The sequence below is a fragment of the Blastococcus sp. CT_GayMR16 genome, from assembly GCF_004570875.1.
GTDB lineage: Bacteria > Actinomycetota > Actinomycetes > Mycobacteriales > Geodermatophilaceae > Blastococcus_B.
Window position 1 is genome coordinate 1 of record NZ_SPQK01000007.1, and the last position, 55192, is coordinate 55192.

General features: G+C 73.0%; 63 protein-coding genes (1 of these 63 cut by a window edge). 33 read left to right on the forward strand and 30 right to left on the reverse strand.

The features are described from left to right. Positions 1-116: 116 nt before the first annotated feature. Positions 117-1124, reverse strand: a complete 1008-nt coding sequence (gene cydB / locus E4P38_RS09875; RefSeq protein WP_135131648.1) for a cytochrome d ubiquinol oxidase subunit II — start codon at positions 1122-1124, stop codon at positions 117-119. Between the two features lie 16 nt (positions 1125-1140). Further along, complete coding sequence (locus tag E4P38_RS09880; RefSeq protein WP_135131649.1) at positions 1141-2685, reverse strand: cytochrome ubiquinol oxidase subunit I; 1545 nt, start codon at positions 2683-2685, stop codon at positions 1141-1143. Between the two features lie 113 nt (positions 2686-2798). Between E4P38_RS09880 and E4P38_RS09885 the strand changes: the two genes are divergently transcribed. Both E4P38_RS09885 and E4P38_RS09890 read left to right on the forward strand, forming a co-directional pair. After that, positions 2799-3158, forward strand: a complete 360-nt coding sequence (locus E4P38_RS09885; protein ID WP_135131650.1) for a BlaI/MecI/CopY family transcriptional regulator — start codon at positions 2799-2801, stop codon at positions 3156-3158. A gap of 11 nt (positions 3159-3169) precedes the next feature. Further along, positions 3170-4102 carry a M48 family metalloprotease gene (locus tag E4P38_RS09890; RefSeq protein ID WP_135131651.1) on the forward strand — a complete coding sequence of 311 codons (933 nt, stop codon included), beginning with the start codon at positions 3170-3172 and terminating at the stop codon, positions 4100-4102. A gap of 9 nt (positions 4103-4111) precedes the next feature. Here the strand turns inward: E4P38_RS09890 and E4P38_RS09895 are convergent, their stop codons facing one another. The 7 genes from E4P38_RS09895 to E4P38_RS09920 all read right to left on the reverse strand — a co-directional run bounded on the left by E4P38_RS09895 (position 4112) and on the right by E4P38_RS09920 (position 7484). After that, positions 4112-4483, reverse strand: coding sequence for a hypothetical protein (locus tag E4P38_RS09895; RefSeq protein WP_135131652.1), 372 nt, complete (start codon positions 4481-4483; stop codon positions 4112-4114). Positions 4484-4530: 47 nt separating this feature from the next. Continuing rightward, positions 4531-4689 (reverse strand): hypothetical protein, encoded by a 159-nt coding sequence (locus E4P38_RS22885; protein ID WP_167760517.1) that lies wholly within the window; start codon positions 4687-4689, stop codon positions 4531-4533. Continuing rightward, on the reverse strand, positions 4686-4889 hold the full coding sequence (locus E4P38_RS09900; protein WP_280791071.1) for a heavy metal-associated domain-containing protein: 204 nt from the start codon (positions 4887-4889) through the stop codon (positions 4686-4688). Before E4P38_RS09900 ends, E4P38_RS22885 begins: the two co-directional genes overlap by 4 nt. 37 nt (positions 4890-4926) lie before the next feature. Continuing rightward, positions 4927-5463 carry a hypothetical protein gene (locus E4P38_RS09905; RefSeq protein ID WP_167760518.1) on the reverse strand — a complete coding sequence of 179 codons (537 nt, stop codon included), beginning with the start codon at positions 5461-5463 and terminating at the stop codon, positions 4927-4929. 69 nt (positions 5464-5532) lie between these two features. Further along, a complete protein-coding gene (locus tag E4P38_RS09910) occupies positions 5533-5895 on the reverse strand; it encodes a MerR family transcriptional regulator (protein ID WP_135131653.1) in 363 nt (120 codons plus the stop codon). A gap of 70 nt (positions 5896-5965) precedes the next feature. Continuing rightward, positions 5966-6463 carry an Hsp20/alpha crystallin family protein gene (locus E4P38_RS09915; RefSeq protein ID WP_135131654.1) on the reverse strand — a complete coding sequence of 166 codons (498 nt, stop codon included), beginning with the start codon at positions 6461-6463 and terminating at the stop codon, positions 5966-5968. A gap of 127 nt (positions 6464-6590) precedes the next feature. Further along, a complete protein-coding gene (locus E4P38_RS09920; RefSeq protein WP_135131655.1) occupies positions 6591-7484 on the reverse strand; it encodes an oxidoreductase in 894 nt (297 codons plus the stop codon). A 75-nt stretch (positions 7485-7559) separates the two neighbouring features. On the opposite strand from E4P38_RS09920, the gene E4P38_RS09925 reads away from it, so the two are divergent. From E4P38_RS09925 to E4P38_RS09940, 4 genes are read left to right on the forward strand one after another with little or no spacing between them, the layout of a single operon-like run. Beyond that, positions 7560-7946 (forward strand): STAS domain-containing protein, encoded by a 387-nt coding sequence (locus E4P38_RS09925; RefSeq protein ID WP_245160921.1) that lies wholly within the window; start codon positions 7560-7562, stop codon positions 7944-7946. Between the two features lie 9 nt (positions 7947-7955). Continuing rightward, positions 7956-9227, forward strand: coding sequence for a YibE/F family protein (locus E4P38_RS09930; protein ID WP_135131657.1), 1272 nt, complete (start codon positions 7956-7958; stop codon positions 9225-9227). After that, on the forward strand, positions 9224-9886 hold the full coding sequence (locus tag E4P38_RS09935; RefSeq protein WP_135131658.1) for a class I SAM-dependent methyltransferase: 663 nt from the start codon (positions 9224-9226) through the stop codon (positions 9884-9886). The genes E4P38_RS09930 and E4P38_RS09935 overlap by 4 nt, the downstream gene beginning before the upstream one ends. Next, the gene (locus E4P38_RS09940) at positions 9883-10209 is read left to right on the forward strand and encodes a TraR/DksA C4-type zinc finger protein (RefSeq protein WP_135131659.1); all 327 of its coding nucleotides are present in this window, start codon (positions 9883-9885) and stop codon (positions 10207-10209) included. The genes E4P38_RS09935 and E4P38_RS09940 overlap by 4 nt, the downstream gene beginning before the upstream one ends. 4 nt (positions 10210-10213) lie before the next feature. Here E4P38_RS09940 and E4P38_RS09945 read toward each other — a convergent pair whose 3' ends face one another. Beyond that, positions 10214-10492, reverse strand: coding sequence for a hypothetical protein (locus tag E4P38_RS09945; protein WP_135131660.1), 279 nt, complete (start codon positions 10490-10492; stop codon positions 10214-10216). A gap of 97 nt (positions 10493-10589) precedes the next feature. On the opposite strand from E4P38_RS09945, the gene E4P38_RS09950 reads away from it, so the two are divergent. Continuing rightward, entirely contained in the window at positions 10590-11633 is a 1044-nt protein-coding gene (locus E4P38_RS09950) for a helix-turn-helix transcriptional regulator (protein WP_209309042.1), read from the forward strand. 5 nt (positions 11634-11638) lie between these two features. Here E4P38_RS09950 and E4P38_RS09955 read toward each other — a convergent pair whose 3' ends face one another. The 3 genes from E4P38_RS09955 to E4P38_RS09965 are packed head-to-tail and all read right to left on the reverse strand — an operon-like array spanning position 11639 to position 14743. Beyond that, positions 11639-12760, reverse strand: coding sequence for a prenyltransferase/squalene oxidase repeat-containing protein (locus E4P38_RS09955; RefSeq protein ID WP_135131661.1), 1122 nt, complete (start codon positions 12758-12760; stop codon positions 11639-11641). Continuing rightward, positions 12717-13496, reverse strand: a complete 780-nt coding sequence (locus tag E4P38_RS09960; protein ID WP_135131662.1) for a class I SAM-dependent methyltransferase — start codon at positions 13494-13496, stop codon at positions 12717-12719. The genes E4P38_RS09955 and E4P38_RS09960 overlap by 44 nt, the downstream gene beginning before the upstream one ends. After that, positions 13490-14743, reverse strand: coding sequence for a glycosyltransferase family 4 protein (locus E4P38_RS09965; RefSeq protein WP_135131663.1), 1254 nt, complete (start codon positions 14741-14743; stop codon positions 13490-13492). Before E4P38_RS09965 ends, E4P38_RS09960 begins: the two co-directional genes overlap by 7 nt. A gap of 96 nt (positions 14744-14839) precedes the next feature. On the opposite strand from E4P38_RS09965, the gene E4P38_RS09970 reads away from it, so the two are divergent. From E4P38_RS09970 to E4P38_RS09980, 3 genes are all read left to right on the forward strand, one after another. After that, the gene (locus tag E4P38_RS09970; protein ID WP_135131664.1) at positions 14840-15133 is read left to right on the forward strand and encodes a Dabb family protein; all 294 of its coding nucleotides are present in this window, start codon (positions 14840-14842) and stop codon (positions 15131-15133) included. A gap of 38 nt (positions 15134-15171) precedes the next feature. Continuing rightward, positions 15172-15933 carry a hypothetical protein gene (locus tag E4P38_RS09975; protein ID WP_135131665.1) on the forward strand — a complete coding sequence of 254 codons (762 nt, stop codon included), beginning with the start codon at positions 15172-15174 and terminating at the stop codon, positions 15931-15933. A 101-nt stretch (positions 15934-16034) separates the two neighbouring features. Then, positions 16035-17129 carry a DUF4192 domain-containing protein gene (locus E4P38_RS09980; RefSeq protein WP_135131666.1) on the forward strand — a complete coding sequence of 365 codons (1095 nt, stop codon included), beginning with the start codon at positions 16035-16037 and terminating at the stop codon, positions 17127-17129. A 22-nt stretch (positions 17130-17151) separates the two neighbouring features. Here the strand turns inward: E4P38_RS09980 and E4P38_RS09985 are convergent, their stop codons facing one another. Then, positions 17152-19233 carry a S9 family peptidase gene (locus E4P38_RS09985; protein ID WP_135131667.1) on the reverse strand — a complete coding sequence of 694 codons (2082 nt, stop codon included), beginning with the start codon at positions 19231-19233 and terminating at the stop codon, positions 17152-17154. Between the two features lie 99 nt (positions 19234-19332). Then, on the reverse strand, positions 19333-20058 hold the full coding sequence (locus tag E4P38_RS09990) for a metal-dependent transcriptional regulator (RefSeq protein WP_135131668.1): 726 nt from the start codon (positions 20056-20058) through the stop codon (positions 19333-19335). Positions 20059-20224: 166 nt separating this feature from the next. On the opposite strand from E4P38_RS09990, the gene E4P38_RS09995 reads away from it, so the two are divergent. Together E4P38_RS09995 and E4P38_RS10000 are read left to right on the forward strand one after the other, a co-directional pair. Continuing rightward, complete coding sequence (locus E4P38_RS09995; protein ID WP_135131669.1) at positions 20225-21406, forward strand: acetoin utilization protein AcuC; 1182 nt, start codon at positions 20225-20227, stop codon at positions 21404-21406. Then, on the forward strand, positions 21399-24098 hold the full coding sequence (locus E4P38_RS10000; RefSeq protein ID WP_135131670.1) for a bifunctional GNAT family N-acetyltransferase/acetate--CoA ligase family protein: 2700 nt from the start codon (positions 21399-21401) through the stop codon (positions 24096-24098). The genes E4P38_RS09995 and E4P38_RS10000 overlap by 8 nt, the downstream gene beginning before the upstream one ends. Before the next feature lie 57 nt (positions 24099-24155). Here E4P38_RS10000 and sigB read toward each other — a convergent pair whose 3' ends face one another. Both sigB and dtd read right to left on the reverse strand, forming a co-directional pair. Continuing rightward, positions 24156-25142, reverse strand: coding sequence for an RNA polymerase sigma factor SigB (gene sigB, locus E4P38_RS10005; RefSeq protein WP_135131671.1), 987 nt, complete (start codon positions 25140-25142; stop codon positions 24156-24158). Positions 25143-25424: 282 nt separating this feature from the next. Continuing rightward, positions 25425-25856, reverse strand: coding sequence for a D-aminoacyl-tRNA deacylase (gene dtd / locus E4P38_RS10010; protein ID WP_135131672.1), 432 nt, complete (start codon positions 25854-25856; stop codon positions 25425-25427). A gap of 197 nt (positions 25857-26053) precedes the next feature. Between dtd and E4P38_RS10015 the strand changes: the two genes are divergently transcribed. The 3 genes from E4P38_RS10015 (at position 26054) to E4P38_RS10025 (ending at position 27516) form a co-directional block, all read left to right on the forward strand. Then, complete coding sequence (locus E4P38_RS10015; protein WP_167760519.1) at positions 26054-26428, forward strand: STAS domain-containing protein; 375 nt, start codon at positions 26054-26056, stop codon at positions 26426-26428. Between the two features lie 48 nt (positions 26429-26476). Beyond that, the gene (locus E4P38_RS10020; protein ID WP_135131674.1) at positions 26477-27070 is read left to right on the forward strand and encodes an HhH-GPD-type base excision DNA repair protein; all 594 of its coding nucleotides are present in this window, start codon (positions 26477-26479) and stop codon (positions 27068-27070) included. Positions 27071-27174: 104 nt separating this feature from the next. Next, complete coding sequence (locus tag E4P38_RS10025) at positions 27175-27516, forward strand: DUF3099 domain-containing protein (RefSeq protein ID WP_245160922.1); 342 nt, start codon at positions 27175-27177, stop codon at positions 27514-27516. 4 nt (positions 27517-27520) lie between these two features. On the opposite strand, the gene E4P38_RS10030 is transcribed toward E4P38_RS10025, so the two are convergent. Both E4P38_RS10030 and E4P38_RS10035 read right to left on the reverse strand, forming a co-directional pair. Further along, entirely contained in the window at positions 27521-28393 is an 873-nt protein-coding gene (locus E4P38_RS10030; RefSeq protein ID WP_135131676.1) for a PfkB family carbohydrate kinase, read from the reverse strand. A gap of 8 nt (positions 28394-28401) precedes the next feature. After that, positions 28402-29334, reverse strand: a complete 933-nt coding sequence (locus E4P38_RS10035; RefSeq protein WP_209309043.1) for a pseudouridine-5'-phosphate glycosidase — start codon at positions 29332-29334, stop codon at positions 28402-28404. A 65-nt stretch (positions 29335-29399) separates the two neighbouring features. Between E4P38_RS10035 and E4P38_RS10040 the strand changes: the two genes are divergently transcribed. After that, positions 29400-29615: a DUF3039 domain-containing protein gene (locus tag E4P38_RS10040; RefSeq protein WP_348633787.1), complete on the forward strand. Its 216-nt coding sequence runs from the start codon at positions 29400-29402 to the stop codon at positions 29613-29615. 3 nt (positions 29616-29618) lie between these two features. Here the strand turns inward: E4P38_RS10040 and E4P38_RS10045 are convergent, their stop codons facing one another. From E4P38_RS10045 to ppgK, 5 genes are all read right to left on the reverse strand, one after another. Further along, on the reverse strand, positions 29619-30707 hold the full coding sequence (locus E4P38_RS10045; protein ID WP_135131678.1) for a YihY/virulence factor BrkB family protein: 1089 nt from the start codon (positions 30705-30707) through the stop codon (positions 29619-29621). Positions 30708-30829: 122 nt separating this feature from the next. Next, entirely contained in the window at positions 30830-33010 is a 2181-nt protein-coding gene (locus E4P38_RS10050; RefSeq protein WP_245160923.1) for a VanW family protein, read from the reverse strand. 142 nt (positions 33011-33152) lie between these two features. Further along, positions 33153-33377: a hypothetical protein gene (locus tag E4P38_RS10055; protein ID WP_135131679.1), complete on the reverse strand. Its 225-nt coding sequence runs from the start codon at positions 33375-33377 to the stop codon at positions 33153-33155. 458 nt (positions 33378-33835) lie between these two features. Next, positions 33836-35224, reverse strand: coding sequence for an RNA polymerase sigma factor (locus tag E4P38_RS10060; RefSeq protein ID WP_135131680.1), 1389 nt, complete (start codon positions 35222-35224; stop codon positions 33836-33838). 347 nt (positions 35225-35571) lie between these two features. Beyond that, the gene (gene ppgK / locus E4P38_RS10065) at positions 35572-36312 is read right to left on the reverse strand and encodes a polyphosphate--glucose phosphotransferase (RefSeq protein WP_209309045.1); all 741 of its coding nucleotides are present in this window, start codon (positions 36310-36312) and stop codon (positions 35572-35574) included. 59 nt (positions 36313-36371) lie between these two features. Here ppgK and E4P38_RS10070 point away from each other — a divergent pair, with 59 nt between their 5' ends. Then, positions 36372-37199: an inositol monophosphatase family protein gene (locus E4P38_RS10070; protein WP_135131682.1), complete on the forward strand. Its 828-nt coding sequence runs from the start codon at positions 36372-36374 to the stop codon at positions 37197-37199. A gap of 17 nt (positions 37200-37216) precedes the next feature. Here E4P38_RS10070 and E4P38_RS10075 read toward each other — a convergent pair whose 3' ends face one another. Together E4P38_RS10075 and E4P38_RS10080 are read right to left on the reverse strand one after the other, a co-directional pair. Then, complete coding sequence (locus E4P38_RS10075; protein ID WP_245160924.1) at positions 37217-37753, reverse strand: LytR C-terminal domain-containing protein; 537 nt, start codon at positions 37751-37753, stop codon at positions 37217-37219. Positions 37754-37876: 123 nt separating this feature from the next. Next, positions 37877-38923 (reverse strand): phosphotransferase family protein, encoded by a 1047-nt coding sequence (locus E4P38_RS10080; protein ID WP_135131684.1) that lies wholly within the window; start codon positions 38921-38923, stop codon positions 37877-37879. 351 nt (positions 38924-39274) lie between these two features. Here E4P38_RS10080 and E4P38_RS10085 point away from each other — a divergent pair, with 351 nt between their 5' ends. From E4P38_RS10085 to E4P38_RS10110, 6 genes are all read left to right on the forward strand, one after another. Continuing rightward, a complete protein-coding gene (locus tag E4P38_RS10085; RefSeq protein WP_135131685.1) occupies positions 39275-39574 on the forward strand; it encodes a DUF4193 domain-containing protein in 300 nt (99 codons plus the stop codon). Between the two features lie 46 nt (positions 39575-39620). Continuing rightward, positions 39621-40508, forward strand: a complete 888-nt coding sequence (locus E4P38_RS10090; protein WP_135131686.1) for a hypothetical protein — start codon at positions 39621-39623, stop codon at positions 40506-40508. A gap of 86 nt (positions 40509-40594) precedes the next feature. Next, positions 40595-41083: a dUTP diphosphatase gene (gene dut, locus E4P38_RS10095; RefSeq protein WP_245160925.1), complete on the forward strand. Its 489-nt coding sequence runs from the start codon at positions 40595-40597 to the stop codon at positions 41081-41083. 1 nt (position 41084) lies between these two features. Next, on the forward strand, positions 41085-41801 hold the full coding sequence (locus E4P38_RS10100; protein WP_135131688.1) for a DUF3710 domain-containing protein: 717 nt from the start codon (positions 41085-41087) through the stop codon (positions 41799-41801). Between the two features lie 18 nt (positions 41802-41819). Further along, positions 41820-42197, forward strand: coding sequence for an OB-fold nucleic acid binding domain-containing protein (locus E4P38_RS10105; protein WP_135131689.1), 378 nt, complete (start codon positions 41820-41822; stop codon positions 42195-42197). A 76-nt stretch (positions 42198-42273) separates the two neighbouring features. Further along, entirely contained in the window at positions 42274-43128 is an 855-nt protein-coding gene (locus E4P38_RS10110; protein ID WP_135131794.1) for a DUF3159 domain-containing protein, read from the forward strand. Here E4P38_RS10110 and E4P38_RS10115 read toward each other — a convergent pair. Together E4P38_RS10115 and E4P38_RS10120 are read right to left on the reverse strand one after the other, a co-directional pair. Further along, positions 43125-43802, reverse strand: a complete 678-nt coding sequence (locus E4P38_RS10115; protein ID WP_135131690.1) for a TrkA family potassium uptake protein — start codon at positions 43800-43802, stop codon at positions 43125-43127. The genes E4P38_RS10110 and E4P38_RS10115 overlap by 4 nt on opposite strands. Positions 43803-43827: 25 nt before the next feature. Next, complete coding sequence (locus tag E4P38_RS10120) at positions 43828-44499, reverse strand: TrkA family potassium uptake protein (RefSeq protein WP_135131691.1); 672 nt, start codon at positions 44497-44499, stop codon at positions 43828-43830. Positions 44500-44672: 173 nt separating this feature from the next. Between E4P38_RS10120 and E4P38_RS10125 the strand changes: the two genes are divergently transcribed. From E4P38_RS10125 to E4P38_RS10160, 8 genes are all read left to right on the forward strand, one after another. Then, positions 44673-46712 carry an APC family permease gene (locus E4P38_RS10125; protein WP_135131692.1) on the forward strand — a complete coding sequence of 680 codons (2040 nt, stop codon included), beginning with the start codon at positions 44673-44675 and terminating at the stop codon, positions 46710-46712. Further along, positions 46705-48006 carry a TRAM domain-containing protein gene (locus E4P38_RS10130; RefSeq protein WP_135131693.1) on the forward strand — a complete coding sequence of 434 codons (1302 nt, stop codon included), beginning with the start codon at positions 46705-46707 and terminating at the stop codon, positions 48004-48006. The genes E4P38_RS10125 and E4P38_RS10130 overlap by 8 nt, the downstream gene beginning before the upstream one ends. A 91-nt stretch (positions 48007-48097) precedes the next feature. Further along, positions 48098-48337 (forward strand): hypothetical protein, encoded by a 240-nt coding sequence (locus E4P38_RS10135; protein WP_135131694.1) that lies wholly within the window; start codon positions 48098-48100, stop codon positions 48335-48337. 72 nt (positions 48338-48409) lie between these two features. Continuing rightward, positions 48410-49015 carry an SGNH/GDSL hydrolase family protein gene (locus E4P38_RS10140; protein WP_135131695.1) on the forward strand — a complete coding sequence of 202 codons (606 nt, stop codon included), beginning with the start codon at positions 48410-48412 and terminating at the stop codon, positions 49013-49015. A gap of 42 nt (positions 49016-49057) precedes the next feature. Next, complete coding sequence (locus E4P38_RS10145; RefSeq protein WP_135131696.1) at positions 49058-49288, forward strand: DUF4177 domain-containing protein; 231 nt, start codon at positions 49058-49060, stop codon at positions 49286-49288. Between the two features lie 57 nt (positions 49289-49345). Continuing rightward, positions 49346-49714, forward strand: coding sequence for a hypothetical protein (locus E4P38_RS10150; RefSeq protein WP_135131697.1), 369 nt, complete (start codon positions 49346-49348; stop codon positions 49712-49714). A gap of 120 nt (positions 49715-49834) precedes the next feature. After that, positions 49835-51745 carry a 1-deoxy-D-xylulose-5-phosphate synthase gene (dxs, locus tag E4P38_RS10155; RefSeq protein ID WP_135131698.1) on the forward strand — a complete coding sequence of 637 codons (1911 nt, stop codon included), beginning with the start codon at positions 49835-49837 and terminating at the stop codon, positions 51743-51745. Next, on the forward strand, positions 51742-52020 hold the full coding sequence (locus E4P38_RS10160) for a thiamine-binding protein (RefSeq protein ID WP_245160926.1): 279 nt from the start codon (positions 51742-51744) through the stop codon (positions 52018-52020). Before dxs ends, E4P38_RS10160 begins: the two co-directional genes overlap by 4 nt. Before the next feature lie 74 nt (positions 52021-52094). Here the strand turns inward: E4P38_RS10160 and E4P38_RS10165 are convergent, their stop codons facing one another. Next, positions 52095-52379 carry a hypothetical protein gene (locus E4P38_RS10165; RefSeq protein WP_135131700.1) on the reverse strand — a complete coding sequence of 95 codons (285 nt, stop codon included), beginning with the start codon at positions 52377-52379 and terminating at the stop codon, positions 52095-52097. A gap of 87 nt (positions 52380-52466) precedes the next feature. On the opposite strand from E4P38_RS10165, the gene E4P38_RS23500 reads away from it, so the two are divergent. Next, complete coding sequence (locus E4P38_RS23500) at positions 52467-52787, forward strand: metalloregulator ArsR/SmtB family transcription factor (protein WP_135131701.1); 321 nt, start codon at positions 52467-52469, stop codon at positions 52785-52787. Further along, entirely contained in the window at positions 52784-53329 is a 546-nt protein-coding gene (locus tag E4P38_RS23505) for an SRPBCC family protein (RefSeq protein ID WP_135131702.1), read from the forward strand. The genes E4P38_RS23500 and E4P38_RS23505 overlap by 4 nt, the downstream gene beginning before the upstream one ends. Positions 53330-53447: 118 nt before the next feature. On the opposite strand, the gene E4P38_RS10180 is transcribed toward E4P38_RS23505, so the two are convergent. Beyond that, positions 53448-55192, reverse strand: partial view of a 3-hydroxyacyl-CoA dehydrogenase NAD-binding domain-containing protein gene (locus tag E4P38_RS10180; RefSeq protein WP_135131703.1) — the 3' portion only. The gene runs 343 nt beyond the window's last position; 1745 of the gene's 2088 nt are visible here — the last part of the coding sequence; its start codon lies off the right edge, out of view; the stop codon is at positions 53448-53450.

Genomic DNA, 55192 nt, shown 5'->3' on the forward strand with positions numbered 1-55192 from the left:
GGCCAGGCCGGCCGCCAGCAGCACGACTCCGGCGGTCTGGCCGAGCGCGGCCAGGGCGGCCCGGACCATCGCGCCCCGCAGGCCGGGGACACCGGCGAGCGCGCCGAGCGGCCCGCTCACACCGACACCTGCTCGTGCTGCGGCCCGGCGGTGAGCCGCCTGCGGAAGACCCAGTACGTCCAGGCCTGATAGGCGAGCACGACCGGCAGCCCGACCGCGGCCACCCACGTCATGACGGTGAGCGTGTAGCCGCTGACCGAGGCGTCGGCGACGGTCACGTCGAAGGCGGCGTCGATCGTCGACGGGACGACGACCGGGAACGCCGCGCCGAAGATCGTCGCGGCCGAGGCCACCAGCATGACCGCCCAGGCGGTGAACGCCTGCCCCTCCCGTTCGAGCCGGATCCGCGTCCAGGTGATGACGACGGCCAGCGCGGCGACCAGCCAGAGCCCGGCGGTGACCGGCGTCCCGTGGCGCAGGTGCACCAGGCCGGCCCAGGCGAGCAGCGGCAGGGCCGCCACCGGCGACCAGCGCAGGGCGAGCGCGCGGGCGCGCAGCCGCACGTCCCCGTCGGTCTTCAGCGCCAGGAACAGCGCCCCGTGGACGACGGCGAACGCGACGACCGCCAGCGCGCCGAGCAGCGCCGGCCACCCCACCCCGGCGAACGCGCCGCCGACCCGGTTCCCGTCGCCGTCGATCGGCAGGCCGAGCGTCGTCGCGCCGAGTGCAGCGCCCACGCCCAGAGCGGCGACCAGCGAACCGCCGGTGATGACGTGGGTCCAGGTCGCGTCCCACCGCGGGTCGTGCGACGAGTGCCGCCACTCGAACGCGACCGCCCGAACGATCAGCCCGAGCAGCACGATCACGAACGGCAGGTAGAGCGCAGGCAGCCAGGTGGCGTACCAGCCGGGGAAGGCGGCGAACACCGCGCCGACGGCGGTGATCAGCCAGACCTCGTTGCCGTCCCAGAGCGGGCCGATGCTGCGCAGCATCAGGTGCCGGTCGGCCGGGCGGCGACCCAGCACCGGCAGCAGCGCGGCCACCCCGAAGTCGAAGCCCTCGAGGAGCAGGAAGCCGGTCCAGAGCACCGCGACCGCGGCGAACCAGAGGATCTGCAGGTCCATGTCTGTTCTCCGGGACTCAGTAGGCGAAGGAGAGGACGTCGTCGTCGACAGCGCCGTCCGGACTGTCGGCACGGTCGGGGCCGTCCGGCGTCCCGGTCGGGGTCGGCGTCCCGTCGCCCGTGGTGATGCCGCGGCGGACGAACCGCGCGATGAGCCCGATCTCGACGACCGCGAGCACGCCGTAGACGGCGGTCAGCACGATCAGCGAGGTCAGGACCTCACCGGCACCGACACCCGGCGACACGGCCTGGGCGGTGAAGAACCAGATCTGGTCGGCCACCGGCACGTCCGGGTTGGGGACGACGACGAACGGCTGCCGACCCATCTCGGTGAAGATCCAGCCCGTCGCGTTGGCCGCGAAGGGCGCCCCGATCGCGAGCAGCGACCCGTGGACGCCGAGCCGCGAGGTCGGCACCCGGCCGCGGCGGGTGGCCCAGAGCGCGTACGCGGCCACCCCCGCCGACACCGCGCCCAGGCCGATCATCAGCCGGAAGCTCCAGTAGGTCACGGCGAGCACCGGCTGGTAGTCGACCGGTTCGCCGGCCTTGTCGCCGAAGCGGGCCGGGTCGTCGGGGTAGGTCGCGCCGTAGACCTCGGCGTAGCGCTCCTGCAGCTCGTTGACGCCGGGGACGGCGGTGGAGAAGTCGCTGTGGGCGAGGAACGACAGGAGTCCCGGCACGGTGATCGAGTGGACGTCGTCGCACTCGTTGGAGCCGAGCTTGTTCCAGGCGAAGATCGAGAAGGACGCCGGCGCCTCGGTCTCGCAGAGCGCCTCGGCGGAGCTCATCTTCAGCGGCTGCTGCTGGTACATGAGCTTGCCCTGCCAGTCGCCGGTGAGGGCGACGGCGAGGAAGGCCGCGAGCGACACCCATCCGCCGAGCCGCACCGAGCGGCGCCACACCTGGTGGTCGACGTCCGCGTCCGACCGTCCCGCCAGCTTCCGCCGGCGCAGGTGCCAGAGGCCGATGCCGACCAGCAGGGCGCCGGCGACCATGAGCGCCGCGACGATCGCGTGGCTGAAGGCGGCCAGCGCGGTGTTGTTGGTCAGCACCGCACCGATGCTCGTGAGCCGCGGCTTCTCGCCATCCATCGTCACCCCGACCGGGTGCTGCATCCACGAGTTCGCGGCGATGATGAAGTACGCGCTCACGATCGAGCCGATGACCGCGGCCCACAGCGCGGCGAGGTGCACCCGCTTCGGGATCCGGCCCCAGCCGAAGATCCACAGGCCCAGGAACGTCGACTCGAGGAAGAACGCGAGCAGGGCCTCCATGGCCAGCAGCGAGCCGAACACATCGCCGACGAAGCGGGAGTACTCGCTCCAGGCGAGCCCGAACTGGAACTCCTGGACCAGCCCGGTCGCCACGCCGAGGACGAAGTTGATCAGGTAGATGCGGCCCCAGAACCGGGTCATCCGCAGCCACTCGGGCTTGTCGGTGCGCACCCACATCGTGTGCATGACCGCGACGAGGATCCCCAGACCGATGGTCAGCGGCACCATCAGGAAGTGGTAGACGGTGGTGATCCCGAACTGCCAGCGTGCGATGTCCAGGACGTCCACGGCCTGTCTCCCCTTCGGCGAGCTACGATCGACACATTCTTTCTACGCTGGGTAGAAGAACTTTTCTACGACACGTAGAAGACGGCGATGTGAGACGCGAGACAGGAGGCGCGGTGGCGTCGCTCGGAGAGCTGGAGCGGGCCGTCATGGAGCGGCTCTGGGCCGCCGACGGGCCGCTCGCGGCCACCACCCTGCGCGAGGAACTGGCCGCTCGCGGGGTCGCGCTGACCACCGTGCACACGGTGCTGACGCGGCTGGAGCAGAAGGGCTTCGTCGTCCACGACGACGGCCGGCCCCGGCTCTTCACCGCACGCGCGAGCCGCGAGGACCACGCCGCCGAGCTCATGCACGAGGTGCTGGGCCAGTCGGCCGACCGGCAGGCGGTGCTCGCCCGCTTCGTCGGCAGCGTGAACCCCGACGAGGCGCGCCTGCTGCGCGAGCTCCTCGCCGGGGCGGACGACGCCCGCACCTGACGTCGTCCCTCGTGCTGCCCGCCACCGCCGTCTCGCTCGCCGTCCTGGCGCTCCTGCTGGCCTGGCCGGTGCCGGCGCTGCTGTCCCGCGCGCACTGGCCTCGCCGGGATCCGCTGGTCGCGCTCGTCTGCTGGCAGGCGGTCGGGCTCGCCGGGGGACTGTCGATGATCGGCGCTCTGCTGGTGCACGGCCTGGCGCCGTGGGGGCACTCCCTGCCCGAGGCGGCGTGGTCGGTGCTCACGCAGAATGCCGCCGCCGATCCCGTCCGTGGCGATCACTGGGTAACGCTGACCCTCGCGGGCGTCCTGGCGTTCGAGCTGGTCGGCGTCCTGGTGCTCTCGTGGATCCGGACGACCCGTACCCGGCGGCGGCACCGGGCGCTGCTCGAACTCGTCGTCGAGCCGTCGGCGGCGCTCCCGGACACCCGGCTGCTCGACCATCCCGCGCCGGTGGCCTTCTGCATCCCCGGAGCGCGACCGCTGCTCGTGCTGTCGTCCGGGATGGTGGCCGAGCTCGACGAGGCCCAGCTGGCCGCTGTCGTCGCGCACGAGCGGGCACACCTGCGGGAGCATCATCACCTGCTCCTGCTGCCGTTCGTCGCGTGGGAGGCGGCGCTGCCGGTGCTGCCGGCGGCGGCCCGCGCGCACGCGGCGGTGCGGGAGCTGGTGGAGATGCGGGCCGACGACGTGGCGCTGACCTCGCTGTCCGGACCGGTCCCGCGGCGCACGCTGGCCCGCGCGATCGTCGCGGCGGCAGGAGGGGCGGGCGGAGCGGGGGTACCGGACGGCGCCCTCGCCGTCACCGGCAGTGCGACCGGGGTCCGGGTGGTCCGGCTGCTCGAGCCACCGCAGCCCCTCCCGGCAGCTGCCCGGTGGGTCGCACTGCTCTCCGCCGGCCTGCTGCTGCTCCTGCCGACGGCGCTGCTGCTCGTCCCCGCACTCTGAGCCCGGTGGCTAGTGCGCCGACCGCCGCGGGGCGACGGCGAGCGCGGCCGCGGCGTAGATCGCGGCGAGCGCGCCGCTGACCTGGGCGGCGCGGCCGTACTGCGGGGAGGCGACGAACGGCACCATGCTCGCCGCGTGCAGCAGGTCGACGGCCGACCCGACGCGGACCAGCGCGCGGTCGGGCACCAGGAGCACCGCGCCGTGCTGCACCAGCAGTCGGCTTCCCAGGGCGCGCACCAGCCAGAGCCGATGCGCGGGGAATGCCGGGCCTATGCGGTCGACCACCTGCTGGGGCCGGACGAGCAACGCCATGCCCGAGGCCATCCCGAGACCCGCGAGGGCGCGCGTGGCGAGTCGGCGGCGGCGGTCGGTTGCGGTCATGCGGGTCCTCCGTCGGCCGTGGTGGTGCCCGCAACCTACGTCTCTGCTTACAGGTGGAAGCAGAGACAGAGGTTCCGCGTGGACCCTCTGCCCCGCGCGACCTCCGCCGGGCGGTCGGCCGAGGGCCGGCTCGAGGGGACGTCGGTCGTCGCTGCCCGGTTCTCGGCCAGCGGCGCGAAGCCGCGCAGCCGCAGGCTGTTGGTCACGACGAACACCGAGCTGAAGGCCATCGCGGCGCCGGCGCGGTATAGCCCGTCTTCTCGACCGTGGCGATCAGGTCGTCGGTGGTGACGCCGTCGCCAAAGCTGACCTTGGCCTTCTCGGTGGCGTAGTTGACCGTCGCGGTCACGCCGTCGAGCTTGTTCAGCTTCTTCTCGACCCGGTTGGCGCAGGAGGCGCAGGTCATCCCGCCGATCAGCAGCTCGACGTCTGGGTCGCGGTGCTCATGCCCCGGTCTCCCCGGTCGCCGAGACGGTGAACGCGGCGGTGTGGACGGCGTCCCCGTGCTTGAAGTCCAGGAACAGCCGGTAGGTGCCCGACGACGGCGCCGTGCTGAAGAACGTGATGTCGGGCCCCGGCTCGGTCACGCCGTCCCCGGGCTCGCCGGAGGGGTGGACGTGCAGGTAGGCGAGGTCGCCGGTGCGGAGCACGACGAGGTGGCCATAGGCGGCCAGGTAGGGCTGCAGGTCGGTGACCGGCCGGCCGTCGCGGGTGACGCTCAGCGTCAGCTCCCATTCCTCGCCGGACACCAGGTCGCCGTCCAGGGTCACGCTGTAGCCGTCGACCTCGGCGGTCCTGGACTCCGCCGGCAGCGGGGCGGGCTGGTAGTCGCCGGGAACGGCCAGGTCCGCACCGAGGGTGCGGTTCTCCCCGTCTTCGATGCGCCGCAGGTGCTTGAGGTAGTCGTCCTTGCGGTGGATGTAGCCGTGTGCTGGTGCTCGGGAGTGCTCGGGAGTGCTCGACTGCTCGACGGTCTCCACGCGATTCCTCCTGCCGGCCGCGGGCGCTGCGACTCGGCAGGAACTATACCCCCCTAGGGTGTCTAACGACTACCCCGTGCCTCCGATGTCCCGGCGGAGCCGGTCGACGTCGGAGCGCAGCCGGGTCGCGGTGCTGCGGAGCCGGTCGGCGTCGGCGCGGGCGGACGTCAGTTCGTCCTGCAGGCCGACGATGGTCTCGGCGGAGGCGAGCGGGTGCCCGTCGTCGAGCAGGCCGCGCAGCCGCGCGGCCAGGGCGAGCTGGTGACGCGAGTAGCGCCGGTGGCCACCGGGTGAGCGGTACGGCTCCAGCGCTCCGGAGCTGTCGAGGCTGCGCAGGAAGGCCGGCTGGACGCCGAGCAGTTCCGCCGCCTGGCTCATGGTGAGCGCGGGAAAGTCCGGGTCGTCGAGCCGGTCGGTGGGGTCCTGGCTCATCGCCGCGCCTCTCGTCTGCGGGACGCAGCAGGGCCGGGTCCGTCGGGACCCGGCCCTGCGCTGCCGTCGGTCAGCTCTCGACCGCGCGGGTCTCGGCGGAGGAGGACTCGCCCTCGATGGTGCGGCTCTCGACCGATGCGGGGGCGTCGGCCCGGGACACGGTGATCTTGCGGGCCCGCGCCTTCTCGGCGACCGGGATGCTCAGCGTGAGCACGCCGTCGTGGTAGCTCGCCTCGAGGCGGTCGGTGTCCAGGCTGCGCCCGAGCACCAGCTGGCGTGTGTAGCTGCCGAAGGGGCGCTCGGCGATCGCCCACTCGGCGTTCTCGAGCTGGGGAACCGAGCGTTCCGCGCTGACGGTGAGCGTGTTGCCCTCGACCGACAGGTCGATCGAGCCGGGGTCGACGCCGGGCAGGTCGAAGTGGGCGACGAAGTTGTCGCCGACCCGGTAGGCGTCCATCGGCATGCCGGACAGTGCGCGGGCGGTCATGGTGCCCGATCGGCTGGTGAGCTGGTCCAGGGCGCGGAAGGCGGCGGACGGGCCGGTGAACGGGTCGTAGGCGGTCAACATGGTTCGGCAACCTCCTGTCGTGGTTCTGTGGAGTTCGTGCCCGAGGTGTAAACCTCTACTGGCGACTACAGATTACCTCGGCCGTGCACGGAGATAAACACCACGCGGAGAATTTTTCTCACCGCTCTCAGGCCGGTGCGACCGCCGGGAAGTCCACGCCCGTGAGCCGCGCGGACTCCTCCCACAGCCGACGCGCCAGCTCCGGGTCGCCGGCCGACGCGGTGCGGCCCACGAGCACGGGGTGGCCGCGCATCTCCTGGAACCCGTCCGGTCCGAGGTAGCTCCCGCCGGGCAGGTCGCGTGTGGCGGCGGCGAGGGTGGGCAGGGCGCCTCGCTCGTCGGACTGCGCGACCACCCGGTTGGCCAGCCTCGCTGCCCGGTCGGCCACCCAGCTCCCGGTGCGGCCCTGCAGGTTGGTCGCCGCCCAGCCGGGGTGGGCGCTCAGCGCGCGCACGGGGGATCCCGCGGCGGTGAGCCGGCGCTGCAGCTCCAGCGTGAACAGCAGGTTCGCCAGCTTCGACTGGGCGTACGCGCCGGTCGCGGAGTACGGCCGGCGCTGCCAGTTGAGGTCGTCGAGGTCGATCGAGCCGGACCGGTGCAGGTTGGAGGAGAGCGTGACGACCCGGTCGGTGATGTGCGGCAGCAGCAGGTTCGTCAGGGCGAAGTGGCCCAGGTGGTTGGTGCCGAACTGCAGCTCGAAGCCGTCGATCGTGATGCCGGCCGGGACCATCATGATCCCGGCGTTGTTGATCAGGAGATCGAGGTCGCCCGACCACGCGGCGGCGAACGCGCGCACCGACTCCAGGTCGGCGAGGTCCAGCCGGGCGACGGTCACCGTCCCGTCGATGGTCGCGGCCGCCTGCTCGCCGCGCGCCAGGTCGCGGACGGCCAGGGTGACCTGCGCCCCCGCGCGGGCGAGCTCCCGGGCGGTCACCAGACCCAGACCGCTGTTCGCGCCCGTGACGACGACCCGCCGTCCGGCCTGGGAGGGGATGTCGGTGGCTGTCCAGCGGCTCGGCATCCCCCGACTGTAGGCACGACACCGGCGCGGTCCGGATCAGGCGTGATCTGCCGTTCCTGCGGGAGCATCAGCGACGTGGAGGAGACGACGAGCCCCGCAGCCGAGCCCACGGTCACCTCCGTCCTGGAGGGCGACACCGTGCGCCTGACCCTCGCCGGCGAGCTGACCGAGGCCGCCCGCCGGCCCCTGGTGCGGGTGCTCACGGAGCTGCTCCTGCACGAGCACGACCTCGCCCGGGTGGTCCTCGACCTCCGCTCCGTGCCGTTCATGAACTCCGCCGGGATGGCCGTCCTGGTCCAGCTGGAGCGCATGGCGTCCCCGCGCGCGATCGAGGTGGCCCTGCTCGACCCACCGGACGGCGTGCTCCGCCCGCTCCAGCTCAGCGGGCTCTGGCGACGCTTCCCGATCGTGGACGCCTCCGGCGGCGGTGTCGCTCCCGCGCCGGACGGCGGCGCCTCCTAGCCTGGCCGGGTGCCGCCCAGCCACGATCACAGCCACGGTCCGGATCCGGACGCCCCGCCGCCGAGCCCCGAGACCCTCGGGCTGCGGCGGCGGGCGGTCTGGCTCATGCTGCTGCTCCTCGTGCCGGTGGCGCTGGCCACCGTCGTCGGCCTGTTCCTGCTCTGGCCCAGTGGCGAGCCGACCCGCGCGCAGCAGGCGGCCGAGATCGCACTGCCACCGGGGATGACCTATCCGGAGGGTCGGGTCGTCTCGGTGGAGCCCCTCCCGTGCGGCGGGGAGACCGGTGCCCAGCTGCAGTGCGCGACCGTCGTGGTCGAGGTGCTCGACGGGGAAGGCGCGGGCGACTTCCAGCAGATCGAGCTCTCGGCCGACGTCGTCGCCGCCGGCGTGGAGGAGGGCGACACTCTCGTGCTCACCCGGGACGCCGGGGCGGACGGCGGGGCGTCCTACGGGTTCTTCGACTACGCGCGGGGGACGCCGATCGTCGTCCTCGCGATCGTGTTCGCCGTCGTCGTGGGTCTGGTGGCGCGGCTGCGGGGTCTGGCGTCCCTGGTCGGCCTGGCCTTCGCGTTCTTCATCTTGTTCCAGTTCGTGCTGCCCGGGCTGCTGGCGGAGGAGTCGCCGACCCTGGTGAGCCTGGTCGGGTCGGCGGCGATCATGTTCGTCGTCCTCTATCTGGCACACGGCTTCACCGCCCGGACGACGACGGCGCTCGTGGGCACCCTCTTCGGGCTCACGCTGGTGGCCGTCATGGGGTCGGTGGCCGTCAGCGTCGCCCGGCTGACCGGCATCACCAATGAGGAGACGACCACCCTGCACAACTTCGACCCGACGCTGAACTTCTCCGGCCTGGTCCTCGCCGGGGTGGTCGTCGCCGGGCTGGGGGTGCTCAACGACGTCACGATCACCCAGGCGTCGGCGATCTGGCAGCTGAACGAGGTGTCGCCGGAACTCACCTGGCGGGAGCTGTTCACGCGTGGCATGGCGGTCGGCCGCGACCACATCGCCTCGACCGTCTACACGATCGTCTTCGCCTACGCCGGCGCCGCCCTCCCGCTGCTGCTGCTCTTCGAGCTCTACTCCCAGCCCTTCCTCGTCACGCTGTTCAGCTCGGTGGTGGCCGAGGAGGTCATCCGCACCCTCGTCGGCGCGATCGCCCTGGTCCTGGCCGTTCCCCTGACGACGGCGGTGGGAGCGTTCTTCGCCAAGGCGGCGAGCACCGAGGCGGGTGCCGCCACCGAGCGGCGGATGACCGCGCTGCGGGCCCGCTTCGCCCGATGAGCGAGGCTGTGCAGGTGAGCCACGGCCTACCCACCGTCCCGCCCGATGACCTCCTCGCCGCCGCCCGGGCCGCCCGGGGCTTCATGCCCGACGACGAGGGCCGCGCGTTGTACGAGGCCGCCCGCGCCGTCGCCGTCCCCGGGCCGTTGCTCGAGGTGGGCAGCTGGATGGGCAAGTCGGCGCTGTACCTGGCCGCGGCCGCGCGCGAGACCGGCCGCCAGGTGGTGACCGTCGACCACCACCGCGGCTCGGAGGAGCACCAGCCCGGCTGGGAGTACCACGACCCGTCGCTGGTCGACCCGCACGTCGGCCGGATCGACACCCTGCCGCACTTCCGCCGCACGGTCGCCGCCGCCGGGGCGGAGGACGTCGTCGTCGCCGTCGTCACCCGCTCGGAGGTGCTGGCGCCGCTGTGGTCGACCCCGCTGGCGCTGCTGTTCCTCGACGGCAGCCACACCGAGGAGTCCGCCCGCCGCGACCAGGACGCGTGGGTCGCCAAGGTCGCAGTCGGCGGCACCCTGGCCATCCACGACGTCTTCCCCGACCCGGCCGACGGCGGTCAGGCGCCGTACGGCGTGTACACGCGGGTCGTGGACTCCGGCGACTTCGAGGAGCTGCCCGGCACCGGGTCGCTGCGACTGCTCCGCAGGCTGCGATGAGCGATCCGCTGCTCAGCGAGCGCGAGGCGGCGCTCGCCCAGATCGAGTCCCTGACGAAGGAGTTCGACAGCGTCGTCGACGCCTCCCGGTCGTCCAACGCCGACGACGAGCACGACCCGGAGGGCGCCACGATCGCCTTCGAGCGGCAGCAGGTCGTCGCGCTGCTCGACCAGGCCCGGCGGCGGCTGGCCGACGTCGACGCGGCGCTGGCCCACCGCGAGGCGGGGGACTACGGGATCTGTGAGACCTGCGGCCGCCCGATCGCCCCGGAGCGGTTGGCCGCCCGCCCCGCGGCGCGTACCTGCATCGACTGCGCCCGCTGAGCGCTCAGACCGTTTCCAGGATGCGGGTCTGCGGCGTGCCGGCCAGGGCGGGGGAGGAGTCCCGGGACGCCCACACCGTGGACTCCAGGAAGCCGAGGAATCGCTCGGCCGCCTCGCGGGTCGGGAAGTCGAGGTCGACCACGACGTAGTGGTCGTCGTCCACCGGCTGCTGGACCCGCTCGGCGGACACGCCTCCCTGCCGGCGCTGCTCCGCGAACCGGTCGAAGGCTGCGCGCCACACGGCGAGGTCGGTGACGGGGTGCTCGATGTGCAGGGTGGGCATCGCGGGCTCCTCGGGCTGGGGGATCGACTCAGGAACCCGACGCTAGGGAGGCCGTCCGGCCTTGCCCATCCCAGAAGGCTGGGGTCATCCTCCGGGCGTGGTCGATCTCCGCGAGCGCGCGGAACGGATCTGCGCGTCGCGCCTCGACGCCCGGACGCTGCGGCTGCGCCTGCTCGCCGAGCTCGGCCGCGCCGTTCCGTTCGACGCCTACGCGTGGGTCCTCACCGATCCGGCGACGTCGGTGGGCTCGGCTCCGCTGGCCGACGTGCCCGCCCTCGCCGAACTGCCCCGGCTGATCCGGCTCCGGTACCTCACGCCGCTGAACCGGTGGACGACGCTTGTCGACCCGCCGGTCGCGCTGCTGTCCGAGGCGACCGGCGGGAACCTCTCCCGGAGTCTCGTCTGGCGCGAGCTGCTGCGCCGCCACGACGTCAGCGACGTCGCCTCCGTGGTCTTCCGGGATGCGCACGGCTGCTGGGCCTTCCTGGAGCTGTGGCGGACCGGCGGCCGCACCTTCGGCGATGCCGACGTCGCCGTCCTCCGGGCCGTCGTCCCGGCGGTGACGACGGCACTGCGGCAGGCCCAGGGACGGACCTTCGCCGCCGCGGCGGGCCGCGACCGCCTGCCGTCGGGGCCCCTGGTGCTCCTCCTGTCACCGGATCTCGAGGTGGTGCGCCAGACACCCGGGACGCGTGAGCAGCTCCGGCTCCTGGTCCCGCGGGACGACGGCGGGCCACCCGTACCGGCCGGCGCCTACAACGTCGCGGCGCAGCTGCTGGCCACGGAGGCGGGTGTCGACGGCAGTCCTCCGCTGGCACGGGTGCACCTGGCCGAGGGTCAGTGGATGACCCTCCGGGCGGCCCGGATGGACGACGACCCGCAGCGGATCGAACGCGACATCGCCGTCACGATCGAGGCGTCGACCCCCGCGGAACGGGTCGACCTGTTCGGCCGCTGCTGCGGGCTCAGCGACCGCGAGCAGGAACTCCTCGGCCATCTCGCTGCCGGGAGCGACACCCGGGAGATCGCGGCCCGCATGTACCTGTCCGCCTACACGGTGCAGGACCACCTGAAGTCGGTGTTCACGAAGACCGGGACGCGCAGCCGGCCGTCAGTCCTGGCCCGCGCACTCGGGAGCTGACCCGGTCAGCCGGCGAGCCAGTCCGCGGTGGAGTCGTCGACGTCGGCCATCCCGGCCGCCGGCAGCGCGGCCGGGTCGGGAAACAGTCCGGATGCCGCGCTCGCCCCGGAGATCGCATCGGCGGCCAGCACCACGGCGCCGGCGGTCCACGTCGTCCGTTCGACCGGCCAGCGGGCGTCGTCGGCGAAGACGTAGCCCGTCCAGTAGGACCCGTCGTCGTGCCGGAGGTGCTGCATCGCGGCGACCTGCTCGACCGCCGCGTCGGCCTGTCCGGCGGCGGCGAGGGCGAGGGCCAGCTCGCAGGTCTCGGCCCCGGTCACCCAGGGCCGGTCGGCCACGCACCGGGCGCCCAGGCCCGGGACGACGAACCGGTCCCAGTCGGCGGCCAGGCGGTCGTTCGCGGCCGCACCCGTCACCGCGCCGCCGAGCACGGGGTAGTACCAGTCCATCGAGTACCGCGACCGGTCGGCGAAGTCCCCGGGCCGGGTCCGCAGCGCCGTCCCGAGGTCGGTGACCGCGAGCTCCCAGTCGGGCTGGGTCTCCCCGACCAGGCCGGCCAGCGCGATCCCGCAGCGCAGCGCCTGGAAGAGGCTGGAGTTGCCGGTCAGCAGCGCGGTGCCGTCGGGGGTCCCGTCGGGCCGCAGCGCCCAGCCGATCGCGCCGCCGGGCAGTTGCATCCGGGTCACCAGATCCAGTCCGGCGCGGACGGCCGGCCACAGGTCGACGACCAGTTCCTCGTCACGCGTGAGCAGCCAGCTGTGCCAGGCGCCGACGGCGAGGTAGCCCGCGTGGTTGCTCTCGGTGGCCGGCGCGGACTCGCGGCCCGCGCGGTACTCGGCGGCCCACGACCCGTCGGGGCGCTGCCGGTCGGCCAGCCACCTGTAGGCCGCACGGGCGCGGTCGTGCTCGCCACCGAGGTCGAGGGCCATGGCGGCCTCGACGGAGTCCCAGGGGTCCAGCTGCCCGTCGGTGAGCCAGGGGAGCGCTCCGTCGGCGTCCTGCTGGGAAGCGATCCAGGCGACGGTCGTGCGGACGGCGTCCCCGCTCAGGACCCCCGGCAGCTCGGGCAGGAGGCCACCGGGGTCAGCGCGCGGCAGCGGTCCGCTCCCACTCCGTGGGGCCGCCACCGGCCGATCCACCGGCTCGCCGCGGGAGGGCGGGCTTGTCGGCGTAGACGACCAGGCTCTTGCCGAAGACGGGGTCGAGGACGCGCTCGGCGGTGCGGGTCACCCACGGCCGCTTCGTGAGGTCCCAGACGAGCATCCGGTGGTAGGCCCGGACGACGGCGGCGTCGCGCTCCACGCCGACCGCGCACTTGAGCCACCAGTACGGCGCGTGCAGCGCGTGGGCGTGGTGGCTGCCCCCCGGCACCAGCCCGACCGACGCGAGCCGCGTCCGGACGACGTCGCGTCGGTAGATGCGGATGTGGCCGCCCTCGTTGGCGTGGTACTCGTCCGACAACGCCCAGCAGATCCGCTCCGGGCCGTAGCGCGGCACGGTCACCGCGACTCGGCCGCCCGGCTTGAGCACGCGCGCGATCTCGGCCATGGCGGCGACGTCGTCCGGGATGTGCTCGAGCACCTCCGAGGCCATCACCCGGTCGACGCTCGCGTCGGGGACCGGCAGCGCGGTCAGGTCGCCCCGGACCACCTCGAAGCGGGCCCCGTCCGGCGCCTCGCCGGCCTCGGCGATGGCCCCCAGCCAGCGCTTCGTCGTCTCGACCTCGGACTGCCCCCAGTCGACGGCGACGACCGACGCGCCGCGGCGGTAGGCCTCGAACGCATGCCGGCCCTCGCCGCAGCCCAGGTCGAGCACGGTCATGCCGGGCCGCAGGTCGAGACGGTCGTAGTCGACGGTCAGCACGGCCTTCCCTTGCGGTCGAGTGTCTCGGCGTACCAATCGGCGGTGCGCTGCGCCGTCGCCCGCCAGGTGAAGGAGTCCAGCACCCGGCGCCGCCCCGCGCGGCCCAGCTGCTCGGCGAGCCCGGGGGAGTCCAGCACCAGCTGGAGCGCGGCGGTCAGCTCGCCGACGTCCCCGGCCCGCACGCGCAGGCCCGCCTTCGTGCCGACGACCTCCGGCAGCGCGCCCGCGTCGGTGGTGACCAGGGGGGTCGCGCACGCCATGGCCTCCACCGCAGGCAGCGAGAACCCCTCGTACAGCGACGGGATCGCGACGACGGAGGCCCGCTGCAGCAGGTCGACGAGCTCGGCCTGCGGAACGGACCCGGTGAACCGGACGGCGTCGCGCAGCGCGAGCCGGTCCAGCGCCGCCTCCGCCGGGCCGCCCGGGCGCGCCGTGCCGACGACGGTGAGCCGCACCGGCCGTTCGGTGCGCAGCTTGGCGAGCGCCTCGAGCAGGTGCACGAGGCCCTTCAGCGCCACGTCGGCGCTGGTGATCACCAGGATCGAGTCCGGGTCGCGGGGCTGCCCCACCGGCGGCGGCGTGAACTCGTCGGGGTCGATGCCGACCGGGATGACCTCGATGCCGTCCGGGGACAGACCCATGTGCGTGGCGATGTCGCGTCGGGAGTTCTCCGACACCGTGGTGACGGCGTCCAGCCGGGCGGCCACGCGGGCCTGCATGCCGGTGAAGGCGTACCAGCGGCGCAGCGTCAGCCGTCGCCGCAGCGAGGGGGTGGCGGCCAGTTCGAGCGTGCGGTCGATCGCGATCGGGTGGTGCACGGTCGCCACGGTGGGGATGCCGGCCCGGGTCAGCCGCAGCAGCCCCCAGCCCAGCGACTGGTTGTCGTGGACGACGTCGAACTCGGCGGCCCGCGGGAGCAGGTGCCGGGCCGCCCGGAGGCTGAAGGTCATCGGCTCCGGAAAGCCGGCGGTGCACATGGTGGCCCACTCGGCCACGTCCACCCAGTCGCGGAACTCCGAGGGGCGGGGGGTGCGGAAGGGGTCCGGTTCGCGGTAGAGGTCCAGGCTCGGCAGCCGGCTGATCGCGACGCCGTCGTCGAGCTCGGGATAGGGCTGGCCGCTGAGGACCTCCACGCGGTGGCCGAGCTCGGTCAGCTCCCGGGAGAGCGCCCGGACGTAGATGCCCTGCCCGCCGCTGTGCGGCTTGCTGCGGTAGGACAGCAGTGCGATGCGCAGCGACCGTCCCATGCGCCGGAACTCTAACGAGCGGGCCGACGCCCGCGGCTACCAGCCGGTAACCGGCCTCCTCGCGCACCCCTCCCGGCGCCTGGCAGGGTGCGGGTCATGATCCGTCACGTCGTCGTCTTCACCTGGTCAGCGCAGGCCGACGCGTCCCGCCGGAGGACGACCATCGAGGCGCTGCGCCGGTTGCGGCAGGACGTCGGCGGAATGACCTACTTCGCGGTCGCCGAGGACGCCGGGCTCACCGACGGCAATGCCGACACGGTCCTGATCGCCGACTTCCCTGACGTCGAGGCCTTCTACCGGTACGCGCAGGACCCGGTGCACCTGTCGGTCATCGCCGAGCACGTCCGCCCGTGGCTGGCCGGCCGCAGCGCCGTCCAGTACCAGTTCTGAGCGTGTCGGGCGGCAGCGGAACGGTTAGGTTCAGGTGCATGTCGATCACCGCCCGCCATAGCCGCGCCCTCCTGGCGACCGGCCTGGCCGCCGCCGCGCTGCTCACCGCCTGTGGCGGGGACGACGGCACGGACACCTCGGCCAGCTCCTCGGCCGCGTCGTCCTCCGCCGAGGAGACGAGCGCTCCCGACCTGACCTCCGGGCTGCTGCCGGCCGAGGCCTTCGGCCCGCAGGCCGCCGTCGTGGCGATCTCGCTCGAGCAGCTGCAGCAGGGCACCGGCATCGCCGCGGCCGGGGCGGAGGGCCTGCAGATCACCCCCGAGGCCTGCGCCGCGGCGGTCAAGGGTGCGCAGCCGTCGTTCGACGCCTTCGACGACGTGGCCGCCGAGAGCGCGACCATCGGGACCGCGGCCACCGTCGAGGTCCTGGTGCGGGGCGGCCCGATCAAGGACGCCGTCGAGCAGCTGTCCGCCGCGGCCGAGCGCTGCCCGCAGGCGCAGATCACCTCGCCGCAGATCGGGCAGGCGACCGTCACCTTCGAGGCGCTGCCGGTCGACGATCTCGGGGACGGCGCCGCCCTGCTGCGGTACACGACCGTGGTGAGCCTGCCCGACGGCAGCCAGGTGACGATCCCTGCGCTGATCGGGGCGGTCGAGGACGGTGACCGGCTGCTCGTGATGATGAGCCTCGACGCCGGCGGCGCGGCGCCCGGCGCGGCTCCGGCGACGCCGCAGGACGCGGCGGCCTTCGCCAACCTGCTCGCCCAGGCCTACGACGCGCAGGCGGCCGCTCTCGACTGAGCAGTCCGCGCGTCGTCCACAGCCGGGCCGGCCGCCGGACCCCTGTCCACAGATAGCCGCCGCGGACCTGCGCGGCGGCACTGCGCGGACAGGGTCGGGGCATGGACACACGCCCCGATGGAGACCCCCCGCCGGCCGCCGAGTTCCTCCCCGGATGGCCGCCGGAGCCCATCGGGGTGCGTATCCGGGACGTCGGGGAGATCGCCGCGGCCCTGCCCCACCTGCTCGGCTTCCGTCCGCGGGAGTCGGTCGTCCTGGTGAGTCTGACCGGCGACGGGGGTCAGCAGGTCGGCCTGACCGTCCGGGCCGACATCCCTCCGCCGGAGCACGACCGAGAGCTGGCGAGGGTGCTCTCCCGGAGTCTGTGCACCGACCGCCCGGACTGCGCGGTGATCGTGATCGTCTCCGACGCCCTCGACGGGGGGCAGCCGGGGGAGCCGCAGCTGCCGCACCGGCACCTCGCCCGGGAGATGGCGCGCGCCCTGGCCCGCCGCGACGTGGGCGTCCGGCACACCCTGTTCGTCCGGGACGGTCACTGGTGGGACTACGACTGCACGCTCAGCTGCTGCCGCCCCGCCGGGGGAACGCTGCTGCCGACCGAGGTGACCGAACTCGAGGTCGCGGCGATCGCGACCGGGACCGTGGTCGAGCGCGACCGCGACGACCTCGCGGCCCGGCTCGCCCCGCCGGCGGGAGGCGAGCGCGGTGCCATGGCGGCCGTCTGTGCCCGGATCGCGGTCGAGTGCTCGACGGCCGTCCTGGACTCCGGCCCCGACGCCGTGGCGGCGGCATCGTGGTCGGCCGTCACCACCGCGGCCGCCCGCTACCGCCCCGGAGCGCCCACGGGTCTGACGGATGCGGAGGTGGCGCGCGTCGTGTGGGGACTGCGCGACGGCGAGGTGCGCGACCGGGCGCTGGCACTGGCGCTGGGTGCGGACCCGGCCGCGGCCGAGCAGCTCTGGACCGAGTGCACACGCCGGGCACCGGCCCCGCTGGACGCCGCACCCGCCACGCTGCTCGCCGTGTGTGCCTGGCTGCGCGGCGACGGTGCGATGGCCAACGTGGCGCTCGGCCGGGCGCTGGCCAGCGAGCCCGGGTACAGCCTCGCGCGGTTGCTGAGCGACGCGCTGGCCGCCTGCGTGACCCCGGCGGACCTGCGGGCGCTGCTCGCCGAGGCCTGCCCGTCGGTCGGCTGAGGTGCCCGCCGCCGGCCGGTGTTCAGAGCAGCTCGGGCCGCTGCCACTCCTCCTCGAGCACGTGCTCGGCCAGGAAGTTCAGCACCGTCTCGTACCAGACCAGCGTGTTCCCCGGCGTGAGGACCCAGTGGTTCTCGTCCGGGAAGTAGAGGAACTTCGAGGGGATGCCGCGCTTCTGCAGGTCGTACCAGAGGCGCAGCGCCTCCCCGATCGGCACGCGGTAGTCCTTGTCGCCGTGGATCACCAGCATCGGCGTGCGGATCGCGTCGGCGTAGCGGTGCGGGGAGTTCTGCTCGTAGCGCTTGGGCTCGCGCAGCGGGTCGCCCCACTCCTTCTCCCAGTAGTAGGCCGCGTCCGTGGTGCCGGTGAAGGCGTCGAGGTCCCACAGGCTGGCGTGGGTCACGATCGCCCGGAAGCGGTCGGTCTGGGTCGCCACCCAGTTGGCCATGTAGCCACCGAACGAGCCCCCCATCGCTGCGGTGCGGGAGGCGTCGATGTCGGGCCGCTGCTCGGCGGCGTCGACGGCAGCCATCAGGTCGGCGTACGGCGCCCCGCCCCACTCACCCCAGCCGCGCTGCACGAAGTCCAGGCCGAAACCCTGCGAGAGCGCGGGATTGGGCAACAGCACGGCGTACCCGCGGGCGGCCAGCACCCACGGGCACCAGCGCCACGACCACGAGTTCCAGCTCATGAGCGGACCGCCGTGGATCCACAGCACCAGCGGGGCAGGGGACTCAGCCGAGGCGCCGTCCGGGAGCACGAGCCAGGACTGGACCCGCGTGCCGTCCGGCGCGGTCGCCTCCACGTCGTGCAAGGTCCCGGGCAGGGGGCCGACGGTGCCCGGGGTGGACAGCTGCGCCGGATCCTGCAACGGGGCCTCCGGGTCCAGCCGGACGGGGAGCGGCGGCGAGTCGTACGCGGACCGCAGCGCGTAGAGGGCGCTGCCGTCGCGGGCCACCTGCAGGTCGCTGTAGGCGCCGTCCGCGGTGAGGCGCACCGGCGCCCCGCCGGTCACCGGCACCCGGAAGATCGCGTGCCGTCCGTCGTCGTCGGCCAGGAAGTAGACCGCGGAGCCGTCGGCGCTGAACTGCGGGGCGCTGGGCCACCGGTCGAAGTCGGGCGTGAGCTCGGACGCCGCCCCGCCGGACAGGTCCACCAGCAGCAGCGTGTAGTCCGGGCAGTCGGCGTAGGTGGAGAGCCTCTCTCGGACGCACACCAGCGATGCGCTGTCGGGGGAGAAGCGCGGCGCGTACACGTCGGCCAGCGGGTCGTCGACGAGCACGCGGGTCTCTCCGGTCGCCGTCTCGGTCAGCACGACCCGGGAGCGGCGGCCCGCCGGGCCGTCCGGCACGTCCTCGGAGCGCGCCGCCAGCCGTCCGTCGGGGGAGAGGGCGAAGTCGTCCCCCGCGCCGTGCGGCGGCCGCGCCTCGGGCGTCAGGTCGCGGAGGGCCGGCGGCTCGGCCGCGGCACCGGTCGGTTCGTCGGCCGGGAGTTGTCCCGCCCAGAACAGGTGCGGCGCGGCCGGCCCGAGGTCGTGGTCCCAGAACCGCACCGGATAGGTCTCGTGGAGGATCGCGGTGACGCCCGCGTCCTTCCGCTGCTTGCGGCGCTCGTCGTCGGCCTCGGCGTCGGAGGCGCCGGGCATCGTCGCCGCGGCGACCACCACGTCCCCCGACCCGGTGGCGATCCGGAACCCGGCGACGCCCCCCGGCCGGGTCAGCGCGAGGCGGGCCTCGCCCCCGCCCGCCGGAAGGCTCCACAGCGCCAGCTTGGGGTCACCTTCCTCCGTCGTGCCAGGGACGGGGCGGGCCGAGGTGAACAACAGCGATCCGTCGGGCAGCCAGGCCGGCGAGGACTCCCCGGGGGCGCTGCGGGTCAGCCGCCGGGCGGGCAGCTCACCGGCGGGGTCGATCTCCCACAGGGCCGACTGCCACTTCTTCTTGTCCGCGTCGAGGGTCGCCACCGAGACGGCCAGCCGCGCGCCGTCGTCGGAGAGGGCGAGCCCGCCCAGCCGGGGGACGGCCACGAAGTCGGCCAACCGGGAGAACGGGCTGGGCGCCGGCGCGCTGTCGGACTGCTCGGACGCAACGGAGGGCTTGCTCACCTGTCGGCCTTCTCTCGCGGAAACGTCGGTCGACCCATCACGGTAGTGAGGGTGCAACCGGGTGCGCGCGAACGGGCAGCGTGCTCCCGACCCACCGGATCAGAGCAGGGGAGCGACCTCGAGGGGCGTGCGGCGCTCGTCGGCGGCCGTGACGAAGACGTGGTGCGCGACGCCGTTCGGCAGGGGCTGGCCGTCGAGGCTCACCGAGCCCTCCACGAGCCGGGCGTCCATCGTGGCTCCCGGTCGCACGCCCTGTTCGGCCAGCACGCGGAGCAGCTCGGCGTTCTCCTGGAGCTGCTCGCTGATCCGCCGGATGGTGACCGGGCGCCCTTCGGCCGTCGCCGTCGTGGAGAGCAGCGTCAGCGAGTCGAGGACCGCCGAGGTCTCGCCGCCGACCGGCTCGTTGCCGTGCAGCGCCTCCAGACCCGGGATCGGGTTGCCGAACGGCGACATCGAGGGGTTGCCGAGCAGGGTCATCAGCTTGCGCTCGACCGCCTCGCTCATGACGTGCTCCCAGCGGCACGCCTCCTCGTGGACATCGGCGTAGTCCAGCCCGATGACGTCGACGAGCAGGCACTCCGCCAGCCGGTGCTTGCGCATGACCGCCGTCGCCAGCTGACGTCCCTCGTCGGACAGCTGCAGGTGCCGGTCGCCCTCGACGGTCAGCAGGCCGTCGCGCTCCATGCGGGCCACGGTCTGGCTCACGGTGGGACCGCTCTGGTGGAGTCGCTCCGCGATGCGTGCCCGCAGCGGGACGATCCCCTCTTCCTCCAGCTCGAAGATCGTCCGGAGGTACATCTCGGTCGTGTCGATGAGGTCGTTCACAGGTACTCCTCCGTGTCGCACACGAGTCTACGGGTGTTCCGGCTCCCACCTGGTCAGCCGGACGAGTGGTCCGGGGCACGGTCGCGACCGCTCGGTCAACGGGTAGCGTCCGGCGCGTGCGCGGGCCTGCCCGCGTCCGGGTCCGGCATCGGCGCGAGGGGGCTCCATGAGCGACTCGGTCGCCGTCGTCTGGGACGACTCCCTGCTCGGCTACACGATGGGCGGGGACCATCCGCTGCACCCCGTGCGCCTCGATCTCACGATGCGGCTCGCCGACTCCCTGGGCGTGCTCACCACCGACCGGGTCGAACTCCTCACACCTACCCCTGCCGACGAGAAGCTGCTCACCCTCGTCCACGACCCGGCCTACCTCGAGGCGGTCCGCCGCGCACCGAAGGACCCCGGCGTCGGCCACGGCCTCGGCACCGCCGACAACCCGATCTTCGAGGGCATGTACGACGCGGCGGCACTGATCACCGGTGGCAGCGTGCTCGCCGCCCAGCAGGTGCACAGCGGGCGGTCCCAGCACGCGGTCAACATCTCCGGCGGTCTGCACCACGCCATGCGGAACGCCGCGTCGGGCTTCTGCGTCTTCAACGACGCGGCCGTCGCGATCGCCTGGCTGCTGGGGCAGGGCTACGAGCGGATCGCCTACGTCGACCTCGACGTGCACCACGGGGACGGCGTCCAGGCGGCGTTCTACGACGACCCGCGGGTGCTGACCGTCAGCGTCCACCAGACGCCGCTCACCCTGTTCCCGGGAACGGGCTTCCCGGAGGAGACGGGCGACGCCGAGAAGGCCATGGGCAGCGCGGTCAACCTCGCCCTGCCCAACGGCACCGACGACTCCGCCTGGCTGCGCGCCTTCTCCGCCGTCGTCCCGAGCGTGCTGCGGGCCTTCCAGCCGCAGATCATCGTCACCCAGTGCGGCTGCGACGCCCACCACGAGGACCCGCTCGCCGACCTCGCGCTCACCGTCGACGGCCAGCGCGCGAGCTACCGCGCGATGCACGAGCTCGCCCACGAGATCTGCGAGGGCCGCTGGGTGGTCCTCGGTGGGGGCGGCTACGGCCTGGTGCGCTGCGTCCCGAGGGCCTGGACCCACCTGCTCGCCGAGGTCAGCGGCCACCCCCTCGACCCGGCGACGGAGATCCCGCAATCCTGGCGTGACGACGTCGCGCGCCGCGGCCTCCGGGCCCGGCCACCCACGCACATGACCGAGGGTGGGTACACCGGCTTCTCCCGCTGGGACACGTTCACCGAGTCCCGCGTCGACCGCGCGATCACGCGCACCCGGCGGGCCTCCTTCCCCTACTTCGGACTGGACCCGGACGATCCCCGTGACTGAGCAGGCCACCCGGCCCCCGGCCGACAACCCCACCCCGCCCCCGCACTGGGAGGCCGACATCGTGGCGGCCGACGGCGGGACGGTCCACCTGCGCCCGATCTGCCCCGAGGACGCCGACGCCCTCACGGGACTGATGGACCGCAGCAGCGACCAGACCCGCTACTACCGGTTCTTCGGGCCGATGAAGCGGCTCTCGCAGAAGGACCTGCACCGCTTCACCCACGTCGACCACGTCGACCGGGTGGCCTTCGTCGTGCTGCTCGGCGACCAGATCGTGGGGGTGGGCCGGTTCGACCGCTATCCCGACACCGACGACGCCGAGGTCGCCTTCCTCGTCGAGGACGCCCACCAGGGCCGCGGCCTCGGCTCGGTGCTGCTCGAACACCTCGCCGCAGCCGCCCGGGAGCGCGGCATCAAGCGCTTCGTCGCCGAGGTGCTCTCCCAGAACAGCAAGATGGTGCGGGTCTTCCAGGACGCCGGCTACAAGTCCGAGCGCTCCTACGAGGACGGCGTGGTCCACCTGACGTTCCCGATCGACCAGACCGAGGACGCCCTCGCCGTCTCCTACGAGCGCGAGCAGCGCAGCGAGTCCCGCTCCATCGCCCGGCTGCTCACCCCGTCGTCGGTGGCCGTCGTGGGTGCGAGCAACGACGTGGGCAAGGTCGGCAACGCCGTCCTCACCGACCTCCTCGCCTACGGCTTCGACGGTCCGATCTACCCGGTCAATCCGGGGGCGCGGCACGTCCGCGGAGTCCCCGCCTACGCCGACATCGAGTCGATCCCCGGTGACGTCGACCTCGCCGTCCTCGCGGTGCCGGCCGAGGAGGTCGCCGCCGTGGTGGAGGCGTGCCGGCGCAAGCGCGTCCGGGGGCTCGTGGTCATCTCCGGCGGCTTCGGGGAGACCGGACCCGACGGGCGCGACGCCGAACGTCGGCTGGTCGCCGCGGCCCGGGCCTCCGGGATGCGGGTCGTCGGCCCCAACTGCCTGGGCATCGTGAACACCGACCCCGCCGTCCGGCTCAACGCCAGCCTGGCGCCGCAGATCCCCGGCCGCGGCCGGGTCGGGTTCTTCGCCCAGTCGGGAGCGCTCGGGATCGCCCTGCTGGAGCGGGCGCACAGCCGCAAGATCGGCCTGTCGACCTTCGTGTCGGCGGGCAACCGGGCCGACGTCAGCGGCAACGACCTGCTGCAGTACTGGGCGACCGACCCGGCCACCGAGGTCGTGCTGCTTTACCTGGAGAGCTTCGGCAACCCCCGCAAGTTCGCCCGGCTGGCCCGCATCGTAGGCCGCACGAAGCCGGTGGTCGCGGTGAAGAGCGGCCGGCACGTGGGGATCACGCCGGGCCTGGCCGGCACCTCGGTCGCCGTGCCCGAGGAATCGGTGGCGGCGCTCTTCGCATCCGCCGGGGTGATCCGGGTGGACACCGTGGCGCAGTTGCTCGACGTGGGATCGCTGCTCGCCCACCAGCCGCTGCCGGCGGGGTCCCGGGTGGCTGTCGTCGGCAACTCGACCGCGATGGGGCAACTGGTGGCCGACGCCGTCCTCGAGGAGGGGCTCGAGCTCGCGCACGAGGCCCCGGTGGACATCGGCGTCAGCGGCTCGCCGGAGGCGTTCCGTGCCGCGCTGCAGGACGCCGTCGACGACGACGAGGTGGACGCCGTCGTGGCGGTGTTCCTGCCGCCGCTGATGGCCGGCTCGAAGGAGTACGGGCCGTCGCTCCGCGAGGTGGCCGTCGGGTCGGCCAAGCCGATCGTCGCCACGTTCCTCTCCACCGAGGGCATCCCTCCGGAGCTCGCCGTGCCCGACGAGCACGGCATGCCCGGCCGCGGCTCGGTGCCGTCGTTCGCGACCCCCGAGCGGGCGGTCATCGCACTGGCCAAGGTCGCCGAGTACGCGCGCTGGCGGCGCCGCCCGGTGGGCGAGCTGCCGGAACTCCCCGACGTCGACGAGGAGGCCGGGCGGGCCATCGTGCGCGCGGCCCTCGGCGACTCGCCGGCGGGCCGGGACCTCACCGACGACGAGCTGATCACCCTGCTGGCCGCCTACGGCGTGCCCCTGCTTGGCACCCAGACGGTCAGCGACGCCGACGGTGCGGTCAGGGCGGCGAAGGAGATCGGCTACCCGGTCGTCCTCAAGTCCACCGCTCCCTGGCTCCGGCACCGGGCGGACCTGGGCGGGGTGCGGCTGGACCTGATCGACGACGATGCGGTGCGGACGGCGTTCACTGCGATCCCCTCCGGCGACCCGGTGATCGTGCAGGAGATGGCGGCGCCGGGGGTGGCGACGGTCGTCGAGGTCGTCGACGACCCCTCGTTCGGCGCGCTGGTCAGCTTCGGGGTCGGGGGAGTGGCCACCGACCTGCTCGGCGACCGGGCCTACCGCACGCTGCCGCTCACCGACCTCGATGCCGCGGAACTGGTCCGCGCCCCGCGCGCGTGGCCGTTGCTGAACGGCTACCGGGGCTCCGAGCCCGTCGACGTCGCCGCGCTGGAGGACCTGCTGCTGCGGGTCGCCCGGCTGGCGGACGACCTGCCCGAGGTGCTGCGGCTGCGGCTGGAGCCGGTGATCGTGGGGCCGGCCAAGCCCTGGCACGGCGGCCGGTCGCTGGTCGTCGCCGGCGGGACCTGCACCGTGGGCCCGCCGACCGCGCGGGTCGATCCGGGCCCTCGCCGGATGCGTTCGCCGGTCTGAGAACGCCGAGAGCCGGCCACCCGAAGGTGACCGGCTCTCGTGCCGTGCTGCGGTTCTTTACGCCAGATAGTCGCGCAGGGCGTCGGCGCGCTGCGGGTCGCGCAGCTTCGCCATCGTCTCCCGCTCGATCTGGCGGACCCGCTCACGGGAGAGACCGAACTGCTTGCCGATCTGCTCCAGCGTGCGCGGCTGGTGGCCGTCCAGACCGAAGCGCAGGATCACGACGTCGCGCTCGCGGTCCTCCAGTGTGGAGAGCACTGTGCGGACGTCGCCCTTCATCATCTGGAAGGCGACGGCGTCCTCGGCGACCGCGGCGTCGGCGTCCTCGATGAAGTCACCGAGCCGGGACTCCTCGTCGGCGCCCACGGTCTGGTCGAGGCTGACCAGGTCGCGGCTGTACTCGAGCAGCTCGACGATGCGGGCCTCGGGCAGGTCGAGCTCGAGGCCGAGCTCCTCCGCCGTGGGCTCGCGCTCCAACTCCTGGTGCATGCGCCGCCGGGTCCGGACCACCTTGTTGACCTGCTCGGCCAGGTGGACGGGGAGCCGGATGGTGCGCCCGGAGTCGGCCATGGCGCGGGTGATCGCCTGCCGGATCCACCAGGTCGCGTAGGTCGAGAACTTGAAGCCCTTGGTGTAGTCGAACTTCTCGACCGCCCGGATCAGGCCGACGTTGCCCTCCTGGATCAGGTCGAGGAACGTCATGCCGTGGCCGGTGTAGCGCTTGGCCACGGAGACGACGAGCCGGAGGTTGGCCTCCAGCAGGTGCGCCTTGGCGGCCTTGCCGTCGATGGCGAGGGTCTTGTAGTCCCGCTGCTTGGCGGGGGAGAGGCCCTGCTTCTCCGCGAGGAGGCGCCCCGCGTACAGGCCGGCCTCGATCCGCTTGGCCAGCTCGACCTCCTGCTCCGCGGTCAGCAGAGCGGTCTTGCCGATGGTGTTGAGGTACACGCGCACGAGGTCGGTCGACACCAGGCCACTGGTGTCGGGCTCACGGCGCGGTGCGCGCGTCCCGAGAGTGTCGTTGGGGGAAGACTGCAGCAGCGTCACGATGTGTCTTCGTCCTTGCCTTCAGTTCGGATGCATTCACCGCGTCGTCGATGGCGGCGGCGACCCATCCAGGCGTCAAGTGCGGGGGCTCCGGGAGGGGACCGCCCCTTGCTCTTCTGTCCGATGTGGTACGCACTGCACAACGGCTCGGACGTGGCTCTGTGTTCCACAATTCGGCCGTTCACAGCAAACCGACAGGGAGTGTGTTCCGTCACGCCCCCTTACCCGTGCGCGCTCCCCCTACAACACGGAAATAGCGTCGATGTAGTTCAGCGCCCGGTCTCAGGTCTCCAGCAGCACCGTCATCGGGCCCTCGTTGACGGAGCTGACCTGCATGCGAGCCCCGAAGACCCCGGTCGCGACCGTGCAGCCCCGCTGCCTGAGTTCGTCGACGACGCTTCCGACCAGCGGTTCCGCCACCTCGCCGGGCGCGGCGTCCTGCCAGGAGGGACGGCGTCCCTTCCGCGTGTCGGCGTAGAGGGTGAACTGGCTGACGACGAGAACCGGCAGCGCCAGGTCCGCGGCAGACCGGGCGCCGTCCTCGGTCGGGAAGATGCGCAGCTCGTGGATCTTGCGCGCGAGCGCCCGGGCCGCCGCTTCGTCGTCCGTGCGGCCCACTCCGACCAGTGACAGCAGGCCCGGGCCGATCTCGCCAACGGTGTCGCCGTGTACGACTACAGCGGCTGTACTGACCCGGCTCACCACGGCGCGCACCTGCACATCCTTCACTCGTCCGGTCCGGGCGGCCCGGCAGGGTGCCGCCGTCCAGGCCCGGTGCGTAATCGGCAGGACCGGCGGGCTCCATCCGGGCTGATGCGCGGCGTAACGTCCTGACCGGGACCCGTGGTGTGGACCGAATGCCGGCGGCTTCCTCCTGTCGCCGGCCGCGGTCGCCGGGCGAGGGAGCGCACATGGACGCGTTGGAGGGCCTGCGGCCTCTCGCGGGGGACATCACGATCGAGCGCGAGGGGCCCGACCGCTGGGTCCTGTGCCTGCGCGGGGACGTGGACACCGCGGTCGCGACGCGGTTCACCAGCCAGCAGGAGCGGCAGCGGGTCGTGGTGGACGCGATCGACGCCGGGGACGTGACGTTCGTCAGTTCCTCCGCGCTCGCCCTCATGCTGCTCTGCGTCGAGGCATCCCTCGCAGCCGGCCGGAGCCCGGTCCTGCGCGCGGCGTCCCATCCGGTCAACCGGGCGCTGCAGCTGGCGGGTATCGACACCGTCTTCCCGCGGCCGGAGCCGGACGCAGGGCCGGCGGACCCCCCTGACGCAGCTGCGGACTGATCCTCGACGCGTGTACCGCCACGGCGGCGGTAGGGCAAGATCACGCGCGTGCCGACCCTCCGCATCGCCCAGGACACCGCGGCCGACGAGCTGCTCGGGCGCGATCCACTCGCGCTGCTGATCGGGATGCTGCTGGACCAGCAGTTCCCGATGGAGCGCGCCTTCGGTTCCCCGCGGCTCCTCGCCGACCGGCTGGGGGTCAGCGAGCTGTCCGCCGCGGCGCTCGCGGCCATGGACCCGGAGGAGCTGACCCGGCTGTTCCAGGGTCCGCCGGCGCTGCACCGGTACCCGGGCTCCATGGCCGGGCGCACCCAGGACCTCTGCCGGCTGCTGGTCGAGCGCTACGACGGGCGCGCGGACAACCTCTGGGCCGACGTCCCGGACGGCGTCACGCTGCTCCGCCGCATCGGTGAGCTGCCCGGGTTCGGCGCGCAGAAGTCGAAGATCTTCCTCGCGCTCCTGGGCAAGCGGTACGGCGTGACACCGCCCGGCTGGCGCGAGGCGGCCGGGGACTACGGCCTCGAGGGCTCGCGGCGGTCGGTCGCCGACATCACCGGCCCGGAGACGCTGGTGGAGGTCCGGGCCTTCAAGCAGGAGCAGAAGCAGGCAGCCAAGGCGGCCACGGAGCCGGCCGGGAAGTAGTCGACCGCAGGCACGAGCGTCGAGCCCGGTCGCGGTGGCACGATGGGACCAGGACCCGGAACGGGCCGGGCGGTGCCCGGCGAACCCGGGCAGCGAGGGGATGGATGTCCGTGGCCTCGAGCCAGCAGTTCCCGCGGTCACGCCGGCCGGAGCCGGTGCTGATCACCGAGGCTCAGCCCAGCCTGGCCGAGCAGCACGCCGCCAGGAAGAAGCGCTACGCGCTGACCATGGGGATCCGCGCGGTCTGTTTGGTCTTCGCCGCGGTCTTCTACCAGATCGTGTGGCTGATGCTGATCCTCGCCTTCCTCGGCACCGTGCTGCCTTGGGTCGCCGTGGTCATGGCCAACGACGGGCCGCCGAAGAAGCGTGTCGACCCGCACCACTACACCCACCGGCCGGACCGCGAGCTCGAGGGCCCGCGTCCGGCGCGCGTCATCGACGGCTGACGGCTCAGCGCCCTCCTGGCCTCCGGACGACGTCCGCCGCCCGCGCCAGCCCCGCGTCCAACGCCGCCGCCGGGTCGACGTCGGGAGACCCGAGCCAGGCCGCCAGGAGCCCTGCGGCGAACGCGTCCCCGGCTCCGGTGGTGTCAACGACGGTCGTCGGGTGCGCCGGACGGTGCACCAGCACGTCGCCGGAGGCCCACAGGGCGCCGTCGGCTCCCAGCTTCACGACCGCGATCGGGTACCGGCCGGCGAGCGCCCGCGCGGCGTCCTCGGTGTCGTCGCAGCCGGTCAGCAGGCGGGCCTCGTCGGCGTTCGGCAGCAGCAGCGTCGCCGCGGCCGTGTCGGCCAGCCACCGGTCCACCCCGTACCGCGCGAGCGGACCGGTCGAGGCGGGGTCGACCGAGACCGAGCACCCGCCGGTTGCGGCGTCCTGGATCGCCCGCAGCCCCGCATCGCGCGGCCGCGGGTCCAGCAGCGTGTAGCCCGACACGTACACGTGTCCGCCGGGCGCCGGGAGGGGCACGTCGCCCTGCCGCAGCTCCAGGTTGGCCCCGCGGTCGGCGAGCATGCTGCGCCGCCCGTCCGGCTCGACCAGGCTCACGATCGTCCCCGTCGGGGCCCCCGGGACGGTGCGCAGGGCCAGCCGGACCCCCGCGGTCGCGAGCTCGGCGGCCAGCCCCGCACCCGAGTGGTCGTCGCCAACACAGCCGGCCAGGACGACGGGGGTGCCCAGCCGGGCGAGGTGGGCGGCGACGTTCGCGGCCGCACCGCCGCCCCGGGTGTGGATGGACGCCGGCCGATCGGAGTCGGGTGCCGGATCGCCCGCGAGGACGACCACGACATCGGTCGCCACGTCGCCCACGACGACGACCCGCATGTCGGTGGTCAGCGCACGTCCTCCGCCAGCGCGGCGGCGATCTGCCCGGCGAGCTCGGCGTTGCGCAGCACCAGCCGGACGTTGACCACGAGCGTGGCGCCCTCACTGGCGCGGTGCAGGTGGTCGAGCACGAACGGGGTGACGTCCTTGCCGCGGACACCGGCCTGCTCGGCCGCGGCGAGGGCACCGGCGATCACCCGGTCGTGCAGCGCCGGATCCAGCTGCTCGTCCACGGGCAGCGGGTTGGCGATGATCACAGCGCCAGGGGCGAGCGCGCGGCGCGCGGCGAACACCGCCGCGGCCTGCGCCGGGTCGGCCACCGACCAGTCCAGCGTCGAGCCCGAGTCCGCCACGTAGAAGCCGGGGAAGGTCGTCGTCCGGTAGCCGACGACGGTGACCGAGAGGGACTCCAGCCGCTCCAGGGTCGCCGGGACGTCGAGGATCGACTTCACCCCTGCGCAGACGACCACGAGCGAGGTGCGCGACAGCGCGGTGAGGTCGGCCGACTCGTCGAAGGTGTCCACCGCCTGCCGGTGCACGCCGCCGAGACCGCCTGTGGCGAAGACGCCGATGCCGGCCGCCGCGGCCAGGAGAGCCGTGCTGGAGACCGTTGTGGCCCCGCTCAGGCCCAGCGCCGCCGCCACGGGCAGGTCACGAACCCCCAGCTTCGCGAGGTCCGGATCGGCGCAGACCCGATCGACCTCCTCCGCGGTGAGGCCGACGTGCGGCACGCCGTCCAGGACGGCGATCGTCGCGGGTACCGCCCCACCCGTGCGGACGGCGGCCTCGACGTCGTCGGCGGCAGCGCGGTTGTCGGGTCGGGGGAGCCCGTGCGCGAGCAGCGTGCTCTCCAGGGCCACGACCGGACGGCCGGCGCTCAGCGCCTCGGCGACCTCGGGGGACAGGACGGTGCGGGCGGGCGGGGGAGCAGTGGCATGCACCCTGTCATCATGGAGGGCGCACCATGGCCGCCGAGCAGGGGAGTAGCAGCGTGAGCAGTTCCGACATCCTCGAGCGGCCGGACGTCCGCGACGCCGATACCGGCAGCGCCAACGAGGTCTTCCACTACGTCCGCAAGAACAAGATCGCCGAGAGCGCCGTCATGGGCACGATGGTCGAGGCCCTGTGCGGCGAGGTCTTCCCGGTGACCAAGACCCCGAAGCCCGGCAGCCCGGTCTGCCCGGCCTGCAAGGAGATCTACCAGCAGCTCAAGAAGAGCTGATTTCTAGAGCAAGCCGAGCTTGCGGGCCTCGGCCTCGAGCTTGGCGGCCCGACGCTCCCTGCGCCGCTTGTCGTGCCGGCGGAGCGGGGCCGGCCAGCGGTCCTGGATCGTCGCGTTGAGCTCGGCGCCCAGGAGCACGGCCATCCCGAAGAAGAAGCAGAACAGCAGGGCGCCGATGGGGGCCGCCAGAGCCCCGTAGGGCAGTGCGGTCGTGAGGATGTCGGCCACGTAGGCGCGCAGCACCAACGCGGCCACGAGGAAGAACGCCCAGGCGAAGATCGCGCCCGGGAGGTGCCGGCGCCACGGCAGCCGGTGTGGCAGGACCACGTGATAGAAGCTCGTCAGCGCCAGCAGCAGGCCCACGAGGACGAGCGGCCAGTAGACGGCGTTGACCAGGACCGTCGCCGTCGCCTGCCAGTCGTCCGGCAGCAGGTCCACCAGGACGCCGCGGCCCAGCACCAGCAGGGGCAGGGTCAGGACAGCCATCACCATGCCGACGATGAACAGCCACAAAGCCTTCAGCCGTGTGCGGATCGGCCCGCGCACGTCCCGCTGGTCGTAGGCGATGACGATCGTGTTCATGAATGTGGCCGTCGCTGACGAGCCCGCCCACAGCGACAGCAGGAAGCCGAGGCTGACGACGTCGAGGCGGCCGGAACCGAGGATGTCGGCCAGGGTCGGCCGGACCAGGGAGTCGACGACGTCGGGGGTCAGAACCTGGGCCGAGGCGTCGAGCAGCCGGTCCTCGATCTGGGCCACCGACGCGCCGCCGATCACGTCGGCGAGGTAGCCCAGCGACCCGAGGAGCCCGATCAGCAGCGGCGGGACCGACAGGATCTGCCAGAAGGCCGCTTCCGCGGACAGCCCGAGGATGCGGTCCTGCCAGGCCTTCGCCAGCGCGCGCCCGAGCACCTGGAGGGGAACCCGTAACGGCGTCGGCCAGCTCGCCAGTCGCCCCGTCCGTTCGGCCGGGGCGTCGGTCGTGTGGTGCTGCGCCGGAGCGGCCGGCGGGTCGGGAGCGGGGATCGCGTCGTCGACCGCCTCCGGGTCCCCGGCGCGCGCCGGGGATCCCGAGGGCAGGACGGTGCTCATTCGACCAGTGTGCACGCCGGAAGTTCGCTCCGGAGCCGGTCAGCGGTTCGACGCGGGAGCGTTCCCCCAGGCGGGGGAGGAGCCGGGCGGGCCGACGACCGGCGGCAGGGTCGCGGCAGGACTCAGCCGGGAGGCGCCGGAGCGCCGGGGACCGGGATGCAGCGGATGATCGGCTCGGCGGCGTAGTGGGTCTGGAAGTTCTCCCGCCGTACTTCAGCACCGGAGTTGGGGTCCTTGAACACCCGGGTCACGGTGATGTCGAAGCCCTGTGCCCCCGCCTGCGACTTGCACGAACCGTCGTCGGCCACTTCCTGGACCGCGGGCTCCCGGACGTTCGTGCGGTTCCCGCTGATCGACTCGATCTCGAAGCGCTTGGTCCCGTAGAAGGTGACGGTGATCGTGCCCGGCGTCCATGCGGTGTCGATGTAGACCCCGGTGTCACTGTCGTTCTTCCACTGCAGGTCGATCTGGCCCTCGTAGACCGTCGCCTCGCGGCCGGCCGGGTAGCGGCTGATGTAGTAGCTGTGCGGCTTGTGGTAGACGTCCTCGAGGCCCGAGAAGAACACCGCGTTGAACATCGTGGTGGCGAACTGGCTGATCCCGCCGCCGACCGCCTGGGTGAACTTGCCGCCGCTGATGACGCCCGCGGGCACGTAGCCCTGCGCCGTCCCGCGGGGGCCGGTGAACGTGTTCAGGCTGAACGTCTCGCCCGGCATGACGAGCGCACCGTCCACCTCGGCCGCGACGACCCGGATGTTCTCCCCGCTCGCCGCGTTGCCGATGTTCGTCGTGAAGCTGCCGATCTCCTCCTTGACGCCGAGGGCCTGGGCCTCCTCCGTGGTGAAGTCGGCCGGCACCGGGCCCAGCTCCGCGTTGAGCGTGCGCGGGGCCGGCTGGGTGATCACGGTCATCAGCTGCTCGGCGAGGTGATCGGGGGCGATCCCGACGCCGTCGACCGACGGGACGACGGTGACCGCGCCGCCGGACACCTCGAAGCGGGCGTCCTCCGCGCCGCTGCCGAACACCGAGAGCTCGTCCCCGAGCTCCGTCTGCAGCGCCGCCGGGTCGATGGCCACGGCGAGGGTGCCGTCCTCCTGGGGCGTGAACGTCAGCGCCGCGGCGATGGCGGCGACGGACACCTCGGCCGACGTGCCGTCGGAACCCTCGATGCCGACGGGGGCCGACAGGGCGGGCGTGACCGTCTCATCGAGGACCCGCTGCGCCTCGTCGCGGTCGACGCGCACCGCCGCGACGTCGACCGGCAGCTCGATCGGGGTGCTGGGGTCCCCGCCGGAGGCGAGTGCGTCCGTGATCGCCTCGGCGGAGCCCTCGCGGTCGAGCGCCCGGCCGTCGGCCGGATCCACGACGCTCGGCGTCGTCCCCTCGATGGTGATCGTGGCGTCGACCGGCGGCCGGTCGACCTCGGTGGCGATCGCGTCGATCTGAGCGGAGAGGGCGGTCTCCTCGCCGGTGATGACCGGGGCGACCTCGCGGTCGCTGAACAGGGTCACCAGGCGCGTCCACGGGTTCAGCGGCTGGTCGTCCGCGGCGTCCACGGTGCCCTCGATGTCGAGGGTGATGCCCGCGATGGCGGGGGAGAGGACGGTCTGCACGTCATCGGCGACCACGGTGTGGTCGGCCGTGACGCGCGGTGCGAGCTTCTCCTCCAGGGCGTCCGCGGCCGCGGCGGTGGAGAGCCCACCGATGTCGACGCCGGCCACGACGGTGGAGCGAGGGATGTCGCCGGAGGAGACGAGCAGGTCGACGCCGTAGACGGCCGCCAGGACGGCGACGGCACCGGCGGGGGCCAGCACGGCTCGGCGGCGCCACCAGGGTGTGCGGGGGCCGCCCGCGGGCGGCTCGTCGCCGGGCGGGGGACCGCCCGGGGTGTCCGTGCCGTCGTCCCAGCCATCGTGGTCGTCGCGGTGCCCGTCCCGGTGCCCGTCCCGGTGCTCGTCCCGGTCGTCGGCGGGGACGGCGCCCAGGGCAGCCGTCGCGTCGGGGTCGGCGGTCGGGGCGGAGTACGTGGACGTCGCGAAGTCGTCGTCCGAGGCCCGGTCGAACGTCTGCGTGCTCCAGTCGTCGTCGGACGCGGCCTGAGCCGGAGCTGGGGTGGCGATCGGGCCCCCGTCCGGGGCACCGAGGAGCCAGTCGCGCGTCACCGGGCGGGTGTCGTCGGCGGCGTCGACCGGCTGCTGCGGCCCTCCGTCGGGTGCGGGGCCGTCGCTGCGCATGCGCACGGTCTCGTCCGGCACGGGATCGTGCTGCACCGTGTCATCGGACAGGGTGGGGCGCTGGGACATGGCGGGGTCCTCCGGGGGTCGTCGACCGGGGGTCCCCGGGAACGACGGAGCCGCCGGCCCTCCGTCCGCACGAGGCGGTACGGAGGACGCGGCGGCGTCGTCGGGTATGGCGGTCATCGCGGGCGCGACGATATCGCCTCCGTCAGGCAGTCACGTGCTGCTCGCCGTCCGTGTCGATGATGTCGACAGCGATATCGCGAAGCTTGCTCTCGTACTCGCGAGCGTGGTGCCCGCAGAAGACGAGATCGCTGCCGCTCGCAAGCACGACGCGCACCTTGGCCAGAGCCCCACAGCGGTCGCAGTGGAACGGAACGATGAGGTCATCGGTGGGCGGGGTCGTCGTCAGCGTCTGGGTCATCTGGCTCATCACTCGCTCTCTACCGCACGGATCCGCGGCTGCGGATCGGCCTCCTGCACAGCGCCAGGATGACCCCTCGTGTTCCCGTTCCGACCCCCGATCACCACCGACTCGCCGAAAGAGATGAGTCCGTGATGCGAAGGTGCTGGTGGAGCGGGTTCAGCAGGGGACGTCACTGGTGTGAAACGGGTGGTGCGCGTGCTGGTCGTTGTCTGCCGGACCGGTGAGGTACCGGACCGACCGTGGGTCCACTGCTGTTCTCGTTGCTGCCTTGCTGTGCCCCACGCTACGCCGTCTACCCGACAGATGACGTCGCACACCCGCCGTCGCTCCTCCGGGTGAGGGATGACGGGTCGCGACCACAGCTGTCGCGCCGAGTGGGGCCCGGAGGGTCCCGCGGAGGCACGACGAAGCGGCTCAGCCCGCCTGGGGACGGCTCCTGGCCGCGTCAGCAGCCCGGAGGGCTGCTAATCGAGATAGTCCCTGAGGACCTGGGAGCGGCTGGGGTGCCGCAGCTTCGACATCGTCTTGGACTCGATCTGACGGATCCGCTCGCGGGTCACGCCGTAGACCTGGCCGATCTCGTCCAGCGTGCGCGGCTGGCCGTCGGTCAGGCCGAAGCGCAGCCGGACGACGCCGGCCTCCCGCTCGGACAGCGTCTGCAGCACGCTGGTCAGCTGGTCCTGCATGAGGGTGAAGCTCACCGCGTCGACCGCCACCACGGCTTCCGAGTCCTCGATGAAGTCGCCGAGCTGGCTGTCGCCCTCGTCGCCGATGGTCTGGTCGAGGCTGATGGGCTCCCGGGCGTACTGCTGGATCTCCAGCACCTTGTCCGGGGTGATGTCCATCTCCTTGGCCAGCTCTTCCGGAGTGGGCTCGCGGCCCAGGTCCTGGAGCAGCTCACGCTGTATGCGGCCGAGCTTGTTGATGACCTCGACCATGTGCACCGGGATGCGGATGGTGCGGGCCTGGTCGGCCATGGCGCGGGTGATGGCCTGACGGATCCACCAGGTGGCGTACGTGGAGAATTTGTAGCCCTTGGTGTAGTCGAACTTCTCGACCGCGCGGATCAGACCGAGGTTGCCCTCCTGGATCAGGTCCAGGAACGCCATGCCACGGCCGGTGTAGCGCTTGGCGAGGGAGACGACGAGGCGCAGGTTGGCCTCGAGCAGGTGGTTCTTGGCGCGCTCGCCGTCGCGGACGATCCAGTTGAGGTCGCGGCGCATCTGCGGCGAGATCTTCTGGTTCTCCTCCTCGACCTGGCGCAGGCGCTCGGCGCCGTAGAGCCCGGCCTCGATCCGCTTGGCGAGGTCGACCTCCTCCTCGGCGTTGAGGAGCGCGACCTTGCCGATCTGCTTGAGGTAGGCGCGGACGGAGTCGGCCGACGCGGTGAGCTCGGCGTCCTTGCGGGCCTGCCGCAGCGCCTCCGACTCCTCCTCGTCGTCCCATTCGAAGTCGGTGCCCCCCTCGGCGGGCGTCTCCTCCTCGGCCTCGACGGCGACGCCGTCGGGACCGGCCACGACCGTCTCGTCGAGCTTGAGACCTTCGGAGCCGGCATCGACCACCGCAACCGCCGAACCGTCGCTGGCGACCGCGGTCAGGACGGTGCCCTCACCGGCGCCCGGCGACGAGGCGATCGTGGGCTTGGCGCGGGTGCCCTTGGCCGCGGTCTTCGCCGCGGCCTTCTTCCGGGCCGGCGGCGCAGCGCCGGCCGGACCCGCATCGGCCGTCACGGTCTTGACCGGCTTGGCGGCCGCGGCGCTGGTGCGGGGAGCCCGGGTACCGGTGGCGGCCGTCTTCGAGCGCTGGGGAGTGCTCGCTTCGGCTGCTTCCGGTGCTGGCTGGTCGGCGGGCACTCAGGTTCCTTCCCGTGCTGGGTGCGTTCCCCGGGGGCCGTGTGGTCCCCGGGCAGCGGCTCCGGTCCGCGCGCCTCACAGGGAGAGGTCCCGGTGGACCGGCGCAGCGTTTGGCCGCTGGACGGGCGGGGGATCCCTCCCGGCTGGAGGGCGGCGGGCTGGGGCTCTCTCATTGTAACGGCGTGTCGGCTGTATTCCACCGTCCCGGATCCGAAGGCCTCGCTCCGTCGAGGCGTTCCGGCTGATCCGGGTGGTCGATCACTCTTCGTGGTGCATCGGCCGCGGAGGGCCTGCACTGAAGGTATCCGCCCCTCCGATCACTCCAGCCTCACCCGTACGGGCGCGCGTCAGTTGTCGCGTTCGTGCGCGGCCAGGGCAGCGCCGACGATGCCGGCGTCGTTCTGGAGCTGGGCGGGCACCACCGGCGTGCGGGTGGTGAGCAACGGCACCCACTTGGCCGCCTTCTTGCTGACGCCGCCGCCGACGATGATCAGATCCGGCCAGAGGCCGGCCTCCAGGACGTCGAGGTAGCGGTCCACCCGGTGCGCCCACGTGGGGTAGTCGAGGTCCTCGCGCTCACGGGCGGCCGCCGAGGCCCGCCGCTCGCCGTCCTCGCCGTCGACCTGGATGTGCCCGAACTCGGTGTTGGGCACCAGGTGCCCGTCGACGAACAGGGCACTGCCGATCCCGGTGCCGAACGTCAGCATGAGGACGACGCCGCCCTGGTCGCGGCCGGCGCCGTAACGCATCTCGGCGATCCCGGCCGCGTCGGCATCGTTAAGGGTGACCACGCTGCCCGGGATCAGCTGCTCGAGGCCGGCGTCGACATCGGTGCCGATCCAGCTCTTGTCGACGTTCGCGGCGGTGTGGGCGACCCCGTGTTTCATCACGCCCGGGAACGTGACCCCGATCCGCCCGGACCAGCCGAAGGACTCGACGATCTTCGCCACCACCCCGTACACGGGATCGGGCAGCGAGGGCTGCGGGGTCTCGATCCGCAGGCGCTCACCGATGAGCTGGCCGATCTCGAGGTCGACCAGGCATCCCTTGATGCCACTGCCGCCGATGTCCACACCGAAGCCCTGCACGCCGGACAGGGTAGGTGAGCCCGCGCCCGTGTCGTACTGCCTGCGGCAGGATCGTCTCCGTGACGTCCTCTCCCGCCCTCCAGCCGGACCCTCGAGCGCTGCTCGAGGTCGCCGTCGCCACCGCCCGGGAGGCCGCGGAACTGGTGGCCCGCGGCCGGGCCACGGCGGCCGAGCACGTGGACGTCAAGTCCAGCCCGGTCGACGTCGTCACCGCCGTCGACCGGGCGAGCGAGGAGCTCATCGTGGGGCGGCTGCTCGCCGGCCGGCCCGACGACGGCGTCCTCGGCGAGGAGGGGGCCGCCCGCGAGGGCATCAGCGGGGTGCGCTGGGTGGTCGACCCCATCGACGGCACCGTCAACTTCCTCTACGACCTGCCGGCGTACGCGGTGTCGATCGCCGCCGAGGTGGGCGGCGAGGTGGTGGCCGGGGTGGTCCTCAACGTGGCGACCCGCGAGCTGTTCACGGCCACGCGGGGTGGGGGCGCGCATCTGTCGTCCCCGGCCCGCCCGGAACCGGTGCGTCTGGCCGGCAGTTCGCCGGTGTCGCTGGAGCAGACCCTCGTCGCCACGGGGTTCGGCTACCGGGTCGAGCAGCGCCGGGCGCAGGGCGCCGTCGTCGCCGAGCTGCTGCCGCTGGTCCGCGACATCCGGCGCCACGGGAGCTCGGCCCTCGACCTCTGCTCCACGGCGGCTGGCCGGACCGACGCCTACTACGAGCTGGATCTGAAGCCGTGGGACCACGCGGCCGGCGCACTGGTGGCGGCAGAGGCAGGCCTGGTGGTGACCGGCCTGCCCGGCAGCCCGTTCGGCGAGCCGATGGCGATCGCGGCGGCGGCGTCGATCGCCGCGCCGTTCATCGACCTGCTCGTGGAGCTCCACGCCGGCTGAAGCCCGCGAGCGGGCGATCAGCAGGCGGCTGCGGCGTCCTCCACCGGAGCGAGCGCCGCGGCGATGGCCTCGGGCGTGGCGAGGGTGGTGAACTCCGGGCCGACGACGACGTCGACCTGCGCGGTCGCCCGGGTGTCGGGGTAGTCGCCGATGTCGGGGATGACGAGGCGCATGTAGTCGGCGGCGTCGGTACCGCGCGGACCGTGGCGGAGCTCGCCGACGCCGGTCACCTCACGGCCGCTGGAGTCGTTGGCGATCTCGTCGACGACGAAGCCGCGCTCCTGCAGGGCGCTGGCGACCGTCTGGGCCAGGCCCGGGGTGTCGGTGGCGTTGAAGACCCGCAGGTTCACGGTGGCGGGGTCGAGCGACGGGGGTGCGGCCTCGACGGTCTCGCAGGCCGCCTGCTGCTCCTCCTCCTGCTGCTTCTCCTGGCGGATGACGTACCACCAGACCGCGAGGGCGGCCACGGCCAGGACGAGCAGGAAGATCAGCGGCGGGAGCGGGCGGCGGCCGCTGCGGGGGCGCACCGGGGGGCGTTCGGTACGCAGCGTCACGGTCATCTCCTCGGCGAGACCCGACGGGACGGTGATGGTCGGAGGGTCCCCGGCTGGGGACCGTTCCGGCGCCGCGAGCGGGTGGGGGTCGGTCGCTGCGAAGTTTAAGGCCGGAAAGGGGCCCTAGATCGCACCGTCGTCCAGTGCGGCGCGTCCCAGTTCGACGACCGGGCCGATGCGCTCGCCGTAACCGGAGGTGTCCTTACCCGCCATGGCCCCCGCGGCCGACCGGGCGACGATCCCGGCCATGATCGCGGCGAACTTGAAGAAGGCGAAGCCGACGTACCAGTTCAGATCGGACAGATCGGCACCGGTGCGGTCCGCGTAGCGCTCCATGATCTCCCGGCGGGTCGGGAATCCGGGCAGCGTGGTCACCGGGCTCAGCGTCGTCGCCCGGTCCTCACCCGCCTCCGGCCAGTAGACGAACATCATCCCGAGGTCGGTCAGCGGGTCGCCGAGGGTCGACATCTCCCAGTCGAGGACGGCCTTGATGCGCCCGGGCGTCATCGGGTCGAGCAGGCAGTTGTCCAGCCGGTAGTCGCCGTGGACGACGCTCGACCGCCGGCTCTCGGGGACGGTCTCGGCCAGGCGCGCGCCGAGGGCGTCCAACCCGGGACGGTCGCGGTCGCGGGTGGCGTCCCACTGCTTGGTCCAGCGGCGTACCTGCCGCGCGGCGAAGCCGTCCGGCCGGCCGAACTCCGACAGCCCGACGGCGTCGTAGTCGACGGTGTGCAGGTCGGCGAGGACGTCGACGAGGGCCTCCCCGATCACCCGGCGCTGCGCGGGCTCGTCGGCGTAGCCGGGCGGGAACTCCTGCACGACATGGATGCCGACGACGCGTTCCATGACGTAGAAGGGCGCCCCCAGCACCGATTCGTCGGTGCAGAGGTGCAGCGTGCGGGGGACCGGGACGTCGGTCGCTCCGAGTGCGGAGATGACCCGGTGCTCGCGCGCCATGTCGTGCGCGGTGGCCAGGACGGCACCCGTGGGCGGCCGGCGCAGGATCACCGCGTCGTCGGCGGACCCGCCGGACGGCGTCACGATGTATGTGAGGTTGGACATGCCGGCCGCGATCAGCTCGATGTCCACCGAGCGCCAGCGCTCGTCGTTCAGGGCCGAAGCCAGGTACGGGCCCACGACGGTCGGATCAGCACCCACGGGAGTCGCCACGGCGGCAGGGTAACCTCTGGCGCTCCGCGGCTCCGGACCGCGGAGCGGTCTCGTGCCGAGCCTCTTTCCGGGGGCGGGCACAAACGGGGACCGCGCGGCGTTGGGGGGCTCGCTGGTCCTTTCCCGCCCGCCGTCCACCCGGGCGACGGGAGGGGGTCCGGACCGGCCAGATCCGGCCGACCCGCCCCCGCGGGAGACGGAACCACCGGTATCGGGAGCCCCAGCAGCGGGCTGCCGGTCCCCTGAACCACCGGTCGCCACCGCGGCCGGCCACGACGACGGTGCACACCCAGCGCCGGCGTCAGACGAGCGGGCACGACGCCCGCTAGAACCCCGGAGGAGGGGCACCCCATGGCCACCGACTACGACGCCCCGCGCCGCAACGAGGCCGATGAGCTCGGCGAGGACTCGCTCGAGGAGCTCAAGGCCCGTCGAGCCGAGGCGCAGTCCGCCTCGGTCGACGTCGACGAGACCGACTTCAACGAGAACCTCGAGCTCCCCGGCGCCGACCTGTCGGGCGAGGAACTCACCGTCCGCGTCCTGCCCAAGCAGGAGGACGAGTTCACCTGTTCGCGCTGCTTCCTGGTGCAGCACCGATCCCGGCTCGCCTCGACCCGCGGCGACCAGATGCTCTGCCGCGACTGCGCCTAGTCGCGACGGGGTACCGCCGACGAGGCGGACGACGAGAAGGGGACCGATGACGGAGAACGGCTCCCGGACCGGCGCGGCGCGGGACGTCCCGCCGCCGCGCCCGGTTCCCCCGTCGGTGTCGGCGGCACCGGTCGAGGACGCCGGACTGGCCCGCGCCGCCCGCGCAGTCGCGGACGCCGTCGCCGGCCTCATCGGTCCGTCCACCGACGGCGGCTCGCCCGCAGGGGAGGCGACCCGTTCGGCCGCCTCCGGCCTCAAGGACGTGATCGGCAGCGTGGCGGGCGCGGTCGCCGCTGCGTTCGCGCCGTCGCAGGACGACACGCCTGCCGCGGACACCAACAGTGGAGAGCGCTCTCCCGGCGCACTGCTGGGCGATCTGCTGTCCACCGCCGCCCCGCGGCTCCCGATCCGGGACGCCGCCCGGCTGCGGCAGGCATATCCGGGTGCCTCGGAGGACGCCATCGCCGAGGCGCTGGTGGCGCGGGCTGCCCGCGTCACGTCCGGCATCGGTGCGGCCGCGGGTGGCCTGGCCGCCGCGCACTGGTTCGCGCCGGCGTCGCTGCTGGCGCTGCCGCTGGAGTTCGGCGCCGAGACCGTGCTGATCGGCGGCGTCGAGGTGGTCCTCATCGGGGAACTGCACGAGCTGTACGGCCGGCCGGTCGCCGGCGACGCCCGCACCCGCGCGACCGCCTATCTGGCGAGCTGGTCGGCCCAGCGGTCGGTGGACGGCGCCGGCGCGGCCGGGCTCGGCGCCCTGCTCGGCAGCGCCGGGGTCCGGGCACTGAGCCGGCGGATGACGCGGAAACTTGCCCGCTCGGTGCCGGGCGCAGCCCCGTTCCTGATCGGTGCGGCCATCGCCGGCCGAGGCAACCGCCGGGCCACCGAGACCCTCGCCGACCAGGTGCTCACCGACCTCCGAACACCGCCGGCCTGATGACGCTTGTTCATGGCCCCCCTGCAGGGGCCCGCTGCGAGTGTGCGAGCAGTGGGGGGCAGGGGGGCCCTTATAGGGTCGCCGACGTGCCCGAGAAGCCCGAGCTGGACGTCCCCGTCCGGCTGACCTCTCCCGAGGCCGTCCTCCCCGGATATGCCCTGCCCGGCGACGCGGGCGCCGATCTCTCGCTGGCCGAGGACGTCGAGCTCGCGCCCTTCCAGCGGGCCCTCGTGGGCACCGGCGTGGCCGTCGCGATCCCGGAGGGATACGCCGGATTCGTGCACCCGCGCTCGGGTCTGGCCCACCGGATCGGGCTGAGCCTGGTGAACGCGCCGGGAACGATCGATTCGGGCTACCGCGGCGAGATCAAGGTGAACCTGATCAATCTCGACCCCACGACACCCCTGACCCTGCGTCGCGGCGACCGCATCGCCCAGCTGGTGGTCCAGCCGGTGGTGCGGGCGCGCTTCGTGCCGGTGGCGGAACTCCCGGGCAGTGAGCGCGGGCACGCGGGGCACGGTTCCACCGGCGGTCACGGACCGGCCGGACCAGTAGTTCTCGAAGGGCGGATCTGACATGCCGTTGGGACGGCGGCGCAACCGGATCGACCGCAGTCTGCGGGAGCGGGGTGTGCCCCCGGAGCCGCAGCACCGCGAGCGCGACATGGACGAGACGTCCGGTCCCTGGGACGAGACCGACGCACCGCAGGACGGCCTCGCCCGCATCGACCTCGGTGCGCTGCGGCTGCCGGCCCTGGCCGGGATGGACCTCCGGGTCGAGCTCAACGCCCAGCAGAAGGTGATCGCCGCGACCCTGCGCGAGGGGGAGTCGCTCCTGCAGGTCTCGGTGTTCGCCGCCCCGCGGGCCGGTGGCATCTGGGACAGCGTCCGGGAGGACCTCGCGAAGAGCGCCTCGGGCCAGGGCGGCTCGCTCCGCGAGGTGGACGGCCCGTTCGGCCCGGAGCTCGCCGGCACGATCGTCGCCACCCCGCCGGCCACGCCCGGACAGTCCGCGCCGCAGCCGGTGCGCCGTCCGGCCCGGTTCCTGGGCGTCGACGGCCCGCGCTGGTTCCTCCGGGGCATGATCAGCGGCCCCGCGGCCGGGAGCGCGGAAGCCGCGGCCGCGCTGGAGGATGCGTTCCGCTCGATCATCGTCGTCCGTGGCACCGAGCCCATGCCGGTCCGCGAACAGCTGCCCCTGACGTTGCCGCCCCAGGCCGCAGCCCAGCTGGCGCGGCAGCAGCAGCAGGCCGCGGCACAACCTCCGCCGGCTTCCCCCGCCCCCGGCGCCTGACCGCCGTACGCTGGGGCCGTGACCGAGACCCGTCCCACTGGCTGGTTGTCGCGGACGCTCCAGCGTCTGACCGCGGACGACCAGACGATCGACGCCGAGGAACTGCGCGCGGAGGCAGCGAGCGCCGGCTGCGAGCCGGTGAGTTCCTGCCGCAAGGGTGCCGTCGTGACGGTGACCGGTCGTCTCAAGTCGGTGGTCTACACCCCCCGCGAGAACGTGCCGACCCTGGAGGCGGAGCTGTTCGACGGGTCGGGGTCGGTGACGCTCGTCTGGCTGGGCCGGCGGCGCATCCCCGGTATCGAGCCCGGTCGCACCGTCACCGCCCGCGGCCGGTTCGCGGCGGTGGAAGGCAAACGGGTCATCTACAACCCCTGGTACGAGCTCGGCGCCGGCTGATCCGCCGCCGACCGTGGACAGGACCGGGCGGAGCACCCCGGGAAGCGACGGGCCGGGGGAGGCACGGGTGAGCGCGATGGACGACGAGAGCCGGGCCGACGAGAGCCGGGCCGACGAGGGCCATCAGCCGGTGACGGTCGCCCCGGACGGCCCGACCGGGTTCACCTTCGACCGGCACCTCGTGCTCGAGCAGCTCGGCGGCTGGCGCGGCATGGTGGACGCGACGCTGCCGACGGTGGCCTTCATCGTGGCGAACGCCGTGAACGGGCTCCGGACCGGGATCTGGGCCGCCGTGGGGGCGGCAGTCCTGGTCTTCCTCCTCCGGCTGGTCCGCCGGGAGAGCGTCCAGCAGGCCGTCAGCGGGCTCTTCGCGGTCGGTATCGCGGTGGCCATCGCGGCGGTCTCGGGTCAGGCCCGCGACTTCTTCGTCCTCGGCATCGTGCGCAACGCCGTCATCGGCGTGGTGCTGCTCGGGTCCATCGCCGTCCGCCGGCCGCTGGTGGGGGTCGTCGCGGAATGGCTCGCGCCCAGCCATCTCGGGACCATGGCCTCGCACTCGCTGCCCGGCCTGCGCAGCCGGCTGGACCGGGCGCGCGCGACGCTGCACCACACGGTGCCCGGCGACCCGCAGGTCGACCCGGCCACCGGCCGCCGCGCACCGGACCCCGACCCCGAGCGTCCCTGGCGCGAGGACCCGCGGCTGGTGCGCGCCTACAGCTGGCTGACCGTTCTCTGGGGGGTGACGTTCCTGCTCCGCGTCCTGGTCCAGGGGCTGCTCTACCAGGCCAACGAGGTCGGCCTCCTGGGGACGATGTCCATCGTCCTCGGCCTGCCCCTGACGGCGGTCGACATCGTCGTGACCCTCTGGGTCGTGTCCCGCCTGCACCGGCACCGCTGCCCGCCGGAGACGGACGCCAACCCGGCGTCCTAGCTGCGACCGGCCGCCGTCTCGGGCGCGAGCACCGACTTGAGCTGATCCTCGACGTCGGCGTGGGTGATGAACAGCAGCTCGTCACCGGCCTCGAGCGGCTCGTCGGGCGAGGGGTTGATGACCCGCTCGCCGCGGAGGATCGCGGTGAGGACCGTCTCGCGGGGGAGCGGTACGTCACGGAGCGGGCGGCCCACCCACGGGGTGTCCTCGGCGAGGGTGATCTCGACCAGGTTGGCCGCCCCCTTCCGGAAGCTCATCAGCCGGACGACGTCGCCGACGGTCACCGCCTCCTCCACCAGTGCCGCGAGCACGCGCGGGGTGGAGACGGCGACGTCGACACCCCAGGCGTCGGTGTAGAGCCATTCGTTGCGCGGGTCCTTCACCCGGGCGACCACCCGGTTGACCGCGAACTCGGTCTTGGCCAGCAGCGAGACGACGAGGTTCGCCTTGTCGTCGCCGGTGGCCGCCACCACGACGTCGCAGGTGGCGAGCTGGGCCTCCTCGAGGGAGGTCACCTCGCAGGCGTCGGCCTGTACCCACTCCGCGCCCGGCACCGAGCGGGTGCGCACCTTGCGGCCGTCCTTCTCGATGAGCATCACCTGGTGGCCGTTGGCGAGCAGCTCCCCGGCGATCGACCGGCCGACGGCGCCGGCTCCGACGATGGCGACTCTCATGATCGGTTCCGTCGGGCCGTGCGCATCAGTGCTCGCCTCCGCGCTGGGGGGTCTGCTCGACGACCTCGTGCACACGGCTGGCGATGTCGTCGGTCACGGCGACCACCAACTGGTCGCCGTCCTGCAGCACGGAGCTCGCCGTGGGCAGCTGCGCCTCCCCGAAGCGGACCAGCCAGGCGGCCCGGGCCCCGGAGACCGACTCGAGCTCGGCGAGCTTCCGCCCCACCCAGCCCTCGGTCACCGTGATCCGCATGAGCAGCACCTTCCCGGTCGGCTCACGCCACAGCTCGCTCACCTTGACCGAGAGCAGCTCCCGGAGCAGCCGGTTCACCGTCCACGGGACGGTGGCCACGCTGGGGATGCCCATGCGCTCGTAGACCTCGGCCCGCTTGGAGTCGTAGATCCGGGCGACGACGTGCTGGACGCCGAAGGTCTCCCGGGCCACGCGGGCGGCGATGATGTTGGAGTTGTCCCCGCTGCTGACCGCGGCGAAGGCGCCCGCGGAGTCGACCCCCGCGTCGAGCAGCGTCTGGCGGTCGAAACCGAGCCCCGTCACCTGGCGGCCGCTGAACTCCGGGCCCAGCCGCCGGAACGCCTCCGGGTCCTGGTCGATGACGGCGACGCTGTGCCCGACCTCTTCCAGCCGGCGGGCGATGGCGGAGCCGACGCGTCCGCAGCCCATCACGACCACGTGCACGAAGAACTCCCTGCAGGCCTCGTTCGCGCCGGCGCCGTCCGCCGCGCGTATCGGCGCGAAGCTACACCCGGCACGGCGGCGCCAGGCGCTGCGGCCACCGACATCCCTCTCCCGGGCGGGGCGCGCCGACTCGGATCGCCGCCCCCCGCAACGGCGACCGTACGATCGCCGCCGTGCCCAGCCTGTCCGACCTCGGACAACTCCCGAAACGCCTCGTCCTCGGTCGCCCGGTCCGCAGTGACCGGGCGGGTGAGTCGCTGCTGCCCAAGCGGCTAGCGCTGCCCATCTTCGCCAGCGACCCGCTCTCCTCCGTGGCCTACGCCACCCAGGAGATCCTGATCGTGCTGACTCTCGCCGGGACCGCCTTCCTCTACCTCGCGCCCTGGCTCGCGGTCGCCGTGGTCCTGCTGCTGGTCACCGTGGTGCTGTCCTACCGGCAGGTGGTGCACGCCTACCCGTCCGGTGGCGGCGACTACGAGGTCGCGATGAAGAACCACGGCCAGTTCGCCGGCCTGACCGTGGCCAGCGCGCTCCTGGTCGACTACGTGCTCACCGTGGCGGTCTCCGTCTCGGCGGGGACCGACAACATCATCTCGGCGTTCCCGGCTCTGAACGACAACCGGGTGTTCATCGCGATCGGCCTGGTGGCGCTGCTCGCCGCGGCGAACCTCCGAGGTGTCCGGGAGTCGGGGCGCGCCTTCGCGGTGCCCACCTACCTGTTCATCGCCGGGATCATGATCATGATCGTGACCGGGTTCATCCGTGACTTCGTCACGGGCAACACGGTGATCGCCGAGAGCGCCTCCTACACCGTCGTCCCCGAGGAGGGGTACGGGCAGCTCGCGGGGCTGGCGCTGATCTTCTTCGCACTGCGGGCCTTCGCCTCCGGGTGCACGGCACTGACCGGCGTCGAGGCGATCGCGAACGGGGTGCCCGCCTTCAAGCCGCCGAAGAGTAAGAACGCCGCCACGACGCTCGCGCTGATGGGCGGGCTCGCGGCCACGATGTTCGCGGGCGTGACCGCGCTCGCCCTGCTCGCCGACGTGAAGTACACCGAGGTCACCTGCGACCTGCAGGGCTTCGCCGGCAACTGCGAGACCGACCCCCAGCGCACCGTCATCGCCCAGTTGGCGGCGGCCACGTTCGGCGGCGACACCTCGTTCGGCTTCTTCTACATCCAGGCGGCCACGGCGCTGATCCTCGTCCTCGCCGCGAACACCGCCTTCAACGGATTCCCGCTGCTGGGATCGGTGCTGGCGCAGGACCGGTTCCTGCCGCGTCAGCTGCACACGCGCGGCGACAAGCTGGTCTACAGCAACGGGATCCTGCTGCTGAGCGGGTTCGCGATCCTGCTCATCGTGGCCTTCCAGGCCGACGTCACGCGGCTGATCCAGCTCTACATCATCGGGGTGTTCACCAGCTTCAGCATCGGCCAGTGGGGCATGGTGCGGCACTGGAAACGCGAGCTGGCCTCCGAGCGGGATCCGCAGGTGCGCCGCCGGATGCGCCGCTCGCAGGTGATCAACACGGTGGGCGGGTCCCTGACCACCGCGGTGCTGGTCGTCGTGGTCCTGACCAAGTTCACCCGTGGCGCGTGGCTCGTCCTGGTCGCGATGCCGCTGATCTTCCTCTTGATGAAGGCGATCAACCGGCACTACTCGAACGTCGCAGAGCAGCTGATCCCCGACACCGACGCCCGCATGCTGCCGAGCAAGGTGCACGCCATCGTGCTGGTCTCGAAGGTGCACAAGCCGACCCTGCGCGCGCTGGCGTTCGCCCGGGCCACCCGGCCGGACCACCTGACCGCCCTGACGGTCAACGTGGACGACGCCGAGACCCGCGCGCTGCAGACCGACTGGGAGCGCTACGACCTGCCGGTGCCGTTGACCGTCCTGGACTCGCCGTATCGCGAGATCACGCGGCCCGTCGTCGAGTACGTGAAGGATGTCCGCCGGGCCAGCCCGCGGGAGATCGTCGTCGTCTTCGTGCCGCAGTACGTGGTCGGCCACTGGTGGGAGAACGTCCTGCACAACCAGAGCGCGCTGCGGCTGCGCGCCCGGCTGCAGTTCCAGCCCGGGGTGATGATCACCACGGTGCCGTGGCAGTTGGAGAGCTCGGTCGGCCGCGGCGACGGCGACGGTCCGGGTGCCGTGCCGGGCGCCCTGCGGCGAGGGTTCACCGGCGACCCGGACGACGCCACTCCGTATGGCTGAGGACCCCGCTGCCCCCCACCGCCCGCAGGCTCGCGGCGGGTCCCTGCAGCGGGGCCTCGGCTGGACCGGGACCGAGTTCGAGGTCACCGTCGGACCCGTCGCCCACGGCGGGCACTGCGTCGCGCGGCACGAGGGACGGGTCGTCTTCGTCCGGCACTCGCTGCCCGGCGAGCGGGTTGTCGTCCGGGTGACCGAGGACCGCCACGCGGGTTTCTGCCGCGCCGACGCCGTCGAGATCCTGGAACCCTCGCCCGACCGGGTCGAACGGCCCTGCCCCTTCAGCGGACCCGGCCGGTGCGGGGGCTGCGACTGGCAGCACGTCGCCCCGGGCGCGCAGCGGCAGCTGAAGGCGGCCGTCGTCCGCGAGCAGCTCGCGCGGCTGGCCGGGCTCGACGACGTCGACCTGACCGTCGAGGAGCTGCCGGGGGGACCGCTGCGGTGGCGCTCCCGCGCGCGGTTCGCCGTCGACCGGTCCGGTGCCGCGGGTCTGCGCCGGCACCGCTCGCACGACGTCGTCGTCCTCGACGACTGCCCGATCACCGTGGCGCCGGCCGCGCAGGCCGTGCTGCGGCAACGGTGGCCCGGTGCCGGGGCAGTGGACGTGTCGGTGGACTCCACCGGTGCGGTGACGACGACGCGGCTGGACCGCCGCGGGAACCCGACCTCGAGCCGGGTCCTCCGCCCGGGCGGCGAGCTCCACGGAGAACCGTCCGCGCGTGCCGAGCGCCACGCCGGCGGCCGCGACTGGGAGGTCGAGGGCACCGGCTTCTGGCAGGTGCACCCGGGGGCCGCCGACGCGCTGGTCGCCGCCGTCGCCGGCTTCGCGGAGGTGCGCGCGGGGGAGACGGTGCTGGACCTCTACGCGGGGGTCGGGCTGTTCGGGGGAGCGCTGGCGCCCGCCGCCGGGCCCGCCGGGCGGGTGGTGTGCGTGGAGTCCGACGAGGCGGCGTGTGCAGCGGCCGACGCGAACCTCGCCGATCTGCCGCAGGCCGAGGTGTGGCAGGGCGAGGTAGATGCCGAGGGGCTCAGCGAGCTGCTCCCGGAGCTCGGCGCGGGCCCCGACGTCGTCGTCCTCGACCCGCCGCGGGCCGGCGCGGGTCCGGCGGTCAGCCGGCTGCTCGCCGCCACCGGCGCGCGGGCCGTCGTCTACGTCGCCTGCGATCCCGCGGCGCTGGCCCGGGACGTCGCCGCCTTCGGGGCGGCCGGGTACCGGCTCGCGGCGGTGCGGAGCTTCGACGCCTTCCCGATGACTGCCCATGTGGAGTGCGTCGCCCTGCTCGTGCCGGCTGCCTAACCCCGCCGAGGGCGCAGTCCGGCCGACCCGTGCGGGTGAAAGCCGCCCGCGCGAAGACTGCGGACCGTCGGAGCGGCTCGATGATGAGCCGGTGACGATGTACTCGGCGACGACGGCCTTGCCGTACGAGCACCTCGAGCGGGCGACCGCCGGTCTGCGCACGGGGCTGCGCAACCGGATTCTCGGCGCGGGAACGCCGGAGACGCTCGACTGGGACAGTCTCGTCGTCCAGTCGCCGGTACGGACCGTGGACGGCCGCGGCCGGGTGTGGTTGACCTATACGGCGACGGTGACCAGCCGGGTGCCGGCACGGACGCGCACGACCCGCTGACGGAGTGTCTCCCGACCGTGGACACGATGTGACAGCGTCGGGGGCGCTGCAGCGCGTGGTGCCGTGGCACGGGTGGGGAGACGGACGCAGCGCTGGGCGATGATCGCCACGGCGGCCGAGCCCCCGGTCGTGACGTTCATCGGGGACTCGTGGACCGCCGGTACCGGCGCCTCCGACTGGGACGGTCACGCGGTGCAGGCCTGCGAGCGCCTGGGCTGGGAGTGCCACGTCCTGGGGGTCGCCGGGAGCGGGTACCTGTCCACCGGTCTGGGCGCTCCCTTCGCGGAGCGGATCCCGCGCGCGCTCGCCGCAGACCCCGACGTCATCGTCGTCCAGGGCAGCACCAACGACTACGCGCAGGACCCGGCCTCGCTCGCCTCCGCCGCGAGCTCGACCCTCACGAGGCTGCGCACCGAGGCCGATCCGGACACCGACATCCTGGTGCTCGGGGGCTCCTACACGCCGGGGCTCGCGTCCCCGGCGGTCGAGGGCTCAACGCTGCCGTGGCAGCTGGGGGCCGCCGCCGCGGGTGTGACGTTCATCGACATCGCCGGGCAGAAGTGGACAGACCCGTCCGACCCGACGATCTGGGCGGACCCGAGCCATCCCGACGACCGGGCTCACGCGCGCATCGCCGAGCGGCTCGCGCCGTTGCTCCGGGGGCTGGTCGGAGCCTGAGCCGTTGCGCCGTGGCCGGAGGGCCCGGGCTACCGTCTCGGTGTGCCCACGTGGGAATACGCCTCCGTCATCACGGCCAACGACGCAGAGTCGCAGCGCGCCGGCGTCAGCATCAAGCTCCCCGGCGGAGCGTCCGAACGCCAGCAAGGCGACACCAGTTCGGTGCTCAACAAGCTCGGCGCGGAAGGCTGGGAGCTGGTCAGCTATCACTCCAGCGGCGCCGGAACCTGGGGTTTCGAGCAGTTCTGGCTCAAGCGCCAGTCCGCTGACTGACCTCGGGACGGACCTCGGCCGGGCCTGACCGTCAGCCGTCGAGGGCAGACTGTCGGCGTGGACGCGACGGTGCCGCCGGGGTGGCCGGAACAGGTGTGGCCCCCCGGGGCGCCCGACTGGGAGCGGACGGCGGTCTCCTGGCTCTACGACCTGGTGCCGCCGGACTACCGCACCCACGAGGTGCTGCGCCGCTATCCGGTCCTGCTGGCCCGCTTCGCCGGTGACCACGTGGCCGCGGGGCTCGAGGCCGCCCGCACTGGCTGGCGCACCGTTCGGGTCGAGCTCGCCGACCAGCTGCCTCCCGACGCCATCGAGGCGGCAATGGTGGCCTACGAGCGGGAGGGCGCGCGGCTGGCCGCCGCGGCCCGCGGCGTCGAGGTCGTGGCGGGCGCGCTGCGGGGCGAGCGCTGGGTGCCGCGGCTCTGACCCCGGCGGGGCCGGCGATCTTGCTCACGCGGTCGGGCCGGTCCCGCGCGGTTACAGTGGTCCGACGGCCACAACCGTGCCACCGCCGCGCTCCCGCCGGAGAGAGGACACCGCCGAGCCGTGCCGCTCCTGGAATCGCTCCGGGGCCCTGACGATCTCAGGGCTCTCGCGGCAGATCAGCTCCCCGCCCTCGCGGCGGAGATCCGTGGCGCCCTGGTCTCCAGCGTCGCGAAGACCGGCGGCCACCTGGGCCCCAACCTCGGCTGCGTCGAGCTGACCATCGCTCTGCACCGGGTCTTCCAGTCCCCGCGCGAGCCGATCGTCTTCGACACCGGCCACCAGGCCTACGTGCACAAGATGCTCACCGGCCGGGTCGAGGGATTCGAGCGACTGCGCCAGCGCGGCGGACTGTCCGGCTACCCGAGCCGCGCCGAGAGCGAGCACGACTGGGTGGAGAACAGCCACGCGTCGACGTCGCTGTCCTACGCGGACGGGCTGGCCAAGGCCTTCGCCGTCCGCGGTGACAAGCGGCCCGTCGTGGCCGTGATCGGCGACGGCGCGCTCACCGGCGGGATGGCGTGGGAAGCGCTGAACAACATCGCCGCGGCCGACGACCGCCCCGTCGTCATCGTGGTGAACGACAACGGCCGCTCCTACTCACCGACCATCGGGGGAGTGGCCGACGCCCTGGCCACCCTGCGGCTGCGGCCGGGCTACGAGGACGCGCTCAACGCCGTCCGGCAGGCCCTGCAGCGGGCCCCGGTCGTCGGGACGGCGCTGTACGACGCGCTGCATGCGATCAAGAAGGGCCTCAAGGACGTCCTCTCCCCGCAGGGCATGTTCGAGGACCTCGGCCTCAAGTACGTCGGCCCGGTCGACGGCCACGACGTCGAGATGATGGAGTCGGCGCTGCGCCGGGCCCGGTCCTTCGGCGGGCCGGTCATCGTGCACGCCGTCACGACCAAGGGCTTCGGCTATCCGCCGGCCGAGACCGACCAGATCGACGCCTGGCACGCGACCGGCGTCTTCGACCCCGACAGCGGGGCGTCGACGGCCGCGGCCCGCGATTGGACGGCGGCATTCTCCGACGAGCTGGTGCGCATCGGCACCGAACGGGCGGACGTCGTCGCCATCACTGCCGCGATGCTGCACCCGACCGGGCTCGCCGCCTTCGCCGAGCGCTTTCCCGAGCGGACGTTCGACGTCGGCATCGCCGAGCAGCACGCGCTCACCTCGGCCGCCGGCCTGGCCATGGGCGGCCTGCACCCCGTCGTCGCGGTCTACTCGACGTTCCTGAACCGGGCGTTCGACCAGTTGCTCATGGACGTCGCGCTGCACAGGCAGCCGGTGACCGTCGTCCTCGACCGGGCCGGCGTGACCGGTACCGACGGCGCCTCGCACAACGGCATGTGGGACATGTCGATCTGCTCGGTGGTGCCGAGCCTGCGGCTGGCCGCGCCCCGCGACGAGGCGACGCTGCGCGAGGCCCTGCGCGAGGCGGTCGCGGTCACCGACGGACCCACGGTCGTGCGCTTCCCGAAGGGCGTGCCGCCGGTCGACATCCCGGCGCTGGAGCGGCGCGGGCCGGTCGACGTGCTGCGCCGCGGGGACCGCCCGGACGTGCTGCTGGTCGCCGTCGGGTCGATGGTGCCGATGGGCCTCGCCGTCGCCGAGCGGGCCGCCGACCACGGCATCGAGGTGACCGTCGTGGATCCCCGCTGGGTCCTTCCGGTCGCCGACGAGCTCGTCGACCTCGCGGCCGGGCACCGATTGGTCGTCACCGTCGAGGACGGCGGCCGGGCCGGGGGCGTCGGCACCACGCTGACCCAGGCGCTGCAGGACCGGGAGTGCGACGTGCCGGTGCGCGCGGTCGGGCTGCCGCAGCGGTTCTTCGACCACGGCAGCCGCGGTCAGGTGCTCGCCGACGTGGGGCTCACCGAGCAGGACGTCGCGCGACGCATCGCCGAATGGACGGCGAAGCTCGCCGACCGGGCCGAGAACCATGTCGTCTCGCCGGTGGACAAGGCGTGATCGCGGAGATCCAGGTGGCGCCCTCGCCGCCGGGTACTGCGGAGAACCCGCATGCGCACGTAGAGGCCGCGATCGCCGTCCTCCAGGCGTCCGGACTGCGTTACGAGGTCGGGGCGCTCGGCACGACGGTCGAGGGCGACGACGACCTCGTCTGGGCCACGCTCCGTGCAGGGCACGAGGCGATGCTGGCCGCCGGCGCGACCGGCGGGATCTCGCACATCAAGGTCGCCTCGGTGAACCGATCGATGGACAGCCTCACCGCCAAGTTCCGCTGAGGCAGCGGAGGCGTTGTCCCTCCAGCGGCCAGGACGGCATCCCGAATGGCCGTCCCGTGCGCAACGCTGTGCAGCTAGCTGCGGTCCGCCCGCACGCGGATCCGTCGCAACCGGCGAGTCCCCCTCACGAGTTCGCGCCACTCCGGCTTCGACATCTCCACCCAGGCGTCGTCCTCGGACGTGATCGAGCCCATGATCGTCTGCCCACCGGCGTCGGCCAGGTGCAGGTCGTAGGGGAGGGCGTGCTTCTGCTCGAAGGGTGAGGCCACGAGGCCGACGGTCGCGGCCTTGCCGACCATCACGTCCAGCAGCTCCAGAAAGGGCGCTCCGCGCACGCTCTCGCGGAAGGTCACGGTCACGCTCCGATTCTCGCGTCCGCTGTCCAAGGTTCGACCCGGCGCCGAAGTAGTTGACATGTGACCTTTTGGTCACCTATCGTCCCGCATGTGACGGACGACGACCGCGTGTTCAAGGCGCTCGCCGACCCGACGCGCCGGTTCCTGCTCGACCTGCTGTTCGCCCGTGAGGGCCAGACGCTGACCGAGCTCGAGTCGGCGGTGGCCATGACGCGCTACGGCGTGATGAAGCACCTGAAGGTCCTGGAGGAGGCCGACCTGGTCGTCACCCGACGGTCGGGCCGGGAGAAGTTGCACTTCCTGAACGCGGTGCCGATCCGCGAGGTGCACGACCGGTGGATCGACAAGTACACGGAGCGCCACGTCGCGGCGCTCATCGACCTCAAGAACGAACTGGAGAGCGAACGATGACCAGCACCGAGACGACCGGCACCGACCAGGCGACCGGTACGACGCAGGTCCACCGGATCTACATCAAGGCCACGCCGGAGCGGATCTGGCAGGCGATCACCGACAAGGACTGGAACGGCCGGTACGGCTACTCCGCGCCCGCCGAGTACGAGCTGCGGGCGGGCGGCAGCTACCGGTCGTTCGCCACCGACGAGATGAAGCAGGCGTCGGCGGCGATGGGCTGGGAGATCCCCGAGGTCATCGTCGACGGCGAGGTGGTGGAGGCCGACCCGCCCCGCCGGCTGGTGCAGACCTGGCGGATGCTCATGGACCCGACCGCCGCAGCCGAGGGCTTCAGCCGGCTCACCTGGGAGATCGAGGGACCGGGTCAGGACGGCGTCTGCCGCCTGACCGTCACCCACGAGCTGGCCGGCATGCCGAGCCTGTACGCCATGACGTCGGGCAACAACGCGTTCGGCGAGATGGGCGGCGGCGGGTGGCCGTGGATCCTCAGCGACCTGAAGAGCCTCCTCGAGACCGGCGACGCCTTCCCCAAGGAGTAAGGACCCCGTCCCTCTCACCCTTCGCAAGCTCAGGGCGAGCCTCCGGACGGGGCCGAAAACGACGGCCCGGACCCCTCTCCGCTGAGGGGCCCGGGCCCTCGGGCTGTGCGGCCGCGATCTACGCGGGGAGCGAGGCCACCCCGGGCGGCAGGAACCGCTCGCCGGTGATCTTCTCCGAGACGCCGGAGCGGTCCAGATAGGCGGAGATGCCGCCCAGCCAGAACGGCCAGCCCGCGCCCAGGAGCATGCACAGGTCGATGTCCTGCACCGCCTGGACGACGCCCTCGTCGAGCATGAGCCGGATCTCCTCGGCCAACGCGTTCACTGCCCGCGACCGCACCTCGTCCTCGGTGAGCGGGGAGTCGCCGGCGTCGATGCCCTCGAGCTCCGGGTCGATGACGCCGGGCTCGCTGTAGACGCTCGACTTGCCCAGCTCGACCATCTTCCTCAGGCCCTCGCCGACGGCGAACCGGTCGGGGAACGCCTCGTGCATCCGCTCGGCCACGTGCAGCGCCACCGGCGGCCCGACCAGCGTGAGCAGGTCGAACGGGCTCATCGGCAGGCCCAGCGGGTCCAGCGCCCGGTCGGCCACGGCCACGGGGGTGCCCTGCTCGACCGACGCCGTGACCTCGCCGAGGAAGCGCGTGAGCAGCCGGTTGACCACGAACGCCGGGGCGTCGGCCACGAGCACGCAGCTCTTCTTCAGCGCCTTGCCGACGGCGAACGCGGTGGCCAGCGCCGCGTCGTCCGTCTGCTCGGCACGCACGACCTCCAGCAGCGGCAGGACCGCGACCGGGTTGAAGAAGTGCAGCCCGACGACCCGCTCGGGGTGCTCCAGCTTCGAGGCCATCTCGGTGATCGACAGCGCGGAGGTGTTGGTCGCCAGCACGCACTCCGGCGAGACCACGGCCTCGACCTCGGCGAACACCTGCTGCTTGACCGACATCTCCTCGAAGACGGCCTCGATCACGAGGTCGGCGTCGGCGAAGGCGTCCTTGGTCAGCGAGCCGGTGACCAGGCCCTTGAGCCGGTTGAGCTTGTCCTGTGTGAGCCGGCCGCGACCGGCCAGCTTGTCCAGCTCGCCGTGCACGTACGCGACACCCTTGTCGACCCGTGCCTGGTCGATGTCAGTGAGGACGAGCGGCACCTCGAGCTGACGGACGATCAGCATCGCCAGCTGGCTGGCCATCAGACCCGCGCCCACGACGCCGACCTTGGTGACCGGGCGGGCCAGGCTCCTGTCCGGCGCCCCGGCCGGGCGCTTGGCCCGCTTGTTCACGAGGTCGAAGGAGTAGAGCGACGCCCGGAGCTCGTCGCTCATGAGCAGGTCGGCCAGCGCGTCGTCCTCGGCCGCCGTGCCGGTCGTGAACGCCTCGGCCTCGACGCCGTTGCGCGCCAGGTGGAGCAGTTCCACGGCCCGCACCGCACCCGGGGAGGCATTCCGCGTGCGGGCGGCGACGATCGCCGTGGCCCGTGCGATCGCCTCGTCCCAGGCCGAGCGGTCGACCTCGGGACGCGTCACGGGAACGTCGCCGCCGAGCACGCCGACCGCCCATTCCAGGGAGCGCTCGAGGAAGTCGGCCGGCTCCAGGACCGCGTCGGCGATGCCGAGCTTCGCGGCCTTCGGCGCGGGGAGCATCTTGTTCTGGGAGAGGGCGTTCTCGACGATCACGGTGACCGCGGCGTCGATGCCGATCAGGTTCGGCAGCAGCTGGGTGCCGCCCCAGCCCGGCACCAGGCCGAGGAACACCTCGGGGAAGGCGACCATCGCGCCGCCGCTGATGGTCCGGTACTGGCAGTGCAGCGCCAGTTCGAGCCCACCACCGAGGGCGACGCCGTTCACGAACGCGAACGTCGGGACGT

Bases quoted from the DNA above. Each gene is read 5' to 3' on its own strand.
- cydB (WP_135131648.1), bottom strand. From the start codon at position 1,124: ATGGACCTGCAGATCCTCTGGTTCGCCGCGGTCGCGGTGCTCTGGACC.
- E4P38_RS09895 (WP_135131652.1), bottom strand. From the start codon at position 4,483: ATGACCGCAACCGACCGCCGCCGCCGACTCGCCACGCGCGCCCTCGCG.
- E4P38_RS09900 (WP_280791071.1), bottom strand. From the start codon at position 4,889: ATGACCTGCGCCTCCTGCGCCAACCGGGTCGAGAAGAAGCTGAACAAG.
- E4P38_RS09910 (WP_135131653.1), bottom strand. From the start codon at position 5,895: ATGAGCCAGGACCCCACCGACCGGCTCGACGACCCGGACTTTCCCGCG.
- E4P38_RS09915 (WP_135131654.1), bottom strand. From the start codon at position 6,463: ATGTTGACCGCCTACGACCCGTTCACCGGCCCGTCCGCCGCCTTCCGC.
- E4P38_RS09920 (WP_135131655.1), bottom strand. From the start codon at position 7,484: ATGCCGAGCCGCTGGACAGCCACCGACATCCCCTCCCAGGCCGGACGG.
- E4P38_RS09935 (WP_135131658.1), top strand. From the start codon at position 9,224: ATGAGCGAGGCTGTGCAGGTGAGCCACGGCCTACCCACCGTCCCGCCC.
- E4P38_RS09940 (WP_135131659.1), top strand. From the start codon at position 9,883: ATGAGCGATCCGCTGCTCAGCGAGCGCGAGGCGGCGCTCGCCCAGATC.
- E4P38_RS09945 (WP_135131660.1), bottom strand. From the start codon at position 10,492: ATGCCCACCCTGCACATCGAGCACCCCGTCACCGACCTCGCCGTGTGG.
- E4P38_RS09965 (WP_135131663.1), bottom strand. From the start codon at position 14,743: ATGGGACGGTCGCTGCGCATCGCACTGCTGTCCTACCGCAGCAAGCCG.
- E4P38_RS09970 (WP_135131664.1), top strand. From the start codon at position 14,840: ATGATCCGTCACGTCGTCGTCTTCACCTGGTCAGCGCAGGCCGACGCG.
- E4P38_RS09975 (WP_135131665.1), top strand. From the start codon at position 15,172: ATGTCGATCACCGCCCGCCATAGCCGCGCCCTCCTGGCGACCGGCCTG.
- E4P38_RS09980 (WP_135131666.1), top strand. From the start codon at position 16,035: ATGGACACACGCCCCGATGGAGACCCCCCGCCGGCCGCCGAGTTCCTC.
- E4P38_RS09995 (WP_135131669.1), top strand. From the start codon at position 20,225: ATGAGCGACTCGGTCGCCGTCGTCTGGGACGACTCCCTGCTCGGCTAC.
- E4P38_RS10015 (WP_167760519.1), top strand. From the start codon at position 26,054: ATGGACGCGTTGGAGGGCCTGCGGCCTCTCGCGGGGGACATCACGATC.
- E4P38_RS10025 (WP_245160922.1), top strand. From the start codon at position 27,175: ATGTCCGTGGCCTCGAGCCAGCAGTTCCCGCGGTCACGCCGGCCGGAG.
- E4P38_RS10030 (WP_135131676.1), bottom strand. From the start codon at position 28,393: ATGCGGGTCGTCGTCGTGGGCGACGTGGCGACCGATGTCGTGGTCGTC.
- E4P38_RS10045 (WP_135131678.1), bottom strand. From the start codon at position 30,707: ATGAGCACCGTCCTGCCCTCGGGATCCCCGGCGCGCGCCGGGGACCCG.
- E4P38_RS10050 (WP_245160923.1), bottom strand. From the start codon at position 33,010: ATGTCCCAGCGCCCCACCCTGTCCGATGACACGGTGCAGCACGATCCC.
- E4P38_RS10055 (WP_135131679.1), bottom strand. From the start codon at position 33,377: ATGAGCCAGATGACCCAGACGCTGACGACGACCCCGCCCACCGATGAC.
- E4P38_RS10085 (WP_135131685.1), top strand. From the start codon at position 39,275: ATGGCCACCGACTACGACGCCCCGCGCCGCAACGAGGCCGATGAGCTC.
- E4P38_RS10090 (WP_135131686.1), top strand. From the start codon at position 39,621: ATGACGGAGAACGGCTCCCGGACCGGCGCGGCGCGGGACGTCCCGCCG.
- E4P38_RS10100 (WP_135131688.1), top strand. From the start codon at position 41,085: ATGCCGTTGGGACGGCGGCGCAACCGGATCGACCGCAGTCTGCGGGAG.
- E4P38_RS10110 (WP_135131794.1), top strand. From the start codon at position 42,274: ATGGACGACGAGAGCCGGGCCGACGAGAGCCGGGCCGACGAGGGCCAT.
- E4P38_RS10115 (WP_135131690.1), bottom strand. From the start codon at position 43,802: ATGAGAGTCGCCATCGTCGGAGCCGGCGCCGTCGGCCGGTCGATCGCC.
- E4P38_RS10130 (WP_135131693.1), top strand. From the start codon at position 46,705: ATGGCTGAGGACCCCGCTGCCCCCCACCGCCCGCAGGCTCGCGGCGGG.
- E4P38_RS23505 (WP_135131702.1), top strand. From the start codon at position 52,784: ATGACCAGCACCGAGACGACCGGCACCGACCAGGCGACCGGTACGACG.